The sequence below is a fragment of the Rhizobium sp. BR 249 genome, assembly GCF_047445895.1.
Classification (GTDB): domain Bacteria; phylum Pseudomonadota; class Alphaproteobacteria; order Rhizobiales; family Rhizobiaceae; genus Rhizobium.
Genome location: NZ_JARWKX010000014.1, coordinates 56568 through 113233, shown reverse-complemented (window position 1 = coordinate 113233; position 56666 = coordinate 56568). Strand labels below are relative to the sequence as shown.

Here is a 56666-nt window from a genome sequence, read left to right as displayed (position 1 = left end):
TTTCGGCGTAGGCGATCGCTTCGTCGAAACGCGCCCGCGTCCAGTTCGAGCCGCCGAAGATGCCGCGGATGCGACCGCGTTTGACCTCGGCATCCATGGCATCGACGAATTCGCCGACGGGCACGTCGGTATTGTCGCGATGCATGAAATAGATGTCGACATAGTCGGTCTTCAACCGGGCGAGAGACTGGTCGAGCTGCTTGGCGATCATATCGGGATAGCAAAGCGGCGAATGCGCGCCCTTGCCGATCAGCACGATCTCTTCGCGCGGCACCTTGCGGCTGGTGTGCCAGTCGCCGAAGATCGCCTCCGTCTTGCCGGCGCCGTAGACGAATGCCGTGTCGAAGGCATTGCCGCCGGCTTCGTAGAAAGCGTCGAGCGTCAGTGAAGCGGCGGCGAAGTTCGGGAAGAACTCGAAGCCGAGGGTCACGACCGAAGCGGGCTTGGAAATGCCGGGGATCTGACGCTGCGGAATGCTGTTGCCCCGCTTGACCGCGCCGCCCGATATGTTGGCCGTGCGCTTGACGGCTTTCTCGACGCCATATTCGAGACCGACAGAGGCGCGCCACTGGTCGAGCACGCGCAGGTTTCCGATCGAATCCGCCCAGCTCATGCCGGGAGTGCTGAACTCGGTCTTGCCGGCGCGGATGGCATCGCCCGCCGCGTCCGCCTCGAAGGAATAGAGCCAGCGCTCTTCCCTAACCTCGACGGTTTCCTGCTTGCCGCCCTTGAAGATCTCGATCTTGCCGACGCCGCCCTTGTGACCGGAGGCGAACCAGAAGTCTGCCACTTCGATCCGGCCTTCGGAGCCGATGATGCGCAGCACGTTGTCCTGGTGGGCCATGATCGAGCAGGAGACTTCGGCGATGATCTCGTTCGGGAATTTGAGGACGGCGGACGCCCATTCGTCGACGCCGCTCTGGCCGAGATGAGCGACACCCGACACCTTCTCCGGTTCGAGGAAGGCTTTGCCTTCCGCTGCGCCTGATATCAGCCTCGCCATGGAGACCGGATAGCCGCCGACATCGAGAATGCCGCCGCCGGCGGTATCGTTGGCAAAAAGCCGGTGCTCCGGCTTGTAGCTGCCCATGTTGAAGCCGAAGCTCGAGCGGATGATGCGGACGGTGCCGATGACGCCGCTCTTGATGAGCTCGACCAGTTTCTCCGTCTGCGGATGCACGCGATACATGAAGGCCTCGCCGGCAAAGACGCCGGCCTTCTTGGCTTCGTAGTAAACGGCTTCGGCATCATAGGCCGAAAGCGCGATCGGTTTTTCGACGAGGATATGCTTGCCGGCGCGCGCGGCCTTGATCGCCCATTCGGCATGGCCGGTATGGGGCACGGAAATATAGACCGCATCGACCTCGGGGTTGGAAAGCAAAGCCTCGTAACCATCGACGATGCGGGCGCCGGGGAAGTTTTCGGCAAGGCCCGGCTTGGAAGGATTGCGGGTGGCGATCGCCACCAGTTTACCGGTGCGCGAATGGGCAACGCCATCCGCAAAGGTGCGGGCGATGGTGCCGGGGCCGATGATGCCCCAGCGGATCGGTTGATCGGAAGTCATGGAAGCCTCTTTCGTCTTTCTGCCTTGGGATTGCGGTTTAGCGGAGCCGTTTGCCGGCGCCGTCGAAAAGGAATGTGCGGCTTGCGGGAAGGCCGACCGTCAGCGTCTCGCGATTGCCTGCTGTACGCGACTCCGGCCTTTCGATGATCAATTGCTCGTCGCCGATGGCGGCATAGATGTAGCTGGTATTGCCGAGATGTTCGGCGACGTCGACGTTGACGACGAGATCGGCATCGCCAGCACCTGCATCGGTGAAGTGCTCCGGACGGATGCCGAGCGTCACCTTTGCGCCGGCTTCGACGGGATCGCTGATGGCCATCGGCAGGCGCGTATTGGTCTCGCTTTCCAAGGCGACCACCGCCCTGCCCGGCTGCGCCTCGACCACCACGGCCTTGAGGAAGTTCATCTTCGGCGAGCCGACGAAGCCGGCGACGAACTGGTTGGCGGGATCGTCGTAAAGGTCGAGCGGCGCGCCGATCTGCTCGATATTGCCGGCGCGCAGCACGACGATTCTGTCGGCGAGCGTCATCGCTTCGGTCTGGTCGTGGGTGACGTAGATCATCGTCGTGCCGAGCTGCTTGTGCAGCCGCGAGATTTCGACACGCATCTGCACGCGCAGTTCCGCATCGAGGTTCGACAAAGGTTCGTCGAACAGGAAGACCTGAGGTTCGCGGACGATGGCGCGGCCGATCGCGACGCGCTGGCGCTGGCCGCCGGAAAGCTGCTTCGGCCGCCGCTTCATCAGCTCGGTGATCTGCAGGATATCGGCGACGTGACGCACCCGCCGTTCGGTATCGGCCTTCGGGTTGCCGTTCATGCGCAGGCCGAAGCTCAAATTCTCTTCGACGGTGAGGTGCGGATAGAGCGCATAGGACTGGAAGACCATGGCGATGCCGCGGTCGGCCGGCTCGACGTCGTTAACGACCCTGCCGCCGATCCGAAGCTCGCCCGAGGTGATGTCTTCGAGCCCGGCGATCATCCTCAGAAGCGTGGACTTGCCGCAGCCGGACGGGCCGACGAAGACGACGAATTCGCCATCCTTCACCTCCAGATCGGCGCCATGGATGATCTCGAAGCCGCCGAAGCGCTTGACGATATTGCTGAGTGAAAGCTCTGCCATGCCAGTCCCCGATTATTTGATTGCGCCGGCCGCGATGCCGGCGATGAAATAGCGCTGGAGAGCCACGAACACGACGAGGATCGGCGCTGTCAGCAGCACTGCCCCCGCCATGATGCCGCCCCAGGAGACCTTGGTCAGGCCGATCAGCGTTCCCAGCGCCACCGGCGCCGTCATCATTCCCGGTTTGGAATTGATGAGCAGCGGCCAGAGATAGTTGTTCCATGAGGCGAGGAAGAGGATGATCGCGAGTGCCGCCATGGTCGGGCTCGCCAGCGGCAGCGCGATGCGCAGGAAGATCTGCCATTCCTTGACGCCTTCGACACGCGCCGCATCGAAAAGCTCGCCCGGCATCATCGAGAAGGATTGCCGCATGAACAGCACGCCGAGCGAGTTGAAGAGCGGCGGCACGATCAGCGCCACCCAGGTGTTCGCCAGCTTGAATTCGCGCGCCACCATGATGAATTGCGGGATGACGACCACCGAAAACGGCAGCGTGATCGTGCCGAGGATGATGGCGATGACGATGGAGCGGCCGACGAAGCGGTAGCGCGCCAGCGCCCAGCCTGCCATCGAGGTCAGCAGCACCGACAAGATCGTATAGATGATCGCGACGCCGACGGAGATCGTCATCGCGCCGATGAAATCGGTGTCGGCCTGCAGGTTCTTGAAATTCGCGACGAAGTTGGTCGACGGCCAGAGCACGATGTCGGGGCTGAAGATGCCGTTGTCGGGCATGGTGGAGAAGACGAACATCATCCAGAGGGGGAACAGCCAGATCAGCGCAAGCGGCGCCAGAACGGCGTGCAGCGCGACCTGGCGCATCAGGAGGGATTGCGACTTGGATTTCATTTCGGATCCCTCCCGACCCAGAGATTGAGAAGCGAGATGGCCACGGCAAGGGCCGCCATCGTATAGGCGATCGCCGAGGCATAGCCGAAGTTCAGCGAGGTGAAGCCCTGGCGGTAGAGGAAGAGGCCGAGCGTCTCCGTGCCGCCGCCGGGACCGCCGCGATTGGTGATGAGGAAGGGCTCGGTGAAGAGCTGCATCGTGCCGATCACCGACAGCACCACGCAGAAGAGGATGATCGGTTTCAGAAGCGGCAGGGTGATGTGGAAGAATTGCTGCACCTTGTTCACCCGGTCGAGTGTCGCCGCTTCGTAGACGTCTTCGGGAATCGACTGCAGGCCGGCAAGGATGATGATGGCGTTGTAGCCTGCCCAGCGCCATGTGACGGCCAGGATGATCACCGCCATGGCGGCATTCGCATTGTCGAACCAGGAGACGGGGCTCAAGCCGACGGCCGAAATCAGCTTGTTGATGATGCCGAAATCGAGGCTGAACATCAGCCGGAAGACCGCGGCATAGGCGACCTCGCCGACGACGACAGGGGCGAAAAAGGCGAAGCGGAAGAGCGGGCGCGCTTTCAAGAGCGGCGAATTGAGCATGACGGCCATGACCGTCGCCAGCGCGATCATCACGGGCACCTGGATCACCAGGATGATCAGCGTGTTGTACAGAGCATTGTAGAAGGCCGGGTCGTAGAAGAGCCGGCCCCAATTGGCCTGGAAACTGAATTTCCACGGGTTGATACGCGTGTTCTGAAAGGAAATCAGGAACGAATTGATGATCGGCCAGACCCAGAAGGTGGCAAAGACCAGCAGATAGGGTGCGAGGAACGCATAGGCGCTCCGGGTTCTGAACGGCATCGAGCCTCCTCCTCACGAACGGACGAATACCCCGCCCGCCCCAGAGGGCGGGCAGAATGCCGGGCGCACGAGGCGCCCGGCATCGTCATTCATTGCGCGATCGGAAGGCCGGTCGCCGAAGCGATCTGGTTGGCGGCATCGTCGAGAGCCGCCTTTGCATCGGGATAGCCGCCGGCGAAGAATTTCGCCTGCGTCGCCTTGAAGATGGCTTCGGCATCGCTCTGGAAGGCGGTGCCGCGGCTCGGCACGATCTTCGGCAGCGTCGCCAGGATATCGGCCCAGACCTTCTGGCCGCCCCAATAGGGCTGCGGCTCATTGACGAAGGGATCTTTCTCGGCCTCGAGCAGCGACGGGACCAGGCCGAATTCCTTCAGCATGGTGACCTGCCCCTCGGTCGTGCCGAGGGCGTAGTTGACGAATTTCCAGGCGGCTTCCTTGTTTGCCGAGGTCGCCGAAATCGCGAGCGACGAACCGCCGAGGTTGGCCGCATGCGGACCGTCGGCCGTCAGGCTCGGCATCCTGTAGACGCCCCACTTGCCCTTGAGATCGGGAGAGGTCGAACGCACGGTGCCTTCATACCAGCCGCCATAGAGCTGGCTCGCTGCCTTGCCGGCGGTGTTGGCCTGGATCTTTTCGTCCCAGTTGGCCGCCGTCAGCGTGCCGGCGTCCTTCATTTCCTTCACTTTTTGCAGCGAAGCGACGCAGGCCGGCTGGTTGATGGTGATGTTCTGGCCGTCGGTCGAGAAATAGCCGCAGCCCTGTTCGTTGGCGATCATGCGGAACCATTCGCTGTCACCGTTGAAATCCGCCTGGGCCATGACGGTGCCGGGATTGGCGGCGGAAATCTTCTTGCCGGCGGCAATGAAATCGTCCCAGGTGCTGATCGTGCTCGGATCGACGCCGGCCTTTTCATAGAGGTCGCGGCGATAGAAGACGGCGACAGGGCCGGAATCCCACGGCATGGCGTATGCGACATCGCCAACCTCAAGCTCAGTGCGCTTGAAGTCGGGGAATTTCGCCTGGATATCTGCGGTGTAGCCGAGTTCCTTCAGATTGGCGAAGCAATCCGGGAAACGGCTCCAGAAGATTTCAGCCTCGAAATTCTCGATGCTGACGATATCGGGCAGGCCGTCGCCGCCGGCAGCACAGGCGGCAAGCGTCTTATCGAAGACCTGGCTGTTTCCAAGGTCCTCGACGGTCACCTTGATATCGGGGAATTGTTTGTTGAAGCCTGGAAGCGTGGACTTCAACGCCGATGCGGCGACATTCCAGCTCCAGATGGTCAGATTGGCCGACTGCGCGAAGGCGGAGCCGGAAGCAAGCAGTGCGACAGCTGCGGTCGCAGCGAGAAGTTTGAAGCGCATTGAAAATCCTCCCTTTTCAATTGCCGATCTTTCACGAACGCGGTTAGACTATCCGTAAGGGAGCGGCTGTCTCCTAAAAAGGGAACATGGATTTGGCGGAAAGTAAGGTCGGCACGAGTGCAATCTATCAGCCCGGCGCAAGCAGCATCGAGGGTTCGCCGACGGCGCTGCAGATGTTTCATGCCCATCCGCTCGTCATGGCCATGCCGCACTGGCATGCGCAGGTCGAGGTCAACTACGTCATGCGTGGCACTGTCCATTATCGGATGAGCGGCCACGAATTCCGGCTGAACGCCGGCGAAATGTGCCTTTTCTGGGGTGGGCAGCCGCATCAGATGGATGAATCCTCGGATGATTCGCTCTACGCCGGCGCCCATCTGCCGCTCATTTATTTCTTCCGGCTGCGTTTGCCGATCAGCGTTTCCAGCCGGCTGATGAAGGGCGAGACGCTGCTGACGTCGTCAACCGATGCCGCCGACGACGAGAACTTCGCCCGCTGGTCTCGCTATTCCAAGTCTGGCGATGCCGCCAAGGCCCAGCACGCGGTCGACGAGCTGCTGCTGCGCATCGAGCGCATCGCGCTCGAACCCTATTCGATGACGACATCGAAGACGGCCGTCAGCCTGGAAGGCGATCAGCCGCATCCGAATTCCTCGCGCAGTGTCGCGCGCATGTGCGATTTCATCGCTGCCAATTTCCTGCAGGACATCGATTCGGTCGATATCGCCCGCGCCGCCGACCTGCATCCGAAATATGCGATGAACCTCTTCAAGCGATCGACCGGCATGACGCTCAGCAAATATGTGACGCTGCTCAGGCTGTCGCGTGCCCAGGCGATGCTGATGAGCGAAGGCGCCAATGTGCTGCAGGTGGCAATGGACAGCGGCTTCGGCTCGATCAGCGCCTTCAACAAATCCTTCCGCCACATCGCCGGCATGTCGCCATCGGACTTCCGCCGCGACATAAGGCTGGTGACGACGATCCCCGCCGACGCTTTCCGGAATTAATTCCTGGCTTTACCGTTTCTCTGCGAGCTCGATCTGGATGCCATCGGGATCGCGCAGGAAGGCGACCTTGTGCAGGACCTCGGCGTTAACAGCCAGGCGCGGCCGTTCCTTGATCTCGACGCCGGCCTTTTCAAGCCGGGCGAAGGTCTCATCGACACTTTCGAACAGGAAGGTCAGATGGCGCAGGCCGGCCGTGCCCTCCGGCACATCGACCGCCCTCGCCGCGCCATCCGCCGGCGCGAAGATTTCCAGCATGCCGCCACCGGCATCGAGAAAGGCGACTTCGGAACCATCGGCCATCCGCTTGCGCAGATGCAGCCGCAGCCCGAGCAGGCCGCAATAGAAATCGACGGCGCGGTCCATGTCGCTCACCGTCATGCCGACATGCTCGAAGGATTTCAGCATGGAGTGCCCTCCCCTGCTCAGGCGCTGGCCGTGTGCCGTTCCTCTTCCGGAAGCCAGGAGCGATAGAGCGGATGGTCGGCGGCGATCGGCATCGGCGTCGGCCGGCCGGTGCGCTGGGAGAAATAGGCGGCCGTCACCAGCTCCAGCGAATTACGGGCATCCTGCAGCGTCACCGGCGGCTCCGCATCTTCGACGATCGCCTTGTGGAAGAGTTCGAACTGGCGGGTATAGCCGTCCTCGCCGGGCGCATAGGCGGCAAGCGCTGCGTCGATTTTCGCCTGATGCTCTTCCGTTCCCGCGGTGAAGACCCAGGGATCGCGGCCCATCGTATAGGGTTCGAGGATGCTTTCGGCGACGAGATCGCTGAAGCAGAAGCGCAGCCGCGAAATCTCCTTGCGCGAGCCGAGCGTCATCGACAGCGTCGCCAGCGAGCCGTTCTGCATCTTCACCGAAAGCGCCGCCGTATCCTCCACCTGGATCGGATTGACCAGTGTGGCGCCATAGGAAAACACCTCGGCGCAGGGGCCATGCACATAGTTCAGCATGTCGTGAGCATGGATCGCATGGCCGAGAAGGCCGCCGCCGAGTTCGGTCGCCCATTTGCCGCGCCACGGCACGGCGTAATAATCCGGGCCGCGCCACCAATGGGTTTCGATCGTCGTCAGGAAGGGCTTGCCGGCGAGGCCCTGCTCGATCAGCAGCTTCAGCTTCTGCAGCCCGGAGCCGTAACGGTACTGGAAGATCGGCATCAGCTTCCTGCCGGGGAAGCGGGCGAGGATGCGGCCCATCTCGTCGACTTCGGCGATCGAGCCGAAGAGCGGCTTTTCGCAGATCACATGCTTGCCTGACACAATGCCCTTGCGGCAAAGTTCGAAATGCGAGCTTGGCGGCGTCGAAATGTCGATGATGTCGAGATCGTCGCGGGCAAACAGCGAGTCCGTGTCCTGCGTATATTCGGCGATGCCGTATTCCTCGCATAGCGCCCGGCCGCGCTCCTCGTCGAGCGAGCAGAGCACGGGGACGTCGAAGAGGTCCTTGTTCCAGCCGAAGCCGGCCAGATGCCGCGCGGCAATGCCTGCGCCGATGACGCCGACGCGCAATTTTCTCGTCATGATATCCTCCTCAGCGAGCGCCGATGCGCGCGGCTTTCGTCTGGGCTTCGAGCGAAAGGCGGCAGACTTCGAAAACGTGATCCTGCGTCATCGCCGTCTGTGTACGATTGCCGACATCGGCGGTGAAAGCATCGAAATAATCGAGTTTTTCACCGCTGCAATCGATATGGGTCATCTCCTTGCCGTTGACGAGGAAGAGGTGATCCTTGCCCGGCCGACCGGCGATATCGATATATTTGCGCAGCTCGATATAACCCTCGGTGCCGAGGATGGTGAGGCGTCCGTCACCCCAGGTCGGCAGCGCCTCCGGCGTGAACCAGTCGACTCTGATATAACCCGCCGCCTTGTCCGAGCGCAGCAGCACCTCGCCGAAATCCTGGAAGGCGGGCTTGTCGGGCATGCCGAAATTGCCGATCGAGCTGGCAATGACCTCGCCTGAGGTCGAGCCGGTATAGAACAGGAACTGATCGACCTGATGCGAGGCGATGTCGACGATGATGCCGCCGAAGGCTTCGGGATCGAAGAACCAATCCGGGCGGGTCGGCAGCTGCAGCCGGTGCGGACCGACGCCGAGTGTCTGGATCACCTTGCCGATCGCGCCTTCCTTGACCAGCTTGCCGGCTTTGACGGCGGAGCGCACGCAATGGCGCTCGGAAAAGCAGATGGAGAAGATCTTGCCGGTTTCGGCAACGGTGCGCTTGACCTCTTCGAGCTGGGCAAAGGTCGTCACGCCAGGCTTGTCGGTCATCACGTCCTTGCCCGCTTTCATCGCGCGGATGGCAAGGCCGGCGCGGTCACGCGGGATTGCGGAAATGCAGATGACGTCGATCGACGGATCGGCAAACAATTTCTCCCGATCGATCTGCGGGGCATCGGGATAGGTCTTCTCGAAGGCTTCCCGCAATGCCGGCACAGAGGTCTGCGGGCAATAGCCGACAAATTCGCCGCCCGAGGCAAGCAATCCCTTCACGTGATCGAACGTATGCCCATGGTCGATTCCGACGACGGCAAATCTCAACATCGCTGCAATATCCTCCCGGGATTTTCGTGCAGCCGGCCGATGCCGGCATCCTCCATGTCGGTCAAAACAGATAACGAAAGCGGGCTCCTGTCAAGGCGAGATCGGGGGTGAAATCGTTGACGTGGAATATTAAACATATGAAAAATAACGATTATTTTGTATCTAAATAGTTATTTTGCAGCTTTTCGCGATTGGAAAGGCGCCCGTTCGATCCAATCGGACGAAAGTCTTTTTCCCCTGCGTATCTTGCTCCATTTCGATGAATGTGATCGATTTCGGCCGCCGCCGGGCTGGAGGGCGGCAACAATCTCGAAATTCTTTATAGAGCGCTCCCCGCTTGCCTGTAACGGAGGATCACCATGTCTCATCCCCTTCTCGATGCTGCCGCTTCGGGCGGACTTTTCGTCGGCCGCGTCTGGATTCCGGAAGTCGCCGGCCCCGGCATCGTGACCCTTCGCGACGGGATGCTCATCGACATCACGTCGCGCGAGGCGCCGACGCTGAGCGCCTTGCTCGAGAGAGAGGATGCTGCGGGCTTCGTCCGAGCCGCAAATGGCAAGGCTATCGGCTCGCTGGAGGAGATTGCCGCCAACAGCGCCGGAGCGCCGGACGCTGGACGGCCCCACCTCCTTGCGCCCGTCGACCTGCAGGCGGTCAAGGCTTGCGGCGTCACCTTCGCCCAGTCGATGATCGAGCGCGTCATCGAGGAGAAGGCGGCCGGCAATCCTGACCGCGCCGCCTCGATCCGCGAGCGCGTCAGCGCGCTGATCGGCGGCAGCCTCACCAACCTCAAGGCCGGTTCGCCTGAAGCCGCCAAGGTCAAGCAGGCGCTGATCGACGAGGGCATGTGGTCGCAATATCTCGAAGTCGGCATCGGTCCCGATGCCGAGGTTTTCACCAAGGCGCCGGTGCTCTCCTCCGTCGGCTGGGGGGCCGACGTCGGCCTGCATCCGATTTCGACCTGGAACAATCCGGAGCCGGAAATCGTGCTTGCGGTCAACAGCCGCGGCGAGATCAAAGGCGTAACGCTCGGCAACGACGTCAACCTGCGCGACGTCGAAGGCCGCTCGGCGCTCCTGCTTGGCAAGGCTAAGGACAACAACGCCTCCTGCTCGATCGGACCCTTCATCCGCCTGTTCGATGCCGGGTATGGCCTGGATGACGTGCGCAAGGCTGAACTCGACCTGAAGGTGTCAGGAGAGGATGGCTTCGTGCTGCACGGCAAGAGTTCGATGTCTCAGATCAGCCGTGACCCCACCGATCTCGTCAAACAGACGCTCGGACCCCATCATCAATATCCGGATGGTTTCATGCTCTTTCTCGGCACGCTGTTTGCGCCGACGCAGGATCGCGACGCGCCGAAACAGGGCTTCACCCACAAGATCGGCGATGTCGTGGAGATTTCCTCGGCGGGACTCGGCACGCTCGTCAACACGGTGCGCCTCTCCACCGAATGCCCGCCCTGGACCTTCGGTATTTCGGCACTGATGAGCAACCTCGCCAAACGCGGGCTGCTCTAACTATTGGTTTCGCCGCTTGCCCTGCAGCAGGTCGAGCACGGAGTTTGCCGCCTCGAGGACATTTGTCCCCGGACCGAACACGGCGGCAACGCCGTGTTCATGCAGGAATTCGTAGTCCTGCCGGGGGATGACGCCGCCGCAGACGACGATGACATCGCCGCCGCCCTGCTCCTTCAGCCTGCCGATGAGCTGCGGCAGCAGCGTCTTGTGGCCGGCCGCGAGCGATGAAACGCCGACGACATTGACCCTTTCGCCAAGCGCCATCTCGGCCGCTTCATCCGGTGTCTGGAACAGCGGCCCGGCAAGCACATCGAAGCCGATATCGCCGAAAGCCGAGGCGATCACCTTGGCGCCGCGATCGTGCCCATCCTGGCCGAGCTTGGCGACCATGATCTTCGGCCTGTGCCCCATTGCTTCCGCCACTTCCGCCATGCGCGTTTTCAGCACAGCGAGCTCAGGCTCGCTTCGATAGGCATCGCCATAGACGTCCTTGATGACCTCAGGCGTTGCCGCATGATCGCCGAAAGCCTGCCGCATCGCATCCGATATCTCGCCGACGGTGGCGCGCGCGCGCGCCGCCTCGACGGCAGCGGCAAGCAGATTGCCCTGTCCGCTGCGGGCAGCTTCGGAAAGGGCGGCAAGCGCTTCGGCGGTCTTCGCGCCATCGCGGCGGCGCTTCGTTTCCTCGATCCGCCTGATCTGGGCGTTGCGCACGGCCGCATTGTCGATCGCCAGGATGTCGATCTCTTCCTCGGTTTCCAGGCGGTACTTGTTGACGCCGACGATAACCTCCTCGCCCTTGTCGACCGCCGCCTGGCGCCGGGTCGCCGCCTCTTCGATCAGCCGCTTCGGCAGTCCCTCGTTGACGGCCTTCGTCATGCCGCCGAGCGCCTCGACCTCCTCGATCAGCGTCCAGGCCTTGTCGGCGAGCTCCTTCGTCAGGCTTTCGACATAGTAGGAGCCGGCCAGCGGATCGACCACTTTGGTCACGCCGGTTTCATGCTGGAGAATCAATTGCGTGTTGCGGGCGATGCGGGCGGAAAATTCCGTCGGCAGCGCAATCGCCTCATCGAAGGAGTTGGTGTGCAGCGACTGCGTGCCGCCGAGCACGGCCGACATCGCCTCGAAGGCGGTGCGGATGATGTTGTTGTAAGGGTCCTGCTCCTGCAATGAGACACCCGATGTCTGGCAATGGGTGCGCAGCATCAGCGAGGACGCCTTCTTCGGCTGGAACTCCTCCATGATGCGGGTCCACAGCAGCCGGGCGGCACGCAGCTTCGCCGCCTCCATGAAGAAGTTCATGCCGATCGCGAAAAAGAAGGAAAGCCTTCCGGCGAAGTCGTCGACGTTGAGACCCTTGGCGATGGCCGCCCGGACATATTCGCGGCCATCGGCCAGGGTGAAGGCGAGCTCCTGCACGAGCGTCGCGCCTGCCTCCTGCATGTGATAGCCGGAGATCGAGATCGAGTTGAATTTCGGCATCTCCCTTGCCGTATATTCGATGATGTCGGCAACGATCCGCATCGAGGGTTCAGGCGGATAAATATAGGTGTTGCGGACCATGAACTCCTTGAGAATGTCGTTCTGGATGGTTCCGGAAAGTTCGGATCTCGAAACGCCCTGCTCCTCGCCGGCCACGATGAAAGAGGCGAGGATCGGGATGACGGCGCCGTTCATGGTCATGGAGACGGAAATCTTCTCCAGCGGAATGCCGTCGAACAGGATCTTCATGTCCTCGACGCTGTCGATCGCCACACCGGCCTTGCCGACATCGCCTTCGACGCGGGGGTGGTCGCTGTCATAGCCGCGGTGGGTGGCGAGGTCGAAGGCGACCGAGACGCCCTGCTGACCGGCGGCAAGCGCCTTGCGGTAGAAGGCATTCGACGCTTCCGCCGTGGAGAAGCCGGCATATTGGCGGATCGTCCAGGGGCGCCCGGCATACATCGTGGCGCGCGGCCCGCGAGTGAAGGGCGCAAAACCGGGCAGCGAGCCGAGATGGCCGGCGCCGTCGAGATCCTCGGCCGTATAGAGCGGCTTGACGGCAATACCTTCCGGCGTGTGCCAGGTCAGTGTCTCGGGCGAGGCACGCAACTCCTTCTGCGCAAGCTCCGCCCAATCCGACAGCGTCTTCTTCGTCATGCTTTCCTCCGGCTGCTTCATCGCCACCTTATCACTTCACAGGCGGCTGATGCGATACAGCCCTAGGACAATTCACGTAGCAAGCCATTCACTGCCTGCCGTACGCTTCCGGCTTTGACCTATTTGTGGTCCAACCTAGCGACCAAGCGGTCGCCGAGCCACTGAATGCCGCAGACGAGGACGATGAGGACGGCCACGACCGCGATCATCACATTGGTTTCGAAGCGCTGATAGCCATAGCGGATGGCGAGATCGCCGAGCCCGCCGGCGCCGATCGCGCCCGCCATGGCCGAAGCGCCGATCAGCGTCACCAGCGTGACGGTGAAACCGGCGACGATGCCCGGCAGCGCTTCCGGCACGAGCACTTCGCGGACGATCGTCCAGCGATTGCCGCCCATGGCGCGCACGGCGTCGATCAGCCCGCGGTCGACCTCGCGCAGCGATACCTCGGCGATACGGGCATAATAGGGTGTCGCAGCGATGGCGAGCGGCACGATGGCCGCCCACGTGCCGAGCGCCGTGCCGACGATCAGCCGCGTCAGCGGGATCAGCGCCACCAGCAGGATGATGAAGGGCACCGAGCGGAAGCCGTTGATGACGGCGCCGAGCATGCGGTTGATCCAGAGGTTTTCGGCAATGCCGCCGCGCGCCGTTATGACGAGGGCCAGACCAAGCGGCAGGCCGGCGACGAGCGAGATCACCCCCGAGGCGACGGTCATTAGGACTGTCTCCCAAAGGGAGCGAAGAAGCAGTTCAAACATGATCGGTGTCATAACCAAGCACCTCTACCCGGGCGGACCGGGACGTCAGGAATTGTTCGACCTTTCCGGCGAGCGCGGGATCGCGCGTGGGAACGGCGATGAAGAACCGCGCCACCGGCTGGCTCTGAATATGATCGATGCCGCCATGGACGAGGCGGAAGGAATGTGGCAGCGCCGCCGAGAGTTCGGCAAAGAGAGCCCCTTGCGCTTCAGGTCCGGCAAGATCGACACTGAGGAGGGCCTCGCTTCCTCCGGTTGCCGAAAGCCGGCTGGCAATGTGCCCGGGAAGCTGCGGGCGGATGCCGCCGAGCAGGCTCCTGGTGATCGCTTGCTGTGGATTGGCGAAGACCGACCAGACCTGCCCTTCCTCGACGATCCGCCCGGCATCGATGACGGCGACGCGATCGGCAATGCCGCGCACCACTTCCATTTCGTGCGTGATCAGCAGGATCGTCAGTCCAAGCTTACGGTTGATGTCTTTGAGCAGTGCCAAGATCGACCGGGTCGTCTCGGGGTCGAGTGCCGATGTCGCCTCGTCGGACAACAGCAGCGCCGGGCGTGCCGCAAGCGCGCGGGCGATCCCGACACGTTGTTTCTGGCCGCCGGAGAGCGATGCGGGATAGGCCTTCGCCTTGTCGGCAAGGCCGACGAGATCGAGCAACTCATGCGCCCGCTTCAGGCGCTCGGCCTTGGCAACGCCCTCGATCTTCAGCGGCAGCGCGACGTTTTCTTCGACTGTTTTGGCGGACAGCAGGTTGAAATGCTGGAAGATCATGCCGATACGGCGGCGCAGCGGCTGCAGTTCTTGTTCCTGAAGCCGGGTGATATCGCGGCCTTCGATGCGGATCTCGCCGCTGTCGGCCCGCTCCAGACCGTTCAGGCAGCGGATCAAGGTCGACTTGCCGGCGCCGCTGCGGCCGATGATGCCGAGAATCTCGCCCCTCTTCACCTGCAGGGAAATACCGTCGAGCGCGGGTGTCGTTCCGAATCGACGCTTCACGTCGACGAGCCGCACCACCTCTTCGGCCGTGACCGCCTGTGGATCTGTCTCGACCGCCGTGGTGGAAACAAACGAATTCATGTGCTTTTCCTTACAAACACCGAAGGCGGCCCGGGCTGGGAATGCCCGGGCCGCCTTTCGGCAGGCCTTAACCCCGGCCTATTCTCGGATCAATAGGCGCTGAGACCCGTTCCCTTGTAGACCTTGTCGAACTCGGCCTTGACGGTCTCGTTCTGGTAGGACGACACCAGCGTCTTGACCCAGTCCGCACCCTTGTTCTCGTCCTTGACGGCGATGAAGTTGCGGTACGGATTGTCGGCGATCGGTTCCTGGGCAACGCGTTCGGCAGGCGAAAGACCGCTCTTCAGCGCCCAGTCGGTGTTGACGACGCCGGCGTCCAGATCGTCGATCGAGCGGCCGACGATGCCGGCGTCAAGTTCCTTGATCTCGATCTTCTTCGGATTGTCCGTCACGTCGGCGACGGTCGCGAGAATGCCTGTGCCGTCCTTCAGCTTGATGAGGCCTTCATTCTGGAGCACACGCAGCGCCCGGCCTTCATTCGAGGGATCGTTCGGAACACCGATGACGGCGCCTTCCGGGATCTCGGCGACGGACTTGTACTTCTTGGTGTAGAGGCCGATCGGCCAGACCCCGGTATAACCGACTGGAACGATATGATAGCCGTGCTGCTTGATCTGGTTATCGAGATAGGGCTGGTGCTGGAAAGCGTTGGCATCGATTTCGCCGCGCTCCAGGGCTTCGTTCGGCTGTGTATAATCGTTGAAGACGACGGTCTCGATTTTGAGGCCCTTCTTGGCCGCCTCGCTCGTGACCACGCGCCATACATCCTCATCTTCGCCGGCCATGATGCCGACCTTGATCGACTTGTCTTCGGCAAAGGAAGGGGCGGGTGCTGCAAGGGTAAAAAGTGCGGCAGCGGAAACGGCGACGGCTGCGAGAGCCGCGCGGCGCGAAAGGTGGAAGCCGTGAAGATTTTTGTTCTTGGTCATCGTATATCCCGTCTGACTGAATGAGGCCGAACGCCCCGAGCAGGCTGATCATGGCAAATGCGCGGATCGCGAGCGAAGCACGAAAGTCTGATGAAGAGGAAAGGTCGGAAAAACTCTTGCCCTGCCATCGATATCGGCAGGATAAATTTCCATCAAATTTATGGATTAATTGCGGCTTGTAAGCATATTCTAAAAAATGAAAACGGCGCCTCTGGGGCGCCGCTTCGACATTATCCCAGCAACCTTTACTCGGCAGCGATGAGTGCTTGATTGCGGGCAGGAAAGAAGGCCGAAAGCTCGCCGATGACTTCTCCGATGCGCTTGGAAAGCGGCTCGGATGAGACGCGGTAATCGGTAAAGTCGCGGTCGGAGGCATAGACGGCTGTCGGCAGCGTGTGAGACATGAAGAAACCGAAGAGCGGGCGCAGCTGATGCTCGACCATCAGCGCATGCCGGTCGCCGCCGCCGGTCGCGGTGATGACGATCGGCTTAGCGCGCAGCTCATGCGGATCGATCAGATCGATCAGATGCTTGAAGAGGCCGGGATAGCTGCCCTTGTAGGTCGGCGCTCCGATGACGACCAGGTCGGCATTGACGAGATCGTCGATGACGGCCCTGGCGCGGCTATCGAGATCGTCACGGCGCTGTGCCTGGCCGAGCGAGGGGCCGACATCGGTCAGGTCGTAGACGGTATTCTCGAAGCCGTATTTTTCAGCGGCGAGGCCGGCGACGTTTTCGACAAGTGCGAAAGTCTTCGAGGGGCGGTTGAAGCTACCCGCGAGGCCGACCAGTTTCAGAGCAGACATGCCATTTCCTTCCAATATCGTACCGGGACCGACGTCATTGTTGGTACGAATATTATCTATAAAAATAGTGGATTAAAGGAATGGCGATCCCTCTTCTCCGCGGGAGAGGAAAAATACGTTCGTCCTTGCCGGTGATATCGTCTCAGGCCGGTGTCTTCCTGGGGATGTGCGGCAGAAAGATCGTGAGGAGACCGAGCAGCGGCAGGTAAGAGCAGATACGGTAGACGAATTCGATGCCGTGGGTGTCGGCGAAATCGCCGAGCAAAGCGGCACCGAGCCCCCCTGCCCCGAATGCGAAGCCGAAGAAGACGCCGGCAATCAGCCCGACGCGCCCAGGCACCAGTTCCTGGGCGAAGACGACGATCGCCGAGAAGGCCGAGGCGAAGACCAAGCCGATCACGATGCTGAGCACACCGGTCCAGAAAAGGTTCGCATAGGGCAGGAGCAGGGCGAAAGGAATGACGCCGAGGATCGAGAACCAGATGACGAAACGGGCGCCGAAGCGATCGCCGATCGGCCCGCCGAGGAAAGTGCCGACGGCGACCGAGCCGAGGAAGAGGAAAAGCATCAGCTGCGCCTGCTGCACGCTGAGTTCGAACTTGTCGATGACATAGAAGGTGAAGTAGCTCGACACGCTCGCCATGTAGACGTTCTTCGTTGCCGTCAGCAGCACGAGGATCAGCAGCGCCCAGACGACCCTGTTCTGCGGCAGCGGCAAGGCGCGGCTCACCGCCGGCTTGCTGGCATTCTGGCGCCTATGGCTCATGTACCAGTTTCCGACCCAGCTCAGCACGACCATGCCGACCATGGCGATGGCGGAAAACCAGGAGACGCTGTGCTGGCCGAGCGGCAACACGATGAAGGCGGCAAGCAGCGGACCGATCGCCTGGCCGGCATTGCCGCCGACCTGGAAAAACGACTGCGCGAAACCGTGACGGCCGCCGGAGGCAAGACGGGCGACGCGCGAGGATTCCGGATGAAAGACCGCAGAGCCGAAGCCGATCAGGCTTGCGGCGACCAGCAGCAGCGCGAAGTTGCCGGCATTGCCGAGAAGAATGAGCCCGCAGAACGTGCTCGCCATGCCGACCGGCAGTGAATAGGGCATTGGCCAGCGATCGGTGACGATGCCGACCAGCGGCTGCAGCAGCGAGGCCGTGACCTGGAATGTCATGGTGAGGAGGCCGATCTGAACGAAATCGAGATCGTAGTTCGCCTTGAACAACGGATAGAGCGAGGCGAGCAGCGATTGCATGATGTCGTTCAGCATGTGGCAGAAGCTGACCGCCATTAGAATAGACATGGTTGTCTTTTCAAAACGAGGCGCGCTCTCGGCAACTGTCGCCATGAATATTCCTCCTGCACCGGCACGTTCGGCGCCGTGCCGCGTCGGTTTTTTATGGATTTCGGGCGATCGGAGCTGGGAGACACTCGCGCGGCGGTCGCTTAAGTGGATTTAACGCAAGCCGGGCGGCAATCACAGCCCAGTTTTATCAGGATCGGTACGGATTTTGTTCGATTTATTCTTCCACCGATCGAATGAGCCTGACTTCTCGTCTCGGATGGGGGCTTTCATATCACACTCGGTTACGATCATCGCATATCGAAGACGCTATGTGAAAACAGCCATGGAAAACCGGCGCGGGGGATACTACAGCTGCGCCGATTGAGAATGCGATCGAGGCTGAAAACACGCGATGAATGTCAAGACACCGAATGCGATAGACAGTTATGTCGGAGCGCGTATCAGAATGCGGCGGCAATTGCTCGGAATGAGCCAGGAGCGGCTTGCCGATCAGATCGGCGTGACCTTTCAGCAGGTTCAAAAATACGAGAAGGGCATCAATCGCATCGGCGCAAGCCGTCTGCAGCGGATCGCAGAAGTGCTTCACACCTCCCCGAGCTTCTTCTTCGAACAGGAGGATTCCGAACCGTTGACGCTGCAGGGGCTGGACCTGCCGGCGAACGGAGACCCGGTCACGGAGTTCCTGCGGACGAAAGAGGGCTTGGTGCTCAATCGCGCCTTTCTGAAGATCGCCGACCAGAATATTCGCGAAACGATCATCGCGCTCGTGAACGCTATGGCGCAGGCGGAAAGCAGCGGTGTCAGCTTTGGAGTTTCCTCGGCGGATATCGCCCATCCGCTCGGAAAATAGCCGAGAAGGCGCCGGCATGCATCGTGCCGGCGGCATTGCGGTGATGCCGGATGCCCCTCCCCTTGCATGGCACTTGCCCATGCGCTGGATAGATCCAGCGGTCCTTGCCTATCGCAAACCCGGCCCGGACAATTGAACGGCCGCCGGCCGTTCCAGATGCGTCTCCATCAAATGGCTTCACCAGACGCCGTTCATGCTCGATATTTCGATTCTGGCGGTTAGTGATCGACGATGCTGCCGGCATGCGGCTCTGACGATTGCGATGTCGTCTGCCGGGCCGCGGCACGCGCGGTATGTTCAAGCTTTTGAAAAAGATTGGACAACCCGGCGATAGGGTCTTGTTAACCCTATTTGCCTTGCGACTCGTTCAGAATCGGCGCTAAATGCGGTTTCATAGTGCGCAGGGCTTTAAAATCGCATTTTCGAGATTTCCATGAATATGGCACCGCAGATAGAAAAAGCAATTTCCGATGTCGACCAGCTGATCATTGGTCAGGCGCAGGAACTGTCCGACAAGCTGAAGCAGCATCGGCTTGAAATGTTTCCGCCGCGCGCGCTGAAGGACCTGCGGGAATTTCAGCTGGCCGAAGTCGCGCGCTTCCTTGGCGTCACCAGCGGCTATCTTCGCAATTTATCGCTGGAAGGCAAGGGCGCCCTGCCCCAGGTTACGCCCTCGGGCCGCCGATCCTATACGGCGGAGCAGATGGAAGAGATGCGTGCCTTCCTGGAGCACCATGCCCGGGCGGGAACGCATTATATGCGCCATCGCCGCGGCAACGAACATCTGCAGGTCGTGGCCGTCGTCAACTTCAAGGGCGGCAGCGGCAAGACGACGACTGCCGCGCATCTTGCCCAGCACCTTGCCCTGACAGGTCACCGCGTCCTCGCCGTCGATCTCGATCCTCAGGCCTCTCTCTCTGCCATCCATGGCTTTCAGCCTGAATTCGACGTCAACGAGAATGAGACGCTCTACGCCGCCATTCGCTACGACGACCAGCGGCGCCCGCTCAGAGAGATCATCCGGCCGACGAATTTCCCGAACCTTCATCTCGTGCCGGGCAATCTCGAACTGATGGAATTCGAACATGATACGCCGCGCGTGCTTGCTCAGGGCAAGGCGGGCGATTATGGACGCGTCTTTTTCGCGCGGCTGGATGAGGCGCTGTCCTCGGTCGCAGACGATTACGATATCGTCATCATCGACTGCCCTCCCCAGCTCGGCTTTCTCACGATGAGCGCCATTTGCGGCGCGACGGCGGTGCTGATCACCGTTCATCCGCAAATGCTCGATGTCATGTCGATGTGCCAGTTCCTGCAGATGCTCGGTGAAGTGCTGAACACGCTGAAGGGCGCCGGCGGCAACATGAACCTCGACTGGCTGCGTTATCTCGTGACCCGCTACGATCCGCAGGACGGACCGCAGACGCAGATGGTTGCCTTCATGCGGTCGATGTTCAAGAATCATGTGCTGACCAATCCGATGTTGCGCAGCGTCGCCATTTCCGACGCCGCGATGACCAACCAGACGCTCTACGAGGTCGAGCGGAGCCAGTTTACCCGCGCGACTTATGACCGGGCGATGGAGGCGATGGATGCCGTCAACGGCGAGATCACCGATCTCATCCACAAGGCCTGGGGGCGGAAATGACTGGCAAGTTTACTGCGGTAAACTGGGACAAGGAGCGGGCCAATGGCGCGTAAGAATCTCCTCTCGGGCCTGATGGACGATTCCAAGAAGTTTACTGCGGTAAACAATGAGGACGAGCCACTTCATAAGGACGAGAAACAGCAGATCACCTATAAGGGGATCGGTGCTCTCGGTGCCGTCACGCGCAGTATCGACGCGCTGGCTGCCAAGGCCGATGCAGCCAAGGCGATCGAGGAGAAGCTGGCGACGGGTGAGACGGTGATCGATCTCGATCCCGCTTTGATCGAAGATTCCTTCGTGACGGACCGGCTCGCCCATACCGACGAACAGTTCCGTGAACTGGTCGAGGCGATCCGGCTGCGCGGCCAGGATTCGCCGATCCTCGTTCGTCCGCATCCCGAAAAGGACGGCCGGTATCAGATCGCTTTCGGCCATCGGCGTGCTAGAGCCGCCAAGGAACTCGGCCGACCCGTTCGCGCCGTCGTCAAGAAACTCGACGATCGCGACCATGTCATTGCCCAGGGGCAGGAGAATTCGGCCCGCGCCGATCTTTCCTTCATCGAAAGAACGATGTTCGCCGACAAGCTCGATACGCTGGGCTTTGATCGGGAAACGATCATGTCCGCGCTCAGCGCCGACAAGACGACGGTGTCCAAGATGCTGTCCGTCACAAAGCGGATTCCGGCCGAGGTGCTGACCGCCATCGGCGCGGCCAAGACCACAGGGCGGGACCGCTGGCACGATCTGTCGGTGAAATTCGAAACAGAAAACATCGGCGCCCGGACGATCGAATTCACCAGGTCGGCGGAATTCGAGGCGGCGGAGCCGGACGACCGCTTCGATATGCTGGTCGCATTCATCAGCAGGAAGCAGCAAGCGGCTTCGCCCGCAACGACGCCTCAGCCCTTAGCGCGCGCCTGGCAGCGCCAGGACGGTGCGGTCAAGGCGAAGATTAAGGATGACGGAAAACAGTTCACCATCGCGCTGAAGGCGGAGAAGGCATCGGCCTTCGGAGCCTATATCGCCAGCAATCTGGACCGTCTCTACGAGGCGTTCGAGAGGACACAGGATTTGACGAAAAACGGAGATCAATAAGCAAAAGAAAAGGCCCCCGAACGTTGCCGTCGCGGAAGCCCTCTCTGATCTAGACACCCAGAGAATCACATTTCCGCGAATCATAGTCAAGAGTCTTTGGCACCGAATTTGGTGAGCCGTGATCTTTTGCCTTGAAGAAGGCGAAGAAAATGGAAAGCGGAAGTGTGACGACGCCCTTTGGGCGGCGGCCGATGACGCTTGGTATGTTGGCAAGCCAAGCGTCTGCTCGAAAGATAGAGCCCGGCCAATCAATCGAGAAGTGGAAACTCTATCGTGCTCTCTGCGAAGCGAAGCCCTTGCTCGGTATCACCGACCGGGCGCTTGCCGTCCTGAACGCCTTGTTGAGCTTCTATCCCAAGGGAGAGCTCTCTGAGGAAAACGGGCTTGTCGTGTTCCCGTCCAATGCACAGCTCTCTCTGCGCGCGCATGGCATGGCGGAGCAGACGATCCGGCGCCATCTGGCGATCTTGATCGAGGCGGGATTGCTCATCCGCAAGGATAGCCCGAACGGCAAGCGTTACGCCCGCAAGGAGCAGGGCGGGGAGATCCGCGAAGCATTCGGTTTTTCGTTGGCGCCGCTGCTTGTGCGCGCCGAGGAGATTGAACGGCTGGCGGCGGAGGTGGTTGCCGAGCGGCTGCATCTCCAGCGGCTTCGGGAACGTCTCACACTTTGCCGCCGCGACATCGCCAAGCTCATCGAGATGGCTTTGGAGGAGGGGGCTGCCGGCGACTGGAGCGATATCCATCTGCTTTTTCGCGCCATCGTCGAGCGCTTGCCGCGCTCACCTTCCGCCGAGCAGGTCGCCGCCGCACTCGATGAATTGGAGCTGCTGCGCGAAGAAATCGTCAATCAATTGGAAATGCAGGTTAAAACTCAAATTCAAAGCGGCAATGCCCAACATTATGAGCGGCACATACAGAATTCAAACCCACAACCCATTACTGAACTTGAACCAAGCTTCGAAACGAAGCAGGGCGCAACGGCGGATGATCAATCGGCAGGCCGGGCCGAACCGATAGCCCGGATACGGAAGGATGAGGGGAGGGACGGTTATGTGCCGGTCGTAAATCCCGCCTCCGTTGTCAGCGGCACCCTGAAATCCTTCCCGCTGGGGCTGGTGCTGCAGGCTTGCCCTGAGATTGCAGCCTATGGTCCGCAAGGTTCGGTTGACACCTGGCGCGATCTGATGGTGGCGGCTGTGGTCGTCCGCTCGATGCTCGGCGTCAGCCCGTCGGCTTATGAGCAGGCCTGCGAGATCATGGGGCCTGAAAACGCCGCGACCGTCATGGCCTGTGTTCTTGAAAGGGCAGGGCACATCAACTCGGCGGGCGGTTATCTCCGCGACCTGACGCGCCGCGCCGAAAGAGGGGAATTCGCCATCGGACCCATGTTGATGGCCCTTGCTCGCAGCAATTCGCCTGTGAGAGGCAAGACCGGATGAGAATTTGCGTCGCGGCCTCGGGGCGTGAACTGTTATGGTTAACGAAGTGTGACGGAAATGAAGGCAGAGATAACTTCTGATTGGCAGGTTACCGCTTCCGGATCAGCGGGTTAGGGGATTGTCAAAAGGCCGTATGGGGCGTGACGCCGAGCCTGAAACGCTTTTTGATCCTGTCGACAGGTGTCCCGTCCAGAAGCGGGACCTGGATGAGCCTGTCATAGAGTTCAAAGCCCATCTTCGCATAATAGGCGAGACCGCTGACGTTGTCGGCGCGAATGGTGGCATTGATGAATTCGAGCCCGAGCGCTTCGGCTGCCGCGCGAGTTGCGGGAAAAAGCGCACGGCCGACGCCGGGAATCTTCGGATGCGCACGAGCGAAGGTCGCGATGTCAGCATATCCTTTCGATGGATCGCCATACGAGCTCAGCGACTGGAAGCCGGCGAGCAACCGATCATGCTCGGCAACATGACAGGCGAGGGCGAATTCGCCATCGATGAACCAATCCGCAAACTCCGAGGCCGAAAGCGGTGTTTCGAGCGCGGTTGTTCCACCAGCCAGAATGATTTCGTTCAGGAGGCTGCACAGCTCCTCCGCGTCGGCTGCTACCGCTCTTCGAACATGCATGCCCTTCGCGACCCTCGTTTGGTCCGCCAGCCTAGCGATGGCCTCGGGAGAGCACAAGCGATCATCGGGCAAGCTCGGTGCTATCCCGCTGTTGACGCGAAAACGCTTTTTGACGATACGGCAGGAAGGCGGCTGGCTGGTCGATGAAAGAATGGAGAACATGAGTTTGAAACGGGCGGTGGATTTTTTCCTGGCGGTGATTGCTTCGCTGATCCTGCTCGTTCCGAGCCTTGTCGTCGCCCTTTGCGTTCGACTTACCTCGCCGGGACCGATCCTCTATTGGTCGAAGCGTGTCGGCCGCTTCAATCAGATCTTCCTGATGCCGAAATTTCGCAGCATGCGCATCGATACACCGACGGTTGCCACGCATCTGCTCGAAGATCCGGATCGGTTCCTGACGCCCATTGGTTCGTTTCTGCGCAAATCCAGCCTCGACGAACTGCCGCAACTCTGGTGCATTCTTGCGGGGAAAATGAGTTTCGTTGGCCCGAGACCGGCGCTGTACAATCAATATGATCTGATCGAATTGCGAACGGCCCACGGCGTCGACAAGCTCCTGCCGGGATTGACGGGATGGGCGCAGATCAACGGGCGGGATGAGTTGCCGATTCCCGAGAAGGTGAAATTCGATGTCGAGTATCTCGAGCGGCGCTCGTTCGGCTTCGATATGCGCATCCTGTTTCTGACCGCGGAAAAGGTCATCCGCCGGAAGGGCGTCACGCATTGAGTTGACTACTTCCGATAGATAAGCGGTTCGAAAGACCGCGCTTTTCGATTATTTCAGTTGCGCTCGTTGCAGAAAATGACAAGAAGGTGGTTGTCTAATTGATCCACGAGACGCTGGTAAGCAATGCCTGAAAATACCCCCACTGAGACGCCACGCTCGGGATGGTTCTTGGTGCCGATGCAGGCGCTCGTCTCCCCTCTGCTGGCGATGCCGCGTTCTGCCAAACGCGCTCTGGCGCTGCTGGTGGATTCCAGCTTTTGTGTTCTGACGATCTGGCTGGCCTATTGCTTCCGTCTCAATGAATGGACGGTGTTGACCGGTGTGCAGTGGCTGCCGGTCCTCGTGTCGCTGTGCATGGCGCTTCCCATCTTCATCGTCATGGGCATGTATCGGGCGATCTTCCGTTATGCCAACATGGCTGCTTTCATTGCCGTTCTGAAGGCCATCGCGATTTACGGCGTCGCCTTCATGACGATATTTACCGCGCTCAGCGTCCCCGGTGTCCCGAGAACCGTCGGTATTCTCCAGCCCTTCCTGCTGTTGATTGCGATCGGCCTGTCGCGGTTGAGTATCCGTTATTGGCTGGGGGATACCTATCAGCGTATCCTGCACCAGAATACGCTCGCCAAGGTGCTGATCTATGGAGCAGGCAATGCCGGGCGGCAGCTCGCAGGCGCCTTGACGAACAGCGCCGAGCTCAATGTCGTGGGCTACCTGGATGATGACCCGCGTCTCAAGGGCGGCATCATGGGCGGCTTGCCGATCTACGACCCGTCGGATCTTCCGGTGCTTGCGGAAGCTCTTGGCGTGCACAATGTACTTCTTGCCCTTCCGTCCGCCTCGCGGCAGCGACGGAATGAAATCCTCGAACATATCCGCAAAGCCAGGGTGAATGTTCGGACATTGCCGGATCTCACGGCGCTCGCTCAGGGGCGAATCGCCGTCTCCGACATCCGTGAGCTGGAGATCGAGGATCTGCTCGGGAGGGAAGCGGTTGCCCCGCGGCAGGCGCTGCTCGACAAGGCGATGCGCAACAAGGTGGTGATGGTCACCGGCGCCGGCGGCTCCATCGGCGGTGAGTTATGCCGCCAGATTCTGCGCAACGCGCCTTCGAGCCTCATCCTCATCGATCAGAACGAGTTTGCCCTTTACAACATCCATGCCGAATTGCTGAAGCTGGCCGAGCTGTACAAATATGCAAGCCTGCAGATCGTTCCGATTCTCTGTTCCGTCCGCGACCAGGATCGCATGGAACATATCATTCAGAACTGGCGGCCTCAGACGCTCTATCATGCCGCCGCTTATAAGCATGTGCCCCTTGTCGAACACAATGCCGTGGAAGGCATCAAGAACAATGTCATGGGTACGCTGATCACCGCACGCGCGGCTGACAAATGCGGCGTGTCGAATTTTGTGCTGATCAGCACCGACAAGGCCGTGCGTCCGACAAATGTGATGGGCGCCAGCAAGAGGCTCGCGGAGATGGTTCTGCAGGCGCTTGCGGCAGAGCCGGCCACCGAGGGAACGCGGACGAATTTCTCCATGGTCCGCTTCGGAAACGTCCTCGGCTCTTCCGGATCCGTCGTGCCGCTTTTCCGCCAGCAGATCAAGGACGGCGGCCCGGTGACGCTGACGCATCCTGACATAACCCGCTACTTCATGACCATTTCGGAGGCCTCGCAGCTTGTCATACAGGCGGGCGCCATGGCCGAGGGCGGGGATGTTTTCCTGCTCGATATGGGAGAGCCCGTCCGCATTGCGGATCTTGCCCGCAAGATGGTGGAGCTTTCCGGCCTGACCGTGCGTCACGAGGATAATCCCGAAGGGGATATCGAGCTTTCCGTCACCGGCCTCAGGCCCGGCGAGAAGCTCTATGAAGAACTGCTGATCGGAGATAACCCCGAGACAACCGAACACCCTCGGATCATGAAGGCGCGCGAGGATTTTCTGTCCTGGCCTGAGCTCTCGAAGAGGCTCAGCTCACTCAATGCGTCATTGGATCGAAACGATATGATTGCGGCGCGCGCCGCCTTGGCGGAACTCGTCTCCGGCTATTCGTCGACGGGTGAGGTGTCGGACCTGGCTTTCACTGGGGCAGAAACCAACACGGCGGCCTGAGGTGCTGCCAGATCCTCAGGGCGGCGGAAATCAGTTTCGAACGACGGGCTCAAAGCGTGTGCTGCCGCGATCCGCACAAATGAGGGCGACCATATAGGCGAAGATCGGATCCAATGCCTTTTGGTTGAACATGATGCCAAAGCTGCCTGTTATGACGTAGCTGCTGAAGAGCAGGAGAGCGATCGCTATCGCCAGATCCCGGCCTGGGCCAGGTTCCTTTTTCCACGCGCCGATCACTGGCGCCAGCAGCAGCAGCGAAAGCGCCGCGATGCCGACAACGCCGGCGTCGATTCCCGCGGTCAGAAACCCATTGTGGACATGCGAGAAGGGCAGCTGCGGCCTTATGCTCTCGGGCAGCTCCGCCAAAACCGAAGCCATCCGGTTTTGCGGGCCATAACCGGTCAACGGGTCTTTAGCGATTGCCGACAAGGCGCCTTCGTACAAAGCGAGCCGTGCGCTGAGCGACGTGACCTCGCCCTCACTGCTTTCGAGCGAGGCCATATTTTCCTGCAGCGCCTGGATGCGGTGGAGGATTTGGCCGCTGCCGAGCGCGATAAGTCCGGCAAATAACAAAGATCCGGTAATGGCGAGGCTGCGCAAACTCAGATGGAAGCTGTGTTTGCGAAAATACCAGAGAAGGATGACGAGATGGACGGGGATGGCCAGCCAGGCCGAGCGCGTTCCGGAAAGCAGCACGCAGCCTAGACCGGCGGCATATCCGAGGATCGCAATTCTTTGCTCCACGCTTTTCGGCGATTGAACGTTAAGAAGGGCGATGCCACCGAAAAGAAGACCTATGATTCCGAGGAGTGCGGCATTTGACGTCCCAGCCTCCGCCCTGTCCAGCAGAAATATGATCTGCAGCAGACTGAAGAGAAAGGTAACGATCATGCCGATGCCCGCGCCGAGGATGAAGAGCGGCACGAGGCGGCCATCCGGAGATTGGCGCATACGCGGCAAAATCAACCAGATCGAGAAGAACGGCAGGAGCCGGAATATCCAGTCGGGCACTTCGGAGTAAGGCGGATTGATGAAGATGCTGGCGATCATCACCACCGGGTAGATCGTCATGCACATGGCGACCAGGCGGTCGGATTTCGACAGGTTCAACGAAAAGCGGGCCGTCGCCAGACAGTAGATGCCCGACAGCATGGACGCCAGCAGAATGAAAGAGTTGAAATTCGGCGAGAGCCCCGGAAGAATTGCAAAGAAAAAGACCGCAATGCCGTTGGTTCGGTCAAGCGCGCTTCCCGCCCCATTCCCGGGATGAAGCACCGCAATCACGAGTTGCCTGAAATAATTCACTTTGCTGGTCCTGAGGTGTCGCTGATCCAGCCTCGCTAAGGACCGTTGCCACCGCTGTCAAGCCGTGAATGCGGGCTGAACCCGTGCTTTTTTCACTGTCGTATTCCGGCAACAGCACAGCTGAATGAGGTCGGTCTTAGCCAATGACGGGCTGCAACGCCATGGAACGGGGCAAGCTCACTCACGCAGAAAACACGCCTGAGGTGCGAGCATTCGTTCGAATTCCGGTTCCATCGACGCATGTCTTGGCAACGCGCTGTAACTGATATACTAGTATGCCAGAATGTGTCGACGTTCCTGGTATCCTCATGCGGCCGGCCTCAGACATTGAAGTTCCCGTGATCCCGACGTCGCAGGACGGCGGCAGGCTGCGCCGCGTTACCGCGGCCGGCGCCATTTACGAGCGCCTGCACGCTGACATCGTGTCGCTCCGCATGCCGCCCGGCATGTTGCTGCAGGAAAAGCGGATCGCCGAGGATTTCGGCGTCAGCCGCACGCCGGTGCGCGAGGCGTTGCTCAGGCTTTCCGAAGGCGGACTGGTCGATATTTTTCCGCAGTCGGGCACTGTCGTATCGCGCGTGCCGGTCTCGGCGATCCCCGAAGCGGTGGTCGTGCGCAAGGCGCTCGAAGGCACGACCGTCGAGATGGCGGCTCAAATCGCCACCCCTGCCGATATCGCCCGTCTCGACGTCATCATCGCCCGCCAGCGGGCATATGCTGCGGCCGGCGATGTCTTGAGCTTCCACGAGGAAGACGAGGCCTTCCACGAAGCGATCGCGCAGGTATCAGGCTATCCCGGCATTTGGACTATTCTGAAGACGGTCAAGGTGCAGATCGACAGGGCACGCCGGCTGACGCTGCCGGCGCTTGGGCGCGCAGGCAATGTGGTGCACGAACACACGATCATCCGCGATGCGCTCACCGCCCATGATGCCGCTGGCGCACGCGACGCGATGATCCATCACTTGAGCGCCGTCATCCCCGACGTCGACGAATTGCGCTCGCGCTATCCCGATTATTTCTGCTGACGGCAGGGCCAGACACGAAACGAAAAGGCGAGGAAGGAAGAAGGATGAGGCAAGGTTGGAGATGGTTCGGGCCGGACGCGCCGGTGACGCTGGATGATGTCCGCCAGACGGGCGCGACCAACATCGTGTCGTCGCTGCATCAGGTCCCGATCGGCAGGGCCTGGACGGAGAAGGAAGTGCGCGAGCGCCAGTCTCTGATCGAGACGACGCCTGCCGGCCGTTCGCCGCTCGTCTGGTCGGTGGTGGAAAGCATCCCGATTCCGGACGCGGTCAAGCGCAAGGGCGGGGAGGCGAAGGCCGAAATCGAGGCGTGGATCGCCAGCCTCGAGGCGGTCGCCGCCTGCGGCATTCCGATCGTCTGCTATAATTTCATGCCTGTCGTCGACTGGACCCGCACCGAACTCGATTTCGTGACGCCGACAGGCGCCACCGCCATGCGCTTCGATCACGAGCGTTTCGCGGCTTTCGACCTCTTCGTTCTGGAACGGCCGGATGCGGCGCAGCAATACTCCAAGGAAGATCGCGAAAGGGCGCGTATCGTCTTCGACACGATGTCGGAGGAGGAGATCGCCGAGATCACCCGTATCATCACCTCGGCCTTGCCTGGTTCCACCACGGAGCCTCTGACCATTCCGGCCTTCCGGGAAAAGCTGGTCGCCTATGCCGGCATCGATGCCGCAAGGCTGCGCCGGCATCTGATCGAGTTCCTCGAAGCAGTGACGCCAGCCGCCGAAGCGCGCGGCGTCAAGCTGACGCTGCATCCCGACGATCCGCCGCGTTCGCTGTTCGGGCTGCCGCGCATTGCTTCGACCGCCGAGGACTATGCGGCCCTCTTCGACGCGGTGCCGTCGGCGGCGAACGGCATGTGTTACTGCACCGGCAGTCTCGGCGTGCGTGCCGATAATGACCTGCCGGCGATCGCCCGGCGCTTCGCCTCGCGCATCCACTTCGCTCATCTGCGCGCAACGACGCGCGAGGGCGACGGCCGAACCTTCCATGAAAGCGCCCATCTGGAAGGTGATGTCGACATGGTCGCGGTTCTCCGCGAACTGGTCGCCGAAGACCGCCGCCGAAGCGCTGAAGACACGATCGTCTTCCGCTCGGACCATGGCCATCGCATGCTCGACGATCTCGACAAAACAGTCACGCCCGGTTACCCCGCCATCGGCCGCATGCGCGGTCTTGCCGAGCTTCGCGGTATCCTGCATGCACTGGACGCCCCGCCGAACTGAGGGCGCAGAGCGCAGCGCTTTCCGTCGGCCGACCGTTGCTGCTACGAAATCTCGACCGTACAGGTGAAGCGCGCGCTCGCGCCGGGCGCTAATATGCTTGTATACGGCCGCCGCGACAACTCGCTCGGCGCTCCAGCTTCGGCCGCCGTTCCATGCCATGGTTCGACGCAGAGGAAGGGGGCGCCGGGCTTGGTCCACAAAGCAAGATTGGGCAGGTTTTCGAAACGGAACCGCAGGGCCGGTCCACCCTCGACGCCGTAACGCAGCCCTTCTCCCGCACCCTCGGGGAAGATCATCGCGTCCTGCTCGAACATCGCATGATCCAGCACCAGCCGGCCTTTGTCGAAGGGAGAGGGCCGTGGCGTCGGATTGATGAGGCCGCCCTCCAGCCGCACGAGCCCGGGCTCGCCTTCATTGTCGAGCATGACGGTGTGGGGCCGCCCGGAAGCACCAGGCAGCGGCCAGGCGAAGGCCGGATGCAAGCCCAATCCGAACGGTATCGCCTTCTGATCGCGGTTGCTGACCTCGGCGGCGACGGTCAAAGCGCGGCCCTCGACCGCATGTTCCACGGCCAGCAGAAAGTCGAACGGATAGACCGCCCGGGTGGCGACCGACGCGGCAAGCTCGTACCGGCACATCGTTGCCGTGGAGGCTGCGAGGGCAAATTCGCTGCGCCGGGCAAAACCGTGCTGGGCCATCGGATAGACCGTGCCGTCGATCGCGATCTTGTCGTCCGGCGCCTTGCCGACGATCGGAAACAGGATCGGCGAGCGCCCTGTCCAAAACGCCGCGTCACCCGTCCATAACCAGGAGCGTCCGTCGCTGGTGGTGAGTGCCTGCATTTCCGCGCCGAGGGAAGAGACGTCGACGGTGAGATCCTGATTGCCGATCCGGATTGTGCTTGGCATGGCAATTCCCTTTCTCGCTGGTTCGGTACGAGCATAGCTGCCTGCACCGCGATTTCTATCTGTAGGTGGAAGATGCACGCCAGCCGTTATTTTCGTATTGCGCCCAGTCTCGCGATCACTTCGTTCGGGATGCCGTAACGCTGGATGGCGTCGCGGTTGTTGCGCAAGCCGCAGATCTCCCGCTGGATGAAGAATGCCCAGACGGCGTCGGAGGCGTCATTGAGAAGCCTCTCGCGTTCCTCCGCGCTTTGGCGCTCGCCGGTCCAGGCTTTCAGGGCGGCAAGCGCCGCCTCCACCTTCAGCCCGTGACGTCCGAGCGCATCGGCGCGTTCCGACATCAACTCGTATTCGAGGACGTTGAAGCCGTTCCTATCCTGCTGGGATTGCCTGAAAGACTGCGGCGGGCGAACGCTCATGGGTATGGATTCCTTGATCAGCGCAGGCAACAACCTTATCCAATCCGGTCTTTGAGATCGAGAGGGCAGGGAACGGACCTATCCCGCCGTTTCCCCGCGTGATAAGGGCGCCGTAACTTTTTTTCAGGCCCCGCGCACATCATGATTCGTATCGAGAATATCAGCAAGCAGCTCAGCCACCGGATCCTCTTCATTGAGGCTTCCGCTGCCCTCAACAAAGGCGAGAAAATCGGTCTCGTCGGCCCGAACGGCGCCGGCAAGACGACGATCTTCCGGATGATCAACGGTGAGGAGCAGCCCGACGAGGGCCAGGTCTCCTGCGAGAAGGGCGTCACGATCGGCTACTTCAACCAGGACGTCGGCGAAATGGCCGGCCACAGCGCCGTCGCCGAAGTGATGAACGGCGCCGGGCCGGTCAGCATCGTTGCCGCCGAGCTGCGGGAGCTGGAGGCCGCCATGGTCGACCCCGAGAGGGCCGGCGACATGGAGGAGATCATCGAGCGCTACGGCGAGGTGCAGGCGCGTTACGAGGAACTGGACGGTTATGCGCTCGATGGGCGCGCCCGCGAAGTGCTTGCGGGCCTGAGTTTCAGTCAGGAGATGATGGACGGCGACGTCGGTGCGCTGTCGGGCGGCTGGAAGATGCGCGTGGCGCTTGCCCGCATCCTGCTGATGCGCCCGGACGTCATGCTGCTCGACGAGCCGAGCAACCATCTCGATCTCGAAAGCCTGATCTGGCTGGAGGAGTTCCTGAAGGGTTATGAGGGCGCGTTGCTGATGACCTCGCACGACCGCGAGTTCATGAACCGCATCGTCAACAAGATCCTCGAGATCGACGCCGGTTCGCTGACCTCCTATTCCGGCGACTATGAATTCTACGAGCAGCAGCGGGCGCAGAACGAAAAGCAGCAGCAGGCCCAGTTCGAACGCCAGCAGGCGATGCTCGCCAAGGAAATCAAGTTCATCGAGCGGTTCAAGGCGCGCGCTTCGCATGCTTCGCAGGTGCAGAGCCGCGTGAAGAAGCTGGAGAAGATCGACCGGGTGGAGCCGCCCAAGCGCCGGCAGTCGGTCGCCTTCGAATTCCAGCCGGCGCCCCGCTCGGGCGAAGACGTGGTCAGCCTGAAGAACGTCCATAAGAAATACGGCAGCCGAAGCATCTATGAAGGGCTGGATTTCATGGTGCGGCGCAGGGAACGCTGGTGCATCATGGGCATCAACGGTGCGGGCAAATCGACGCTGCTGAAGCTGGTGACGGGCACCACAGCGCCCGATGAGGGCAGCGTTTCCCTCGGCGCCAGCGTCAAGATGGGCTATTTCGCCCAGCACGCCATGGATATTCTCGACGGCGAGCGCACCATTTTCCAATCGCTGGAAGACCGATTTCCCCAGGCGGGGCAGGGACCTTTGCGCGCGCTTGCCGGATGTTTCGGCTTTTCCGGCGACGATGTCGAGAAACGGTGCCGGGTGCTCTCCGGCGGCGAGAAGGCCCGGCTGGTCATGGCGATGATGCTCTTCGACCCGCCGAACCTGCTCGTGCTGGACGAGCCGACGAACCATCTCGACCTCGACACCAAGGAGATGCTCATCAAGGCGCTCGCGCAATATGAGGGCACCATGCTGTTCGTCTCGCACGACCGGCATTTCCTGGCCGCACTCTCCAACCGCGTGCTGGAGCTGACGCCGGACGGCATCCATCAATATGGCGGCGGCTACACGGAATATGTGGCGCGCACCGGCCATGAAGCGCCCGGTCTGCGGAGCTGACGGTTTCCCAGTGGCATGTCGAAACCGCTGCGGTCGAAGCGACCAATAGGGCTGGTCGGCGATAGCCGCCGAGCGGCCGGGGCCGCCGCACCGGACCCGTCGGGCCATGTCTGGGAAGTCGCGCAGGAATTGAGTTGGCCAAGGCCAGTTCTTGTGGGGAGAAGCAACTTCGGCCGATATTGCAGCCGTTCGCCACGATGATGACCCAATTTCATGGTGTTGCGGGCCCTTCTTGGGGCAAGAAGGGCGGGCGCATCGAAATGGACTGGATCAATCGTTACATCGATCAGCCGTTATTGAACGGCGCCGCAGGCTTGCTGCGGAATTGGCACGTCCGCACGCGCCAGCCGCCGGAGCTGCTGGAGCCGATGTGGAATCTTGCCGTGCTCTCCTTCCTTCTGATCGCGAGCGCACAGGTCATGGCCGGCAAGCCTTTCGCGCTCAGCGCCGCCGCGCTGATCATGCTGGCGCTGCCTTCCGCGCGAAAGCTGTTTTCGGCGGTGAAGACTGGAAACAGCGCCTATGGCGCGCGGGAATACAAGTCGCTGAGAGCGCGTGCCGTCACCAAGCGCGAGGCGGAGTGGTCGGTGCGGTTGATCGTCCTGTTTGCATCCGCCTGCCTTCCCTTCGTCGCCCGCATCGACGATCCGGTGGGGTTCTTCTTCATGCTCGGTGCAAGCGTCTGGTTCGTGCTGACGGGACCGCTCAAGGCTTATCTCGAAGCGGCCGAACCGCCGGAGCCGAACGAGGGCGACCGGATGTATAACGGCGTTTTTCATTTCGGCTGAAAAAGCCGATGCGGCGTTCCTCCTGCCGTCCGTGAGACGGGCAGGGAACCAAAAGTGCGCGGTCTCCGTTATGCCAGCAGCAACGTAAGAGGAGATCGCGATGCTTTATTACGCTCTGGTATTTCTCGTTGTGGCCTTGATTGCCGGCGTCCTTGGATTTGGCGGCATCGCCGGGGCTTCAGCTTCGATTGCCCAGGTTTTGTTCTTCATTTTCCTGGTGCTGTTCGTCGTGTCGCTCGTCATGCGCTTCATGCGAAGAGTATAGCGCCGACGGATCTAGAGCATGTCGCGCAAAAGTGTGCAGCGGTTTTGCGACAACGACATGTGTAAAACAAAGACCTAAAGCGCGAGGAGCGAATCTGAAAGATCGCGACGCGCTTTAGTATAGAAACCCGGCGAAATCATTCGCCGGGTTTTTTCATTGCAGATTGCCGTCCCGATCGTGATCGGCCGTCGCGAAATCCGCCATTACCCGTTGTAGGAATTCGCTCCTGTTGATGCGGCCGTCGCCGTTGGAGTCCGTCATGGTGAATTGCTCGACGGTCAGGATCTGGGCCGTTTCACTGGTCTGCAGGCTGCCGTCCTTGTTCTTGTCGAGATTTCCGAAGGCTGTGCCCATGAAGGCTTCGTACTCGGAACGATCGACGGTCTTGCTGGAATTGGCGTCAAGCCGGTCCATCTGCCCTTGATACATTGAGGTAGATTGCGGGGAGCCTGACTGCTGGGCGAGCGCGCCGGCAGAGTGGCTTACTAAGATTGCCGTCACCAAAACCACGATTTTCATTGTTCTATCCTCCCCATTATCGGCAAGCCAGGCGGTTACCCACGAAGCCGCCGCCGGCAATTCCGCCGCCGATGGCGAGGACTTGGCCGGTGCCGGCGCCGATCGTGCTGCCGATCAAACCGCCGACGATCGCGCCGCCGACCGTGCCGGCAATGCAGCCGAATTCGGAATTCTTGTCGGCGACGGCCTGTGACGTCGTGCCGGACTGACAGGCGGATACGGCCAGGAGCCCCGCCAGCATGATGGTTGTGGTTGTGCGCATTTTTCCCTCCCGATGAACTATACGCCGCCATCTGCAATAGAGATCGGCGGGCGTGCTGTTGTCCGGCCCCGGCAAAAACAATCTTCTGGATCTGGGTCTCGAATTTCAGGCGGCATTTCTGTCAAAGTGAAAACAGAATGCCGGAGGAGCATGCAGAAATTCTGCGGCAATGCCGGAAAATGCCCATTGCTTCTCCCTTCCTGCATATCGGCAGAAAGAAAGCTTTCGAATACTACAGCTATACATGCGACGTGGCAACCTCATGCGATTGCAGGGGCTGGCGTCGGATGGATGAGCCGGCATCCCTGCGGTTACGGGGGCGGATTGGATCGTGCCATTTCTGCAACCATTCCTAACAAGATTGTGAAATGGGCATGGTGCCTTCGAAATGTCCCATTGGAAGCTGAACCGTAAGCGTGTTTGTCGCTTGCGCTTCCCACGCGCTCTGACATGCGACGCGAAAACGGCGCCGATTTGGGATCGTTTTGCGGTCCCATCCGTTATCCGGCGCCCGCAGCCGGGTGTTTTGCTCCCGTCGCGATTTGAGAAGGAGAGACTTATGAATAAAACTCTTGCGACAGCCTTTGCCGCGATATCGTTGACGTTTGTTGGTGCTGATGTGGCTAGCGCCGCGGATCCCGTCACCAGGACATATGAAGAGCCGGATCTGCGCAACGGCGTGAAGATCGGCTATCTCACCTGCGATATCGGCGGCGGCACTGGTTACGTGCTTGGTTCGTCCAAGGAAGCCGATTGCGTCTTCCAGTCGATCGTCGGCAACGAGCTTATCGATCACTATACCGGCGAAATCAGAAAACTCGGCATCGATCTCGGCTTCACCACGCGCAGCCGCCTGATCTGGGCCGTGTTTGCGCCGACAGCCGGCTACCATCGCGGATCGCTCGCCGGTCTCTATGTCGGCGCCAGCGCCGAAGCGACGGTCGGCGCCGGTGTCGGCGCCAATCTCCTGGTCGGCGGCACTTCCGGCTCGATCCATCTGCAGACGGTCAGCCTCACCGGCCAGCTCGGCCTCAACGTCGCCGCCGGCAGCGCATCGATGACGCTGACCCCCTCGAACTGACAGGTCTTTTGACGCGCTCCTGCCGCGACGCGGCGGGAGCGTCACGCCATCGCGACGCGCGCCGGCCGATCGACCATCCGACTCCGCAGAATGATCCAATCTAACCCGCAAAAGCTCTAACCGATCCGTCTATGCTTTCGTGCGGCCGGGCGCGATGAAGGCCGCAATCGTTTCCTCGTCATGGCCGGCCTCGCGCAGGAAGCGGCTGGCAAATTCGATGGCAGGGCTCCGAAGCGCATCATCCGGGCGGATCAGGTGAAAGGCCACGTGATGATCGAGCGTGCGCTCCGACACCGCCACGACGCGCCCGGCGGCGAGCGCCGCATCCGACAGCGGCGGCCGGGCGAGCGCGATGCCGAGCCCTTGCGCACAGGCGTCGATCACCAGATTGTAATCCTCGAAGCGCCGGTCCTGGCCGCGCGGCGTATAGTCGACGCCTTCGCGGGAGAGCCAGCGGCGCCAGCCTTCGATATTCGAATCGTGAAGGATCGGCAGATCGAGCAGTGAAAGGGCATCGGAACGCTGCTTTAGCTGTTTCGCCAATGCCGGGGCGGCGATCGGAAAGGATTTCTCCCGCCAGAGCGCCAGGGCGCGCACGCCGGCCCAGGGGCCTTTGCCGCAACGGATGGCGAGATCCGTGCCTTCGCCGAAATCGGCCAGGCGATGTTCGAGCGTCAGTTCGACATGCAGCTCGTTTCCTTCGAGCTTCGGCAGGCGCTGAAACAGCCACAATGATGCGACCGAAGGCGTCACGGAGAGGCGCACCACCGCCTTGTTGGGCCGAGGCAGCCAGCGCTCGCCGGTATTGCCGAGCAGGGAAAGCGCTTCCTCGGCGCGGGCGAAAAACCGCATGCCCTCCGGCGTCAGGCGCACACCGCGAGCTTCACGCGCAAACAGCCGGACACCCATCCAGCGCTCGAGCCGCGAGACCTGCCGCGATACGGCGCCATGGGTGATGCCGCTTTCCTCGGCCGCGGCCGAAAACGATCCGAGCCGGGCGGCGCGGGCAAAGGTCTCGAGCGTATCGAGCGGCGGGAGCACTGGCGAGCTGTGAACCATGCGCACATTTGATCATCGATTGCGGTGCTTTTCAAGCATGCATCGAAGGTCTAATCCCTCGTCGCAAGGATAGATGGAGGTGAAAATGAGCATGGCGGCAAGCACACCGGTTTCGGTAAAACAGCAAGGCGGCTTCGATCTGATCGCCTTTGCGGCGATCGTGGTCACGATCCTCTTCTGGGCCTCTTCCTTCGTGGTGATCCGCATCTGCCTCGGGCCGCTGACGCCGATCGAGCTGGCGACGGCGCGTTACGTGGCGGCCGGCGTCCTCGCCCTCGTTTATCTCGCCATTTACCGGCCGATGCCGGAAAAGCGCGATGTCTTCCGCCTCTCGGTTGCCGCCGTCCTCTTCATCGCCGCCTATGCGGTTCTGTTGAACACCGGCGAGCAGACCGTGGCGGCGGGGCCGGCAAGCTTCATCATCAATACCATGCCCGTTTTCACCGCGCTGATCGCCACATTCGCGCTCGGCGAACGCTTCGGACGCTGGGGCTGGGCGGGTACGGCGGTTTCCTTCGGCGGCGTGGCGCTGATTGCGCTTTCCTCTGATGGTGGCTTCAAGCTCGATCCGAACGCCGTGCTGATCCTTGGCGCAGCGCTCTGCTCTGCGATCGCCAGCGTATTGCAGAAGCCGCTGCTCGCTCGCCTGCCGGCGCTTGCCGTCACCGCCTGGATCCTGCTGATCGGCTCCGTGCCGCTCTTTCCGGCCGTCCCGGCGACGATCCGCGCGCTGGCCGCTGCACCGGCGGAAGTCAACTGGGGCGTTGCCTATCTCGTCATCTTCCCGACTGCGATCGGCTATCTCACCTGGGCCATCGCCTTGAAGCGGCTGACGGCTGCGCGCGCCTCGAATTTTCTCTACGGTGTCCCGCCGGTCGCAACGCTGATCGGGTTCGTCTGGCTGGGCGAGACGCCGACGGCGCTGGGTGCTGCCGGCGGCGTCATGGCGATCCTTGGCGTGCTCGTGGTCAACGTCATGCGGAAACGATAACCGCGTTCATTTGGAGTGCGGAAGTTGGCCCACTGACGAATAGGCATTGCGCCGCCCTTCGCTTTCTTTAAAAACGAAAGCAGACCGAAAGGGGCGCCGATGTTCTTGACCGACCGACAAACTGAAATCGTGGCGATTGCGAAATCGAGCGGCAGGGTTCTGGTCGAGGAGCTCGCCTCCCGCTTCTCGGTGACGCCGCAAACGATCCGCAAGGATCTGAACGATCTCTGCGACGCGCAGGTGCTGACGCGCATCCATGGCGGCGCGACATTTCCGAGCGGAACGGAGAACGTCAAATACGAGGCGCGGCGCCAGATCGCCGCTTCTGAGAAGCAGGCGATCGGTATGGCGGCAGTCGAGCTGATCCCGAGCGGAGCTTCGCTCTTCATCAACATCGGAACGACGACCGAAGCGGTGGGCGAGGCGCTCGCCAATCACCACGAGCTGATGGTGATCACCAATAACATCAACGTGGCCAACAGGTTGCGTCTTTTTCCGGCAATCGAGGTGGTGATCGCCGGCGGCGTCGTGCGCGGCTCGGACGGCGGTATCGTCGGCGAAGCGGCGGTCGATTTCATCCGTCAGTTCAAGGTCGATTATGCCGTCATCGGCGCATCGGCAATCGATATCGACGGCGCGCTCCTCGATTATGATTTTCGTGAAGTGAAGGTCGCGCAGGCGATCATCGCCAATGCCCGGCATGTCATCCTCGTGGCCGATTCGACGAAATTCGAACGCACCGCGCCGGTCCGGATCGGCCAGCTTTCCCAGGTCCATACCTTTATCACGGACCACTGTCCGGTGCCGTCCATCCGCAATCTCTGCCTCGAAAACAATGTGAAGCTGATCGAAACGGCAAGCAGATCGCGCTAGGTCACGCGAATGGAACAAACATTCGTTTGACATTCACATTCCTTTCGTTTTAACTGTTATCACTTTCGCAATCGCGCAAGTTTTGTGCGATGCGAAATCAGCAGTGGGCTCGGAGGGGCAATTGGGCCGGGAGATACACGACATATTCGTCATTGGCGGCGGCATTAACGGCTGCGGCATTGCGCGCGATGCCGTCGGGCGCGGCTATTCCGTCGCGCTGGCGGAGATGAACGATTTCGCCTCCGGCACCTCGTCCGGCGCCACCAAGCTGATCCATGGCGGCCTGCGTTATCTCGAACATTACGAGTTCCGCCTGGTGCGTGAATCGCTGATGGAGCGCGAGATCCTCTGGGCGATGGCGCCGCACATCATCTGGCCGCTGCGCTTCGTATTGCCTTATCACAAGGGCGGCATTCGCCCCGCCTGGCTGATCCGGCTCGGCCTCTTCCTTTACGACCATCTCGGCGGCCGCAAGCTGCTGCCGGCGACTGATGTGCTCGACATGCGCAAGGACCCGGCCGGCAAGCCGCTGAAGGCGCTGTTCACGCGGGCGTTCGAATATTCCGACGGCTGGGTCGACGATGCCCGCATGGTTGTGCTGAACGCGCGCGACGCCGCCGACAAGGGGGCGACCGTCCTGCCGCGCACCAAGGTAGTCGCGGCGAGGCGCGAGAACGGCCTGTGGCATATCGAGACCGTCGATACGGTCACCGGGCGCAACGACAGCCATCAGGCCCGCATGCTGGTCAATGCCGCCGGTCCCTGGGTCGATCATGTCATCCGTTCCGCCTTCGGCCAGAACGAGGCCCGACACGTCCGTCTCGTTCAGGGCAGCCATATCGTCGTCAGGAAGAAGTTCGACGATCCCAGAGCCTATTTCTTCCAGAATCCCGACAACCGCATCATCTTCGCCATTCCCTACGAGGGCGACTTCACCCTGATCGGCACCACCGACCGGGACTACACCGCCGATCCCAAGGACGTCAGGATCTCCGAGGAGGAGACCGCCTACCTCTGCAACGCGGCTTCGGAATATTTCAAGGAGCCGGTGCGGGCGGAAGATATCGTCTGGACCTATTCGGCGGTCAGGCCGCTCTATGACGACGGCGCCTCGAAGGCGCAGGAGGCGACGCGCGATTATGTGCTGAAGCTGGAAGGCGAAGGCGGGGCTGCGCCGCTGCTCAACGTTTTCGGCGGCAAGCTTACCACCTATCGCCGGCTTTCCGAGCACGCGCTGGAGAAGATCGGCGCCGCGATCGGCGTCAAGGGCAGCCCGTGGACGGCAAAGAGCCATCTGCCGGGCGGCAATTTCGCGGTCCAGGGTTATGAAGGCGAAGTCGCCAAGTTGAAGCGGCGTTATCCCTTCCTTGCCGATCCGCATGCGCGCCGGCTGGTGCGCCGCTACGGCACCAGGGCCGAGACGCTGATCGGCGATGCCCGCGGCATCGAAGACCTCGGGCAGCTGTTCGGCGGCGATCTTTACGAAGCCGAGGTCAAATACCTCGTCGAACATGAATGGGCCCGGCACGCCGAAGACGTGCTGTGGAGGAGAACGAAGGATGGTCTGCGCCTTTCCAGGGAGCAGGCTCAGTCACTGGAGGAGTACATGGCTGCCATACCGGCGATGGCCGGATAAGGCGGCGTGTGGTCCCCGCTGCGTGGAGGCAGGGGAATCGGAATGCTGGAACTGCGAAACGCCGCCAAGATGGTGGGCGCGGACTATCATATCTATCCGACCGATCTGGTCCTCGAGCGCGGCACGCTGAACGTCCTGCTCGGGCCGACGCTGTCGGGCAAGACGTCGCTGATGCGGCTGATGGCCGGGCTCGACCGTCCGACCGCCGGCTCCATCCATTTCGACGGCGTCGATGTCACCGGCATGCCGGTGCAGAAGCGCAACGTCGCCATGGTCTACCAGCAGTTCATCAATTATCCGGCGCTGACCGTTTACGAGAACATCGCCTCGCCGATGCGTATATCGGGCAAGGATGCCGCCACGATCGACCGCGAGGTGCGCAAGGCGGCCGAACTTCTGAAGCTCACGCCCTATCTCGATCGCACGCCGCTCAACCTGTCCGGCGGCCAGCAGCAGCGCACCGCGCTGGCGCGCGCGCTCGTCAAGAATGCCAGCCTCGTGCTGATGGACGAGCCGCTCGCCAACCTGGATTACAAGCTGCGTGAGGAACTGCGTGAAGAGCTGCCGAAGATCTTCGCCCAATCCGGCGCGATCTTCGTCTATGCCACGACCGAGCCTTCCGAGGCGCTCCTGCTCGGCGGCAATACGGCGACGCTGAACGAAGGCCGGGTAACCCAGTTCGGGCCGACGATCGACGTTTACCGCCGGCCTGCCGACCTCGCCACCGCCGGCATCTTCGCCGACCCGCCGCTGAACACGCTCGACGTCACCAAATCCGGCAATGTCTTTACGCGTCCGGGCGGGGCGGGGCTTCCAGTTCCCCCGCATCTGGCTGCCGTGCCGGAGGGGCCGGTGACCATCGCTTTTCACCCGCATCATCTCGGCTTCAAGCCGCAGACGGGTGACGCGGCCCGCCTGCAGGCGCGCACGCTGGTTTCGGAGATCACCGGTTCGGAGAGCTTCGTCCACCTGGAATATGACGGCGTGCGCTGGGTGATGCTGGCGCACGGGATTCACGACATCGATCCCGACATGGAGATCGAGGCCTTCCTCGACACGCGCCACCTCTTGGCGTTCGGCGCCGACGGCCGCGCCATCGCTGCAGCCGAAAAGAAGGCATAGGAGAGCACAATGGCACGCATTACGCTCGACCATATCCGCCACGCCTACGGAGCCAATCCGCAGACGGAGAATGATTATTCGCTGAAGGAAGTCGACCACGAGTGGAACGACGGCGGCGCCTATGCGCTGCTCGGTCCTTCCGGCTGCGGCAAGACCACGCTGCTCAACATCATCTCCGGTCTGTTGCAGCCTTCGCATGGCCGCATCCTCTTCGACGGCAAGGATGTGACGAATCTTTCGACGCAGAGCCGCAACATCGCGCAGGTCTTCCAGTTCCCCGTCATCTACGACACGATGACTGTTTACGACAATCTCGCTTTCCCCCTGCGCAACCGCGGCGTGGCGGAAGCCGATGTCGACCGGCGCGTCCGCGACATTCTCGAAATGATCGACCTTGCCGGCTGGGCCAAGCGCAAGGCGCAGGGGCTGACGGCGGATCAGAAGCAGAAGATCTCTCTCGGCCGCGGCCTGGTTCGCAACGACGTCAACGCCATCCTGTTCGACGAGCCGCTGACCGTCATCGATCCGCATATGAAATGGGTGCTGCGCTCGCAGCTGAAGCGGCTGCACAAGCAGTTCGGCTTCACCATGGTCTACGTCACACACGACCAGACCGAGGCGCTGACCTTCGCCGAGAAGGTCGTCGTCATGTATGACGGCCAGATCGTTCAGATCGGCACGCCGGCCGAGCCACACCTTCGTCGGCTATTTCATCGGTTCGCCAGGCATGAACGTCATGCCGGCACAGATCGACGGCAGCACTGTGGCGGTCGGAGACGAGGTGCTGACGCTCGATTACGCGCCGAAGACCGCAGGCAGTTCCAAGACCGAGCTCGGCATCCGCCCCGAATTCATCCGTCTCGGACGGGAAGGCATGCAGGTCACCATCACCAAGGTCGAGGATATCGGCCGGCAGAAGATCGTACGCGCCCGCTTCGCCGGCCAGCCGATTGCGATCGTCGTGCAGGAGGATGCCGACATCCCCACGGATGCCCGCGTCACCTTCGATCCGTCCGCCATCAGCATTTACGCCGACAGCTGGCGTGTCGGCAGGGAGGCCTGAGCCATGCAGAAGACGTGGAACAACAAAGCCTGGTTTCTGGTCCTGCCGGTGCTGTTGCTGGTCGCCTTTTCGGCCGCCATCCCGCTGATGACCGTCGTCAACTATTCGGTCCAGGATACGTTCGGCAACAACGAGTTCTTCTGGGCGGGCACCGACTGGTTCGTCCAGACCCTGCATTCCGACCGCTTCTGGGAAGCGCTCGAGCGCAACCTGCTCTTCTCCTTCATCATCCTGGCGCTTGAGATTCCGCTCGGCATCTTCATCGCGCTCAACATGCCGAAGAAGGGCATCGGCGTTCCCGTCTGCCTCGTTCTGATGGCGCTGCCGCTGCTCATTCCGTGGAATGTCGTCGGCACCATCTGGCAGGTCTTCGGACGCGTCGATATCGGCCTGCTCGGCCATACGCTCGAAGCGATCGGCCTCGACTACAACTATGTCCGCGATCCGGTCGATGCCTGGGTCACCGTCATCGTCATGGACGTCTGGCACTGGACGAGCCTCGTCGTGCTGCTCTGCTATGCCGGCCTCGTCTCGATCCCCGACGCCTATTATCAGGCTGCGAAGATCGACGGCGCCTCGCGCTGGTCCGTATTCCGCTACATCCAGCTTCCGAAGATGAAGCGGGTGCTGCTGATCGCCGTGCTCCTGCGCTTTATGGACAGTTTCATGATCTATACCGAGCCCTTCGTCGTCACCGGCGGCGGTCCCGGCAACTCGACGACCTTCCTGTCGATCGATCTCGTGAAGATGGCCGTCGGCCAGTTCGATCTCGGCCCCGCCGCGGCGATGTCGATCATCTACTTCCTGATCATCCTCTTGCTGTCATGGATCTTCTACACGGTCATGACCAGCAGCGACGCCAACGCCTGAGAAAGGAGAGATCCATGGCTGCGACAATGAAATACAAGCCCGCCGGAAACTTCTCCTGGGTGGTCACGACGCTCTACATTCTCTTTCTGCTCCTGCCGATCTACTGGCTGGTCAACATGAGCTTCAAGGAGAATGCCGAGATCACCGGCGCCTTCTCGCTCTGGCCACAAAATCCGACGCTGCGGAACTATACCGTCATCTTCACCGATCCGTCCTGGTATAGCGGTTACATCAATTCCATCATCTACGTGGCGATGAACACGGTCATCTCAGTGCTCGCTGCGCTGCCGGCGGCCTACGCCTTTTCGCGCTACCGCTTCCTCGGCGACAAGCACCTGTTCTTCTGGCTGCTGACCAACCGCATGGCGCCGCCGGCCGTCTTCGCGCTGCCCTTCTTCCAGCTCTATTCGGCCTTCGGCCTGATCGACACGCACATCGCCGTGGCGCTTGCCCACTGCCTGTTCAACGTGCCGCTGGCGGTCTGGATTCTCGAAGGCTTCATGTCCGGCGTGCCGAAGGAGATCGACGAGACCGCCTATATCGACGGTTACTCGTTCCCGCGCTTCTTCGTGAAGATCTTCATGCCGCTGATCGCGAGCGGGATCGGTGTCGCCGCCTTCTTCTGCTTCATGTTCTCCTGGGTCGAGCTGCTGCTTGCCCGCACGCTGACCACGACGGCGGCAAAGCCGATCTCGGCGATCATGACGCGCACGGTTTCGGCGGCCGGAATGGACTGGGGCGTGCTGGCGGCAGCCGGCGTGCTCACCATCATTCCCGGCGCGCTCGTCATCTATTTCGTCCGCAACTACATCGCCAAGGGCTTTGCCCTGGGCCGCGTCTGAGGAGGAGACGGCCATGACATTTTCCTGGATGGCCTGGACGCTGCCGACGGCGCTGTTCTTCCTGACGATCCTGGCGCTTCTGATCGCCATGAGCGTCTGGGAATATTTTTCGCCGGGCGGCTCGCCGCGCACAGGCGTGCTGCGTTTCGAGACGACGCGCGGCGACCGGCTTTTCATTTCGCTGCTCGGCGCAGCGTTCATTCATCTTGCATGGCTTGGGCTCGCTGGGCCCAACCTGTGGTGGGCTCTTGCCATTTCCGTAGTCTACGCCATCGGCGTGTTCCGCTACGTGTGACGGCAAGGAGAAGACAGATGGCCGGGGGTACTGGCCGCCTGAGACGTGACTGCAATCGCAAACCCTTGGGAGGATAATATGCGACGGCACTTATTGACGACGACAGCAGGCTTGCTGCTGGCGATGACAGCATCGGCCTATGCCGGCATGGACGAGGCCAAGACCTTCCTCGACAAGGAAGTCGGCGACCTCTCGACGCTTTCCCGCGCCGACCAGGAAAAGGAAATGCAGTGGTTTGTCGATGCCGCGAAGCCCTTCGCCGGCATGGACATCAAGGTCGTTTCCGAAACGATCACCACGCATGAATATGAATCGAAGGTGCTGGCTCCGGCCTTCACCGCGATCACCGGCATCAAGATCACCCACGACCTGATCGGCGAAGGCGACGTGGTTGAAAAGCTGCAGACGCAGATGCAGTCGGGCGAAAACATCTATGACGCCTACATCAACGACTCGGACCTGATCGGCACCCATTGGCGCTACCAGCAGGCCCGCTCGCTGACCGACTGGATGGCCAATGAAGGCAAGGATGTCACCAATCCCGGCCTCGACATCGACGACTTCATCGGCAAGTCCTTCACCACGGCGCCCGACGGCAAGCTCTACCAGCTGCCGGACCAGCAGTTCGCGAACCTCTACTGGTTCCGCTACGACTGGTTCAACGACGAGAAGAACAAGGCGGACTTCAAGGCGAAGTACGGCTACGATCTCGGCGTGCCGGTCAACTGGTCGGCTTATGAGGATATTGCCGAGTTCTTCACCGGCCGCGAGATCGACGGCAAGAAGGTCTACGGCCATATGGACTACGGCAAGAAGGACCCGTCGCTCGGCTGGCGCTTCACCGACGCCTGGCTGTCGATGGCCGGCAACGGCGACAAGGGCATCCCGAACGGCAAGCCGGTCGACGAATGGGGTATCAAGGTCGACGAGAACTCCCGTCCGGTCGGATCGTGCGTCGCGCGCGGCGGCGACACCAACGGCCCGGCAGCGGTCTATTCCATCCAGAAGTATCTGGACTGGATGAAGGCCTATGCACCGGCTGCGGCTCAGGGCATGACCTTCTCCGAATCCGGCCCGGTCCCGTCGCAGGGTGAAGTCGCCCAGCAGATGTTCACCTACACGGCCTTCACCGCCGACTTCGTCAAGGACGGCCTGCCGGTCGTCAACGCGGACGGCACGCCGAAATGGCGTTTCGCACCGAGCCCGCATGGCGTCTACTGGAAGGACGGCATGAAGCTCGGCTATCAGGACGCAGGTTCCTGGACGCTGATGAAGTCCACGCCTGACGACCGTGCAAAGGCCGCCTGGCTCTATGCCCAGTTCGTCACCTCCAAGACTGTCGACGTGAAGAAGAGCCACATGGGCCTGACCTTCATCCGCCAGTCGACGCTGGACCATAAGTCCTTCACCGATCGCGCGCCGAAGCTCGGCGGCCTGATCGAATTCTACCGTTCGCCGGCCCGCCTGCAGTGGTCGCCGACCGGTACGAACGTTCCTGACTATCCGAAGCTCGCGCAGCTGTGGTGGCAGGCAATCGGTGATGCTTCTTCCGGCGCCAAGACGGCACAGGAAGCAATGGACTCGCTTTGCTCCGAACAGGAAAAGGTGCTGCAGCGCCTCGAGCGCGCCAAGGTCCAGGGCGATATCGGCCCGAAACTCGCCGAAGAGCATGATCTCGCTTATTGGAACGCGGATGCGGTGAAGAAGGGCAACCTGGCGCCGCAGCTGAAGATCGAGAACGAGAAGGAAAAGCCGCTTACCGTCAACTACGACGAACTCGTCAAGAGCTGGCAGAAGTAAGGCGGACCCGGCCGGAAGCAACGAGGCTTCCGGCCATCACCTCCTGCCACCGGCTTGAAGCCGGTGGCACCCACAATCTTTCTCTCATCAAACATTGAGTCCTGCCGCTGAGCGGCGGGCCGAGCGGTTTCGTGCGAACCGGAGACGGATATATGAGCGGCTATATTCTTTCGATCGACCAGGGCACGACCTCTTCGCGCGCCATCATCTTCGATGGCGGCATGAAAATGGCCGGCTCGGCGCAGGCGGAGATCACCCAATATTATCCGCAGCCCGGATGGGTGGAGCATGACGCCGCTGAAATCTGGCAGTCTGTCGTCGCCACGGTGAGGAGCGCCATCGCCGATGCCGGACTGAACGCCGCCGCGATCGCCGCGATCGGCATCACCAATCAGCGTGAGACGGCGGTCGTCTGGGATCGCAAATCCGGCGTGCCGCTTCACCGCGCGATCGTCTGGCAGGACAGGCGCACCGCCGAAATGTGCGAGAGCCTGAAGGCCGACGGATACGAGAAACTGTTCAGCGCCAAAACAGGCCTGCTGCTCGATCCCTATTTCTCCGGCACGAAGCTGCGCTGGCTGCTCGACAATGTCGATGGTCTGCGGGAAAAGGCGGAGGCAGGCGAAGTCTGTTTCGGCACGATCGACAGCTGGCTGATCTACAAGCTGACCGATGGTCGCGTGCACGCCACCGATGCGACCAATGCGTCGAGAACGCTGCTTTACAATATCGATGACGGCGCATGGGACGAGGAGCTTCTCGGCATTCTCGGCATTCCCTCCGCCATGCTTCCCGAGGTCAGGGAATGCGCCGACGATTTCGGCCGGGTCGACGAGGCGCTGTTCGGCGCCGCGCTTCCGATCCTCGGCGTCGCCGGCGACCAGCAGGCTGCGGCTGTGGGCAATGCCTGCTTCGAGCCCGGCATGATGAAATCCACCTATGGCACCGGCTGCTTTGCCCTTCTGAACACCGGCAGGGACCGTGTTTCCTCCTCCAACCGCATGCTGACGACGATCGCCTGCCGGCTCGACGGCGAGACGACCTATGCGCTCGAAGGCTCGATCTTCATTGCCGGTGCCGCCGTGCAGTGGCTGCGCGACGGTCTCGGCATTATCAATCAGGCCTCCGAGGCAGGGGTTCTCGCGACCAAGGCAGACCCCGGCCAGCAGGTCTATATCGTTCCGGCCTTCACCGGCCTAGGCGCACCCTATTGGGATCCGGCCGCGCGCGGCGCGATCTTCGGCCTGACGCGCAACAGCGGCCCGGCGGAATTCGCCCGCGCCGTGCTCGAATCCGTCGCCTATCAGACGCTCGACCTGCTCGTTGCGATGAAGAAGGATTGGGGCGCCAACCAGTTGGAAACGGTATTGCGCGTCGATGGCGGCATGGCGGCTTCGGATTGGACGATGCAGTGCCTGGCCGACATCACCGGAAACCCCGTCGACCGCTCGGCAATCCGCGAGACGACGGCGCTCGGCGCAGCCTGGCTCGCCGGCTCGAAAGCCGGAATCTGGCCCGGCAGACGCGAGTTTGCTCAGGCCTGGGCCTGCGACCGCCGCTTCGACCCTTCGATGGAAGAGACCGAGCGGCAGGCGAAGATCATCGGCTGGAAAAATGCCGTCTCGCGCATGATCTCGGACACCTCGGCGGGGTAGAGACTTCGGCTTTTTCTCACGCGTTGCCGGCAGCTTTCCTGTTGATGAAGCTGAGGGCGAGCACGGCGAAGATCAGCGTGCCGGTGCCGACCTGCTGCCAATAGAAATTCAGATCGGTCAGCAACAGCCCGTTGGCGACGATGCTGAGCAGCAGCACCCCCAGCACGGTGCCGCCGACATTCGGCCGCCCGAGCGGGCTGAACGTCGTGCCGATGAAGGTCGCGCCGATGGCATTCAGCAGGAAGGCATTGCCGGAAGAGGGGATGTAGACGGTAACGGTCGCCGTCAGGATCAGGCCGGCGACGGCTGCGATCAAGCCTACGATGATGAAAGTTGCGGCGATATGGGCAGATGCCGCGATGCCGGAATAGCGCACGACGGCCGGCTGGATGCCGATCGACAGGATGACGCGGCCGAAACGCGTGCGGGCAAAGACGACCGCGGCGGCCGCTATGATGAGGATCGCGACCGCAAGCGGCACGGGAAAGCCGGCGATCGTGCCGTGGCCGAGAAAGCGGAAAGCTTCCGGCACGCCGCTCGGCGGCAGATAGACCGGATTGCCGCCATTGGTCAGCAATTGCTGAATGCTGCGGCCGATGAACAGTGTGCCGAGTGTCGCAAGGAAGGGGGAGACGCCGATCCCTGAGATCAGCAGCGCGTTGAAGGCGCCGACGAGCGCTCCTGCCGCCAGTCCGGCAAGGGCCGCGATTGCCACCGGCTGGCCGGCAAGGACGAGGGAGACGAAGGCGAAGCTTGCAAAATCCATCGCCGTTCCCACGGAGAGATCGATGCCGCCCGAGGAGACGGCGAAGGTCATGGCGATCGAGACGATGGCAAGCAGCGTGAAATTGTTGACGAGGATGCTCTGCAGGTTGGCAAGCGTCAGAAATGTCGGCGTTGCCGCGGAGAAGATGGCGGACACCGCGACGAGTGCGAGGATCAGCCCGTAGCGCGCCGCGCCGGCGGTGATAAGGCGTGGCAGACCGGTGACGGTTGATGTCGAAGTCTGGAGCGACATGATCAGGCCTCCTGACGGCGCAACAGGGTGGTCGCGGAGACCACGATGAGAATGAGCAGGCCCTGGACGCCGCTGACCAGCGTGCTCGAAATGTTGAGCAGCTGGAAACCGTTTGTGAGGAAACCGACCAGCAGGGCCGAGAGCAATGTGCCGGTGATCGTGGGAACCAGCCGGCGCGAAAAGACCGAGCCGAGCAGGGCGGTGACGACGACGGGCAGCAGCATTTCGCCGGAGCCGGTCGTGCTGCCGCTCAGATAGGAGACGCTCAGGATGCCGGCGATGCCGCCGCATAGGCCGCTGGCGACGAATGCGCCGGCAAGCAGGCGGCGAAGCGGCAGACCGGCGGCGCGTGCCGCATCCGGGAATTCGCCGACGGCATAAAGGCGCAGGCCAAGCGGCGTATATTGCACGACCGCCGTTGCAAGGGCCGTGAAGCCGAGGAGCACATAGGCAAGAACCGGCAGGCCGAAGGGATCGGACGCCGAAAGCGCCGAGAGGAGGGGTGTGGAAGCCGGCAGAACGGTATTCTGGGTCAGCACCAGTTCCAGGCCGGCGACGACGTTCATCACGGCAAGCGTGGCCAGCAACGGCACGATGCCGGCATAGACGACGGCAACGGCATTGACCGTGCCGATCAGCGCCCCGGTGAGAAGCGAGGCCGAAATCGCCGTGACATCGCTGTAACCGAGTTGGGTCAGGCTGGCATAGACGGCGGCGCTGAGGCCCATATTGGCCGCAAGCGACAGGTCGATGCCGCCGGTGACGACATTGGAGCCGCCGGCGATCAGGACGACCGTCAGCCCGATGGCCAGCACGCCCGAGATGGCGGATTGGCCGAGCACGTTGCCGATGTTGCCGACGCTGAGGAAGTAAGGCGCGGTCAGCGAGAAGACGATCAGAATGGCCGCGAAAGCGATGAGCGATCCGAAGCGCAGTGCCGCAGCCGCGATATTGCCGGCCGGCCGGTCAGGCGGTTCTACCGCCGAAAATCCGGAAGGCGCGAATTCTACTTCAGCCGACATGGCGTTTTCCCTTCGACGATCCGGTCGATTCCGCCAGCACGGCGTCCGCCGTGGTCTCCGACGAGATGAATTCCCGCACGACGCGGCCGCGGAAGAGCACGAGGATGCGATCGGTGATGCCGATGAGTTCGGGCAAATCCGAAGACAGCACGATGACGCCGGCGCCCCGCGCCGCAAGCTCGCCGATCAACGTATAGATCTCGACCTTGGAGCCGATATCGACGCCGACGGTCGGCTCGTCGAGGAGATAGACCTCGGAGTGCCGGCTCAGCCACTTCGCAATCGCCACCTTCTGCTGGTTGCCGCCCGAAAGCGTGCGCAGCAGCGCATTGCGTCCGCTGGTTTTCACCTGCAGCCGCGTGATCAGGGCATCGACCTCGCGCTGCTCGCGCCTGCGATCGAGAAAGCCGAAACGCGTGAAGCGGCCGAGGCTGGAAAGGCTGGTATTTTCCGCGATACTGAGGTCGAGCGCCACGCCATGGCGACGGCGATCTTCCGGCACCAGGGCGATCTCGCGGCCGGCGGCTTGCGTGGGATTGGCGAAACGGGCGGATTTTCCGCTGATCTCGATGCTGCCGGAGGAGGGGGTCTCCAGGCCGAAGAGCGTGCGGACCAGCTCCTTTGCCCCGGAACCGAGCAGGCCGGTGAGACCGAGCACCTCGCCGCGGCGAAGCGAGAAGCTGACGTCGCTGTATTTTCCCGGCGCCGACAACTGCTCGACCTTGAGGATTTCGTCGCCGAGCGTGACTTCAGCTTTCGGGAACATGTCCTTGATGTCGCGCTCGACCATCAGCCGTGCGATCGCCGAGGCCGAAGTCTCGCCGATCGGCACGGAAGCGACATCCTGCCCGTTGCGCAGCACGGTGACGTGGTCGCAGAGCTCTTCGATTTCGTTCAGGTAATGCGAGATGTAGATGATGGTCACGCCTTCATCGCGCAGGCGGCGGATCAGCCTGAAGAGGATATCGGCCTCGCGGCGGACCAATGCGGCGGTCGGCTCGTCGAAGACGAGCACCTTCGGCTGGTTGAGGAGGGCGCGGGTGATCTGCACGATCTGCTTTTCGGCGGTCGACAATTCACCGATCAGGGCGGTGTTCGGTAAGCGGATATCGAAATAGTCGTTGAGGATTTCGGATGCGCGGCGCTGCATCAGCCGCCGGTCGAGGAGCGGCGTGCCCCTTATGCGCGGTTCGCGGCCGAGGAACAGGGCTTCGCCGACGGTGAAGGTCGGCACCAGCAGGCGGTCCTGGTAAATGAAGTGGATGCCGAGCTCTTCGGCGAGATGCGGAGTCAGCCGGTCGAATGCCTGCCCTTCGATCTCGATCCGCCCGTCATCCGGCTGGTGGAGACCGGCCAGCAGCTTGATCAGCGTCGACTTGCCGGCGCCGTTCTGGCCGACGAGGCCGTGGATGGTTCCGCGCCTGACGATCAGCGACGCACCGGCCAGCGCCTGCGCGCCGCCGAAACGTTTGACGATGCCTTCGAAGCGGATGATGTCGTCTCGCGCCGTCACCGGCTGCTTCAGGGGAATGGCCGTCATGCGATCCTTCCGAACGTGATTCCGGCAGTGAACGGTCCGGCMWGGCCGGACCGTTCATCGGGCTGCGTCAACCAATGCCGAGTTTCTTGGTGACGTCGCCGACATTGACCTTGTTGGCGAGAAGGGCGGGAACATAGGTCTCGCGGGGCAGCGTCTGGCCGGCCAGCAGCTTGGCGACGTTGCGGATGGCGGTGCGGCCAATTTCGGCCGGCTGCTGGGCGACATCGGCGCCGGCCGGCGAATTGGGGTCGGCGACGAGCTGAAGCACTTCGGGGCTGCCGTCGACGCCATAGGTGCGGATTTCGGTCCGCCCTGCTGCCGTCAGCGCCTGGGTGGCGCCGAGCTGGGGAATGTCCCAGGCCGACCAGATCGCCTTGATCGAACCCTTTTCCGGATATTTGTTGAGGATCGCCGTGATCTGCGTGAAGGCGTCCTGCACCGTGTTCGGGATGACGTCGCGCAGTTCCGGCTGGAGGATCTTCACCTTCGGGAAATATTTGACGACGTTGACCAACTGGTCGTAGCGGATCGCGCAAGGCGTCACGCCATAGAAGCCGTTGAAGACGACGATATTGCCTTCGCCGCCGATATCGGAGACGAGCTGCAGCGCCAGATCCTTGCCGATGCCCCAATTGTCCGAGGTGGTGTTGTTGATCGAATTGGTCGAACCGACATCGACTGTGAGAACCGGGATGCCGGCATCGCGCGCCTTCTTCAGCCAGGGATCGATGACGCTGAGCGTGCCGAGGATTTGAACGATCGCATCCGGCTTCTGGGCGATCAGCGTCTGAAGCTGCGAGACCAGCTTGCCGTCATTGCGCCCGGCATCGACGGCGATCGGCTCGCCGCCGAGACGCTTCACCTCTTCGATCTGGGCATTGTAAGCCTGCAGGTCGAAGAAGTGATCGGTGCCGGTGGCGCTGATGGCGATGCGCTTGCCTTTCAGCGACAGCTCCCCATCGGCTGCGAAAACCGGCTTCTGCCCGATCAGCGAAGCGCCGGCGACGGCAGCCCCGGCCGCTACGGACAATTTCAGCAGATCTCGCCTTCCAAAACCGCTTTCGGACTTTTCGATGCTCATGACCACTCTCCAAATGACTATGTCTATAAATTAAGTGGACTAAATAGAATGAGGAGAAATGAATTTCCAAAAAGATGATCCTGTAGGAAAAGACTTGATGTAGCTAAGCGCATTCCTGGCTGCCGGTTCCCCCGCTCCAGCGAGTGAACATGCCATCATCGCTGTACCCGATGGGACAGGATCGAAGCACGGCTGGAACGGCTATTGAACATTGGCCCAATTGAGACTAAATATAACCTCAAGTGAATTGGAGCCATTGTCATGACGGGATTTGCAGTCGTTGCCGATGTTCTCGGCCTGCCGGCCAGGGAGCCGGCCTCGCGTTCGGCCTTCGGGCTGCTCTCCAGCATTGAGGAGGGATTGCCGGTCAAGGCGCTTGACCGGATGGCGCTGCTTCTGGCGCCAAGCGATGCGCAGTTCAAGTACCGGCTGGTGCCGAAGGCCACCTATGAGCGGCGCAAGTCCAAGCATCGGCTTTCCTCCGACGAGGGCATAAAGCTCGCCCGCCTCGCGCGCGTCTGGGGGCTGGCACTCGATGTCTGGCAGAGCGAGATCGAGGCGCGCGATTTCCTGTTCCGCCCGCATGTGATGCTGGAGGACAGACGGCCGATCGACGTCGTCATCCAGAGCGAAATCGGCGGCGAACTCGTTCTCGATATCCTCGGAAGCCTGAAATACGGCAGTGCTGCGTGAGCGCGCAACGCCTGGACCGCACGCTGACATCCGTCCGTATCGGAGATCCTGACGGAACCTATCCGATCTTCGACGCCACCGGCTCGACCATCGCGCCGGGGCGGTGGAACACGGCAGGCAGCCCGATCATTTATACGAGCGAACATTATTCGACGGCGCTTCTCGAAAAGCTCGTGCATGGCAGCGGACGACTGCCGCCCAACCAGCATTATGTCACCATCACCATACCGCGCGGGGTCAGCTACGAGGTTTTCTCCGAGCCCGCGCTGCCGGGCTGGGACAGCATGCCGGCCAGCGTTAGCAAGGACTTCGGTGAAGGCTGGTGCCAGGAGAAGCGCAGCGCCATCCTGCTGGTGCCGAGCGTCGCCGCTCGCGTCGACCGCAACGTGCTGATCAATCCGGCGCATCCGGAATTCGCCGCGATCACGGCGAGCCTCCACGAGCCCGTCTTCTGGGATCGCCGTCTGTTCGGCATGTGACGCGGCAGCGGGAAATGTTTCCCGCCAGTTCCTCCCTGACGTGGGATTAGGTCTTCTGCCGCGGCGAGCGGGCCATCAGCCTGGCATATGCGATGGCCGACAGCATGTTGATATGGTTGGCTTTGCCCGTGCCGGCAATGTCGAAGGCGGTGCCGTGATCGACCGATACGCGGTCGATCGGCAGGCCGAGCGAGACATTGACCGCGGTTTCGAAGGCGACGAGCTTGATCGGGATATGGCCCTGGTCGTGATACTGGGCGATGACGAGATCGAAAGCGCCGTTATAGGCGCGGGCAAACACCGTATCGGCCGAGATCGGTCCGACGACGTCGATACCCCTGGCCTGCGCCTGCTCGACGGCGGGCGCCAGGAATTCCATGTCCTCGGTGCCGAACAGGCCGTTTTCGCCGCAATGCGGATTGAGGCCGGCGACGGCGATGCGCGCCGTCTTGCCGAGGCGCAGGAAATGCTTGTGTCCGGCCTCGATGGTTGCCAGCACCCGCTCCGTCCTGGCGCGTGCGATCGCGCCTTTCAGCGAGATATGGGTGGAGACGTGGATGGTGTTCAGCCGCTCGGAGGCAAGCAGCATGAAGGAGCTTTTCGAGCCCGTGAGATGCGCGAGAAGCCCGGTGTGGCCGTCATGGTGATGGCCGGCAAGGTTCATCGCCTCCTTGTTGATCGGCGCGGTGACGATGATATCGGCCTGACCCGACATGGCAAGATCGACGGCACGGGTGATATAGCGCACGGAGGCATCGCCCGCGACCGGGCTCACCTTGCCGATCTCGGGCAGGGCCGCGCCGAGCGGGACTTCATCAACGCTAATCCTGTCGTCACGGGATAGATCGGCAGGCGCGAATTTCAGCCCGGTGCCGCTGACGCGGTCGGCCCGCTCCAGCGCTTCGACATTGCCGACGACGACGAAATCGCGGCGCTCTTCGCTCGGAAGCGCCGCCAAGGCCTTGACGATCACTTCCGGGCCGACGCCGGCCGGGTCGCCGAGCGTCACGGCGACTTTCGCATTCCTGTCCATCATCAAAGTCCCTTCTGAAACCGTGCTGCTCAAAAAGCAGCCGCATAAATCGAGCGAATGTCGGCGTGGCTGAGATCGCGCGGATTGTTATCGAGCAGACGGCGAATGGCAAAGGCGTCGTCGGCCATGGCGTCGAGATCGCTTTCCGGCACGCCGAGGCCGGAAAGCTTCATCTCGATGCCGAGCTCGGCGCAAAAAGCATAAGCCGCATCGAAGACCGATGCCGTGTTTTCCGAAGCCTCATAGCCGAGCGCTGCCATCACCGCTTTCGTCTTTTCCGGGGCCGCTGGCGTGTTGAAGGCGAGAACATGCGGGAAGATCAGGGCATTCGCCGCGCCATGCGCCACATGCCAGCGCGTGCCGAGAGGATAGGCGAGGGCATGACCGCCGGCGGTATTGACCGGGCCGAGGCAGAAGCCGCCGTAAAGCGAGGCGAGCGCGAGGCCGGCGCGCGCCTCCGCGTCGTTGCCGTCCTTGACGGCGCGGGCGAGATATCTGCCGACGAGCCGCGTTCCCTCGATCGCATAGATGTCGACCATCGGATGGGCCTTGCGGTTGGTGAAGGCCTCGACGCAATGGGCCATCGCGTCGACGCCTGTTGCGGCCGTTGTGCGCACCGGCACGCTGAAGGTCAGGGCCGGATCGACGACGGCGATGTCGGCCAGCATATGCAGGCTTTCCACGGCAAGCTTCGCCATCGTCGCGGGATCGGTGACGAGCGCGCGGATGCCGGCCTCGCTGCCGGTGCCCGAGGTCGTCGGCACCTGGGCAAGCCCTACCTTGCGCGGCCCACGCACCTTGTTCGGGCCGACGACCTCATGCAGCGTCTGCTCCGAGCCGGCCAGAACGGCGGCGAGCTTTGCCAGGTCCATGGCGCTGCCCCCGCCGAAGCCGACGATCAGCTCGGCATCGGCGGCGTTGGCCGCCGCCAGCACCTTGTCGAGATTGGCCGTATCCGGCTCGGGCGTGACCTCGGAGAAGACCGCGACCTCGCCCTTCAGCTCCAGCACATCGATGCGCGAAGCGTTGAAAGCATCCGAGATGACAAGCGTGCGCCGATAGCCTTTTTCGGCAGCCCATTTGCCGAGCTTTCCTGCCGTGCCGATGCCGAATTCGATCTGATGCGGCCGAATTATCGTGATTGGCGAACCCAAGCTGGCCATGACCAGTCCTCCCTGCAGGATCTTGCGGCAACAGTGTCGCTCTCTTTAATGTAAAGTTGTAATGTCAAAGTCAAGCGGGCATTGTTGAGAGCTGGAAATTTTGTCGTCCGATATGCGATGGACCAGATTTAGATAAGCCAAAAATTCTGGTATTTTATAATAAAATTAAATAGTTGAACGGAGATCGCCAATGGCAGGCGGCAAAAGCTCGTACTGATGACAAGCCTGTCAAGCCTGTTGTCAATTTCTGGCCGTTCAGTTGGTCGAAGCGATCGGGCCTGCGTCCTTTCGGGCTCGAAGGGACGCAGATTTACAACAGGCCGGCCACCGCCTTGCTCACGGCAGGGATTGCGGGGCGAGGCGCACATATTTGATGGCTCGCCGATAGTAGGTGTAGGCGACATGGAGCGTGCCGTCGCTGCCTTGGATGATCGAGGGATAGGAGAATTCGCGGTTCAGCGAATCCTTCGAATTGTTGCTCAGGCAGAAACCGTCGCCGGTATCGAGATCCATGCGATGC

The 56666-nt window shown here is 61.6% G+C and carries 53 protein-coding genes and 1 pseudogene (2 of these 54 cut by a window edge); 26 read left to right on the top strand and 28 right to left on the bottom strand.

Going from position 1 to position 56666, the window contains the following annotated elements; translation table 11 throughout:
- From QD408_RS15115 to QD408_RS15095, 5 genes are all read right to left on the bottom strand, one after another.
- Positions 1-1564, bottom strand: the 5' portion of a protein-coding gene (locus QD408_RS15115; RefSeq protein ID WP_414139868.1) for an aldo/keto reductase. Its footprint begins 440 nt before the window's first position; only the first 1564 of its 2004 coding nucleotides appear in the window; it begins with the start codon at positions 1562-1564; its stop codon lies off the left edge, out of view.
- Positions 1565-1601: 37 nt separating this feature from the next.
- Positions 1602-2684, bottom strand: coding sequence for an ABC transporter ATP-binding protein (locus tag QD408_RS15110; protein WP_414139867.1), 1083 nt, complete (start codon positions 2682-2684; stop codon positions 1602-1604).
- 12 nt (positions 2685-2696) lie between these two features.
- Positions 2697-3533 carry a carbohydrate ABC transporter permease gene (locus tag QD408_RS15105; RefSeq protein ID WP_414139866.1) on the bottom strand — a complete coding sequence of 279 codons (837 nt, stop codon included), beginning with the start codon at positions 3531-3533 and terminating at the stop codon, positions 2697-2699.
- The gene (locus tag QD408_RS15100; protein ID WP_414139865.1) at positions 3530-4390 is read right to left on the bottom strand and encodes a carbohydrate ABC transporter permease; all 861 of its coding nucleotides are present in this window, start codon (positions 4388-4390) and stop codon (positions 3530-3532) included. Before QD408_RS15100 ends, QD408_RS15105 begins: the two co-directional genes overlap by 4 nt.
- An 89-nt stretch (positions 4391-4479) precedes the next feature.
- A complete protein-coding gene (locus QD408_RS15095; RefSeq protein ID WP_088682663.1) occupies positions 4480-5754 on the bottom strand; it encodes an extracellular solute-binding protein in 1275 nt (424 codons plus the stop codon).
- 86 nt (positions 5755-5840) lie between these two features.
- Here QD408_RS15095 and QD408_RS15090 point away from each other — a divergent pair, with 86 nt between their 5' ends.
- Entirely contained in the window at positions 5841-6761 is a 921-nt protein-coding gene (locus QD408_RS15090) for a helix-turn-helix domain-containing protein (protein ID WP_088682664.1), read from the top strand.
- A 9-nt stretch (positions 6762-6770) separates the two neighbouring features.
- On the opposite strand, the gene QD408_RS15085 is transcribed toward QD408_RS15090, so the two are convergent.
- From QD408_RS15085 to QD408_RS15075, 3 genes are read right to left on the bottom strand one after another with little or no spacing between them, the layout of a single operon-like run.
- Positions 6771-7166, bottom strand: coding sequence for a VOC family protein (locus QD408_RS15085; RefSeq protein ID WP_414139864.1), 396 nt, complete (start codon positions 7164-7166; stop codon positions 6771-6773).
- 17 nt (positions 7167-7183) lie between these two features.
- Positions 7184-8278, bottom strand: a complete 1095-nt coding sequence (locus tag QD408_RS15080) for a Gfo/Idh/MocA family protein (RefSeq protein WP_414139863.1) — start codon at positions 8276-8278, stop codon at positions 7184-7186.
- A gap of 10 nt (positions 8279-8288) precedes the next feature.
- A complete protein-coding gene (locus tag QD408_RS15075; protein WP_088682667.1) occupies positions 8289-9299 on the bottom strand; it encodes a Gfo/Idh/MocA family protein in 1011 nt (336 codons plus the stop codon).
- Positions 9300-9658: 359 nt separating this feature from the next.
- Between QD408_RS15075 and QD408_RS15070 the strand changes: the two genes are divergently transcribed.
- Positions 9659-10819, top strand: a complete 1161-nt coding sequence (locus QD408_RS15070) for a fumarylacetoacetate hydrolase family protein (RefSeq protein WP_414139862.1) — start codon at positions 9659-9661, stop codon at positions 10817-10819.
- On the opposite strand, the gene scpA is transcribed toward QD408_RS15070, so the two are convergent.
- From scpA to QD408_RS15040, 6 genes are all read right to left on the bottom strand, one after another.
- On the bottom strand, positions 10820-12958 hold the full coding sequence (gene scpA / locus QD408_RS15065; RefSeq protein ID WP_088682728.1) for a methylmalonyl-CoA mutase: 2139 nt from the start codon (positions 12956-12958) through the stop codon (positions 10820-10822).
- A gap of 119 nt (positions 12959-13077) precedes the next feature.
- Positions 13078-13731 carry a methionine ABC transporter permease gene (locus tag QD408_RS15060; protein ID WP_414139861.1) on the bottom strand — a complete coding sequence of 218 codons (654 nt, stop codon included), beginning with the start codon at positions 13729-13731 and terminating at the stop codon, positions 13078-13080.
- A complete protein-coding gene (locus tag QD408_RS15055) occupies positions 13712-14800 on the bottom strand; it encodes a methionine ABC transporter ATP-binding protein (RefSeq protein ID WP_414139860.1) in 1089 nt (362 codons plus the stop codon). The genes QD408_RS15060 and QD408_RS15055 overlap by 20 nt, the downstream gene beginning before the upstream one ends.
- Positions 14801-14889: 89 nt before the next feature.
- Positions 14890-15729 carry a MetQ/NlpA family lipoprotein gene (locus QD408_RS15050; RefSeq protein ID WP_414139859.1) on the bottom strand — a complete coding sequence of 280 codons (840 nt, stop codon included), beginning with the start codon at positions 15727-15729 and terminating at the stop codon, positions 14890-14892.
- A gap of 245 nt (positions 15730-15974) precedes the next feature.
- The gene (gene msuE / locus QD408_RS15045) at positions 15975-16535 is read right to left on the bottom strand and encodes an FMN reductase (protein ID WP_414139858.1); all 561 of its coding nucleotides are present in this window, start codon (positions 16533-16535) and stop codon (positions 15975-15977) included.
- Positions 16536-16677: 142 nt separating this feature from the next.
- On the bottom strand, positions 16678-17880 hold the full coding sequence (locus QD408_RS15040) for an MFS transporter (RefSeq protein WP_088682673.1): 1203 nt from the start codon (positions 17878-17880) through the stop codon (positions 16678-16680).
- 349 nt (positions 17881-18229) lie between these two features.
- On the opposite strand from QD408_RS15040, the gene QD408_RS15035 reads away from it, so the two are divergent.
- From QD408_RS15035 to repC, 4 genes are all read left to right on the top strand, one after another.
- On the top strand, positions 18230-18688 hold the full coding sequence (locus QD408_RS15035) for a helix-turn-helix domain-containing protein (protein WP_414139857.1): 459 nt from the start codon (positions 18230-18232) through the stop codon (positions 18686-18688).
- 433 nt (positions 18689-19121) lie between these two features.
- Positions 19122-20336, top strand: a complete 1215-nt coding sequence (gene repA / locus QD408_RS15030) for a plasmid partitioning protein RepA (protein ID WP_088682675.1) — start codon at positions 19122-19124, stop codon at positions 20334-20336.
- 42 nt (positions 20337-20378) lie between these two features.
- A complete protein-coding gene (gene repB / locus QD408_RS15025) occupies positions 20379-21431 on the top strand; it encodes a plasmid partitioning protein RepB (protein ID WP_414139856.1) in 1053 nt (350 codons plus the stop codon).
- Positions 21432-21580: 149 nt separating this feature from the next.
- Positions 21581-22873 carry a plasmid replication protein RepC gene (repC, locus tag QD408_RS15020; protein WP_414139898.1) on the top strand — a complete coding sequence of 431 codons (1293 nt, stop codon included), beginning with the start codon at positions 21581-21583 and terminating at the stop codon, positions 22871-22873.
- A 121-nt stretch (positions 22874-22994) separates the two neighbouring features.
- On the opposite strand, the gene QD408_RS15015 is transcribed toward repC, so the two are convergent.
- Positions 22995-23498, bottom strand: coding sequence for an N-acetyltransferase family protein (locus QD408_RS15015; protein WP_414139897.1), 504 nt, complete (start codon positions 23496-23498; stop codon positions 22995-22997).
- Positions 23499-23658: 160 nt separating this feature from the next.
- Here QD408_RS15015 and QD408_RS15010 point away from each other — a divergent pair, with 160 nt between their 5' ends.
- Positions 23659-24225, top strand: a complete 567-nt coding sequence (locus QD408_RS15010) for a sugar transferase (protein ID WP_414139855.1) — start codon at positions 23659-23661, stop codon at positions 24223-24225.
- Positions 24226-24348: 123 nt separating this feature from the next.
- Complete coding sequence (locus QD408_RS15005) at positions 24349-26343, top strand: polysaccharide biosynthesis protein (RefSeq protein WP_414139854.1); 1995 nt, start codon at positions 24349-24351, stop codon at positions 26341-26343.
- Positions 26344-26373: 30 nt separating this feature from the next.
- Here QD408_RS15005 and QD408_RS15000 read toward each other — a convergent pair whose 3' ends face one another.
- Positions 26374-27648, bottom strand: a complete 1275-nt coding sequence (locus tag QD408_RS15000) for an O-antigen ligase family protein (protein WP_414139853.1) — start codon at positions 27646-27648, stop codon at positions 26374-26376.
- 308 nt (positions 27649-27956) lie between these two features.
- Here QD408_RS15000 and QD408_RS14995 point away from each other — a divergent pair, with 308 nt between their 5' ends.
- Positions 27957-28676 (top strand): GntR family transcriptional regulator, encoded by a 720-nt coding sequence (locus QD408_RS14995; RefSeq protein ID WP_414139852.1) that lies wholly within the window; start codon positions 27957-27959, stop codon positions 28674-28676.
- Between the two features lie 44 nt (positions 28677-28720).
- Complete coding sequence (uxuA, locus tag QD408_RS14990; protein WP_414139851.1) at positions 28721-29908, top strand: mannonate dehydratase; 1188 nt, start codon at positions 28721-28723, stop codon at positions 29906-29908.
- 41 nt (positions 29909-29949) lie between these two features.
- Here uxuA and QD408_RS14985 read toward each other — a convergent pair whose 3' ends face one another.
- Positions 29950-30816 carry an aldose 1-epimerase family protein gene (locus tag QD408_RS14985; protein WP_414139850.1) on the bottom strand — a complete coding sequence of 289 codons (867 nt, stop codon included), beginning with the start codon at positions 30814-30816 and terminating at the stop codon, positions 29950-29952.
- An 86-nt stretch (positions 30817-30902) separates the two neighbouring features.
- Positions 30903-31232 (bottom strand): DUF6665 family protein, encoded by a 330-nt coding sequence (locus QD408_RS14980; protein ID WP_414139849.1) that lies wholly within the window; start codon positions 31230-31232, stop codon positions 30903-30905.
- 141 nt (positions 31233-31373) lie between these two features.
- On the opposite strand from QD408_RS14980, the gene QD408_RS14975 reads away from it, so the two are divergent.
- The 3 genes from QD408_RS14975 to QD408_RS14965 all read left to right on the top strand — a co-directional run bounded on the left by QD408_RS14975 (position 31374) and on the right by QD408_RS14965 (position 34049).
- On the top strand, positions 31374-32996 hold the full coding sequence (locus QD408_RS14975; RefSeq protein WP_414139848.1) for an ABC-F family ATP-binding cassette domain-containing protein: 1623 nt from the start codon (positions 31374-31376) through the stop codon (positions 32994-32996).
- A gap of 197 nt (positions 32997-33193) precedes the next feature.
- Positions 33194-33784 (top strand): hypothetical protein, encoded by a 591-nt coding sequence (locus QD408_RS14970; RefSeq protein WP_414139847.1) that lies wholly within the window; start codon positions 33194-33196, stop codon positions 33782-33784.
- A 100-nt stretch (positions 33785-33884) separates the two neighbouring features.
- Positions 33885-34049, top strand: a complete 165-nt coding sequence (locus QD408_RS14965) for a DUF1328 domain-containing protein (RefSeq protein WP_003571841.1) — start codon at positions 33885-33887, stop codon at positions 34047-34049.
- A gap of 153 nt (positions 34050-34202) precedes the next feature.
- On the opposite strand, the gene QD408_RS14960 is transcribed toward QD408_RS14965, so the two are convergent.
- Both QD408_RS14960 and QD408_RS14955 read right to left on the bottom strand, forming a co-directional pair.
- Complete coding sequence (locus tag QD408_RS14960; protein ID WP_414139846.1) at positions 34203-34568, bottom strand: EF-hand domain-containing protein; 366 nt, start codon at positions 34566-34568, stop codon at positions 34203-34205.
- Positions 34569-34584: 16 nt separating this feature from the next.
- Positions 34585-34830: a hypothetical protein gene (locus tag QD408_RS14955; RefSeq protein WP_414139845.1), complete on the bottom strand. Its 246-nt coding sequence runs from the start codon at positions 34828-34830 to the stop codon at positions 34585-34587.
- 559 nt (positions 34831-35389) lie between these two features.
- Here QD408_RS14955 and QD408_RS14950 point away from each other — a divergent pair.
- The gene (locus tag QD408_RS14950) at positions 35390-35911 is read left to right on the top strand and encodes a DUF992 domain-containing protein (protein ID WP_414139844.1); all 522 of its coding nucleotides are present in this window, start codon (positions 35390-35392) and stop codon (positions 35909-35911) included.
- 129 nt (positions 35912-36040) lie between these two features.
- Here QD408_RS14950 and QD408_RS14945 read toward each other — a convergent pair whose 3' ends face one another.
- Positions 36041-36970 carry a LysR family transcriptional regulator gene (locus QD408_RS14945; RefSeq protein WP_414139843.1) on the bottom strand — a complete coding sequence of 310 codons (930 nt, stop codon included), beginning with the start codon at positions 36968-36970 and terminating at the stop codon, positions 36041-36043.
- A gap of 73 nt (positions 36971-37043) precedes the next feature.
- On the opposite strand from QD408_RS14945, the gene QD408_RS14940 reads away from it, so the two are divergent.
- From QD408_RS14940 to glpK, 10 genes and pseudogenes are all read left to right on the top strand, one after another.
- Positions 37044-37961 carry a DMT family transporter gene (locus tag QD408_RS14940; RefSeq protein WP_414139842.1) on the top strand — a complete coding sequence of 306 codons (918 nt, stop codon included), beginning with the start codon at positions 37044-37046 and terminating at the stop codon, positions 37959-37961.
- 99 nt (positions 37962-38060) lie between these two features.
- Positions 38061-38834 (top strand): DeoR/GlpR family DNA-binding transcription regulator, encoded by a 774-nt coding sequence (locus QD408_RS14935; RefSeq protein WP_088682328.1) that lies wholly within the window; start codon positions 38061-38063, stop codon positions 38832-38834.
- A gap of 121 nt (positions 38835-38955) precedes the next feature.
- The gene (glpD, locus tag QD408_RS14930) at positions 38956-40470 is read left to right on the top strand and encodes a glycerol-3-phosphate dehydrogenase (protein WP_414139841.1); all 1515 of its coding nucleotides are present in this window, start codon (positions 38956-38958) and stop codon (positions 40468-40470) included.
- A 42-nt stretch (positions 40471-40512) separates the two neighbouring features.
- Positions 40513-41592 (top strand): ABC transporter ATP-binding protein, encoded by a 1080-nt coding sequence (locus tag QD408_RS14925; RefSeq protein ID WP_414139840.1) that lies wholly within the window; start codon positions 40513-40515, stop codon positions 41590-41592.
- Positions 41593-41601: 9 nt separating this feature from the next.
- Positions 41602-42655: pseudogene (locus tag QD408_RS14920) on the top strand (ABC transporter ATP-binding protein).
- Between the two features lie 3 nt (positions 42656-42658).
- The gene (locus tag QD408_RS14915; protein WP_088682332.1) at positions 42659-43525 is read left to right on the top strand and encodes a carbohydrate ABC transporter permease; all 867 of its coding nucleotides are present in this window, start codon (positions 42659-42661) and stop codon (positions 43523-43525) included.
- 14 nt (positions 43526-43539) lie between these two features.
- The gene (locus tag QD408_RS14910; protein WP_088682333.1) at positions 43540-44367 is read left to right on the top strand and encodes a carbohydrate ABC transporter permease; all 828 of its coding nucleotides are present in this window, start codon (positions 43540-43542) and stop codon (positions 44365-44367) included.
- Positions 44368-44380: 13 nt separating this feature from the next.
- Complete coding sequence (locus QD408_RS14905) at positions 44381-44662, top strand: DUF2160 domain-containing protein (RefSeq protein ID WP_088682334.1); 282 nt, start codon at positions 44381-44383, stop codon at positions 44660-44662.
- 78 nt (positions 44663-44740) lie between these two features.
- Positions 44741-46462 carry an ABC transporter substrate-binding protein gene (locus QD408_RS14900; RefSeq protein WP_088682335.1) on the top strand — a complete coding sequence of 574 codons (1722 nt, stop codon included), beginning with the start codon at positions 44741-44743 and terminating at the stop codon, positions 46460-46462.
- A gap of 152 nt (positions 46463-46614) precedes the next feature.
- Positions 46615-48117, top strand: coding sequence for a glycerol kinase GlpK (gene glpK, locus QD408_RS14895; RefSeq protein WP_088682336.1), 1503 nt, complete (start codon positions 46615-46617; stop codon positions 48115-48117).
- Positions 48118-48133: 16 nt separating this feature from the next.
- Here glpK and QD408_RS14890 read toward each other — a convergent pair whose 3' ends face one another.
- The 4 genes from QD408_RS14890 to QD408_RS14875 form a co-directional block, all read right to left on the bottom strand.
- A complete protein-coding gene (locus QD408_RS14890; protein ID WP_414139839.1) occupies positions 48134-49135 on the bottom strand; it encodes an ABC transporter permease in 1002 nt (333 codons plus the stop codon).
- Positions 49136-49137: 2 nt separating this feature from the next.
- Positions 49138-50157 (bottom strand): ABC transporter permease, encoded by a 1020-nt coding sequence (locus QD408_RS14885; RefSeq protein WP_414139838.1) that lies wholly within the window; start codon positions 50155-50157, stop codon positions 49138-49140.
- Positions 50147-51697 (bottom strand): sugar ABC transporter ATP-binding protein, encoded by a 1551-nt coding sequence (locus tag QD408_RS14880; protein ID WP_414139837.1) that lies wholly within the window; start codon positions 51695-51697, stop codon positions 50147-50149. Before QD408_RS14880 ends, QD408_RS14885 begins: the two co-directional genes overlap by 11 nt.
- A 67-nt stretch (positions 51698-51764) precedes the next feature.
- The gene (locus QD408_RS14875) at positions 51765-52778 is read right to left on the bottom strand and encodes a sugar ABC transporter substrate-binding protein (protein ID WP_414139836.1); all 1014 of its coding nucleotides are present in this window, start codon (positions 52776-52778) and stop codon (positions 51765-51767) included.
- A 261-nt stretch (positions 52779-53039) separates the two neighbouring features.
- Between QD408_RS14875 and QD408_RS14870 the strand changes: the two genes are divergently transcribed.
- Both QD408_RS14870 and QD408_RS14865 read left to right on the top strand, forming a co-directional pair.
- Complete coding sequence (locus QD408_RS14870) at positions 53040-53471, top strand: antitoxin Xre-like helix-turn-helix domain-containing protein (RefSeq protein ID WP_414139835.1); 432 nt, start codon at positions 53040-53042, stop codon at positions 53469-53471.
- On the top strand, positions 53468-53950 hold the full coding sequence (locus QD408_RS14865; RefSeq protein ID WP_414139834.1) for an RES family NAD+ phosphorylase: 483 nt from the start codon (positions 53468-53470) through the stop codon (positions 53948-53950). Before QD408_RS14870 ends, QD408_RS14865 begins: the two co-directional genes overlap by 4 nt.
- A 46-nt stretch (positions 53951-53996) precedes the next feature.
- On the opposite strand, the gene pdxA is transcribed toward QD408_RS14865, so the two are convergent.
- The 3 genes from pdxA to QD408_RS14850 all read right to left on the bottom strand — a co-directional run.
- Complete coding sequence (gene pdxA, locus QD408_RS14860; RefSeq protein ID WP_414139896.1) at positions 53997-54983, bottom strand: 4-hydroxythreonine-4-phosphate dehydrogenase PdxA; 987 nt, start codon at positions 54981-54983, stop codon at positions 53997-53999.
- Between the two features lie 29 nt (positions 54984-55012).
- Positions 55013-56146, bottom strand: a complete 1134-nt coding sequence (locus QD408_RS14855; protein WP_414139833.1) for an iron-containing alcohol dehydrogenase — start codon at positions 56144-56146, stop codon at positions 55013-55015.
- A 336-nt stretch (positions 56147-56482) separates the two neighbouring features.
- Positions 56483-56666: the 3' portion of a sialidase family protein gene (locus tag QD408_RS14850; RefSeq protein ID WP_414139832.1), read on the bottom strand. It continues 1007 nt past the right edge of the window; only the last 184 of its 1191 coding nucleotides appear in the window; its start codon lies beyond the right edge, outside the window; its stop codon occupies positions 56483-56485.

Coding starts and splice junctions, on each gene's coding strand:
- QD408_RS15110 (WP_414139867.1), bottom strand. CDS start 2,684: ATGGCAGAGCTTTCACTCAGCAATATCGTCAAGCGCTTCGGCGGCTTC.
- QD408_RS15105 (WP_414139866.1), bottom strand. CDS start 3,533: ATGAAATCCAAGTCGCAATCCCTCCTGATGCGCCAGGTCGCGCTGCAC.
- QD408_RS15100 (WP_414139865.1), bottom strand. CDS start 4,390: ATGCCGTTCAGAACCCGGAGCGCCTATGCGTTCCTCGCACCCTATCTG.
- QD408_RS15095 (WP_088682663.1), bottom strand. CDS start 5,754: ATGCGCTTCAAACTTCTCGCTGCGACCGCAGCTGTCGCACTGCTTGCT.
- QD408_RS15090 (WP_088682664.1), top strand. CDS start 5,841: ATGGATTTGGCGGAAAGTAAGGTCGGCACGAGTGCAATCTATCAGCCC.
- QD408_RS15085 (WP_414139864.1), bottom strand. CDS start 7,166: ATGCTGAAATCCTTCGAGCATGTCGGCATGACGGTGAGCGACATGGAC.
- QD408_RS15080 (WP_414139863.1), bottom strand. CDS start 8,278: ATGACGAGAAAATTGCGCGTCGGCGTCATCGGCGCAGGCATTGCCGCG.
- QD408_RS15075 (WP_088682667.1), bottom strand. CDS start 9,299: ATGTTGAGATTTGCCGTCGTCGGAATCGACCATGGGCATACGTTCGAT.
- QD408_RS15070 (WP_414139862.1), top strand. CDS start 9,659: ATGTCTCATCCCCTTCTCGATGCTGCCGCTTCGGGCGGACTTTTCGTC.
- scpA (WP_088682728.1), bottom strand. CDS start 12,958: ATGACGAAGAAGACGCTGTCGGATTGGGCGGAGCTTGCGCAGAAGGAG.
- QD408_RS15060 (WP_414139861.1), bottom strand. CDS start 13,731: ATGACACCGATCATGTTTGAACTGCTTCTTCGCTCCCTTTGGGAGACA.
- QD408_RS15055 (WP_414139860.1), bottom strand. CDS start 14,800: ATGAATTCGTTTGTTTCCACCACGGCGGTCGAGACAGATCCACAGGCG.
- QD408_RS15050 (WP_414139859.1), bottom strand. CDS start 15,729: ATGACCAAGAACAAAAATCTTCACGGCTTCCACCTTTCGCGCCGCGCG.
- msuE (WP_414139858.1), bottom strand. CDS start 16,535: ATGTCTGCTCTGAAACTGGTCGGCCTCGCGGGTAGCTTCAACCGCCCC.
- QD408_RS15040 (WP_088682673.1), bottom strand. CDS start 17,880: ATGGCGACAGTTGCCGAGAGCGCGCCTCGTTTTGAAAAGACAACCATG.
- QD408_RS15035 (WP_414139857.1), top strand. CDS start 18,230: ATGAATGTCAAGACACCGAATGCGATAGACAGTTATGTCGGAGCGCGT.
- repA (WP_088682675.1), top strand. CDS start 19,122: ATGAATATGGCACCGCAGATAGAAAAAGCAATTTCCGATGTCGACCAG.
- repB (WP_414139856.1), top strand. CDS start 20,379: ATGGCGCGTAAGAATCTCCTCTCGGGCCTGATGGACGATTCCAAGAAG.
- repC (WP_414139898.1), top strand. CDS start 21,581: ATGGAAAGCGGAAGTGTGACGACGCCCTTTGGGCGGCGGCCGATGACG.
- QD408_RS15015 (WP_414139897.1), bottom strand. CDS start 23,498: ATGCATGTTCGAAGAGCGGTAGCAGCCGACGCGGAGGAGCTGTGCAGC.
- QD408_RS15010 (WP_414139855.1), top strand. CDS start 23,659: ATGAGTTTGAAACGGGCGGTGGATTTTTTCCTGGCGGTGATTGCTTCG.
- QD408_RS15005 (WP_414139854.1), top strand. CDS start 24,349: ATGCCTGAAAATACCCCCACTGAGACGCCACGCTCGGGATGGTTCTTG.
- QD408_RS14995 (WP_414139852.1), top strand. CDS start 27,957: ATGCGGCCGGCCTCAGACATTGAAGTTCCCGTGATCCCGACGTCGCAG.
- uxuA (WP_414139851.1), top strand. CDS start 28,721: ATGAGGCAAGGTTGGAGATGGTTCGGGCCGGACGCGCCGGTGACGCTG.
- QD408_RS14985 (WP_414139850.1), bottom strand. CDS start 30,816: ATGCCAAGCACAATCCGGATCGGCAATCAGGATCTCACCGTCGACGTC.
- QD408_RS14980 (WP_414139849.1), bottom strand. CDS start 31,232: ATGAGCGTTCGCCCGCCGCAGTCTTTCAGGCAATCCCAGCAGGATAGG.
- QD408_RS14975 (WP_414139848.1), top strand. CDS start 31,374: ATGATTCGTATCGAGAATATCAGCAAGCAGCTCAGCCACCGGATCCTC.
- QD408_RS14970 (WP_414139847.1), top strand. CDS start 33,194: ATGATGACCCAATTTCATGGTGTTGCGGGCCCTTCTTGGGGCAAGAAG.
- QD408_RS14965 (WP_003571841.1), top strand. CDS start 33,885: ATGCTTTATTACGCTCTGGTATTTCTCGTTGTGGCCTTGATTGCCGGC.
- QD408_RS14960 (WP_414139846.1), bottom strand. CDS start 34,568: ATGAAAATCGTGGTTTTGGTGACGGCAATCTTAGTAAGCCACTCTGCC.
- QD408_RS14955 (WP_414139845.1), bottom strand. CDS start 34,830: ATGCGCACAACCACAACCATCATGCTGGCGGGGCTCCTGGCCGTATCC.
- QD408_RS14950 (WP_414139844.1), top strand. CDS start 35,390: ATGAATAAAACTCTTGCGACAGCCTTTGCCGCGATATCGTTGACGTTT.
- QD408_RS14945 (WP_414139843.1), bottom strand. CDS start 36,970: ATGGTTCACAGCTCGCCAGTGCTCCCGCCGCTCGATACGCTCGAGACC.
- QD408_RS14940 (WP_414139842.1), top strand. CDS start 37,044: ATGGAGGTGAAAATGAGCATGGCGGCAAGCACACCGGTTTCGGTAAAA.
- QD408_RS14935 (WP_088682328.1), top strand. CDS start 38,061: ATGTTCTTGACCGACCGACAAACTGAAATCGTGGCGATTGCGAAATCG.
- QD408_RS14925 (WP_414139840.1), top strand. CDS start 40,513: ATGCTGGAACTGCGAAACGCCGCCAAGATGGTGGGCGCGGACTATCAT.
- QD408_RS14915 (WP_088682332.1), top strand. CDS start 42,659: ATGCAGAAGACGTGGAACAACAAAGCCTGGTTTCTGGTCCTGCCGGTG.
- QD408_RS14910 (WP_088682333.1), top strand. CDS start 43,540: ATGGCTGCGACAATGAAATACAAGCCCGCCGGAAACTTCTCCTGGGTG.
- QD408_RS14905 (WP_088682334.1), top strand. CDS start 44,381: ATGACATTTTCCTGGATGGCCTGGACGCTGCCGACGGCGCTGTTCTTC.
- QD408_RS14900 (WP_088682335.1), top strand. CDS start 44,741: ATGCGACGGCACTTATTGACGACGACAGCAGGCTTGCTGCTGGCGATG.
- glpK (WP_088682336.1), top strand. CDS start 46,615: ATGAGCGGCTATATTCTTTCGATCGACCAGGGCACGACCTCTTCGCGC.
- QD408_RS14890 (WP_414139839.1), bottom strand. CDS start 49,135: ATGTCGCTCCAGACTTCGACATCAACCGTCACCGGTCTGCCACGCCTT.
- QD408_RS14885 (WP_414139838.1), bottom strand. CDS start 50,157: ATGTCGGCTGAAGTAGAATTCGCGCCTTCCGGATTTTCGGCGGTAGAA.
- QD408_RS14880 (WP_414139837.1), bottom strand. CDS start 51,697: ATGACGGCCATTCCCCTGAAGCAGCCGGTGACGGCGCGAGACGACATC.
- QD408_RS14875 (WP_414139836.1), bottom strand. CDS start 52,778: ATGAGCATCGAAAAGTCCGAAAGCGGTTTTGGAAGGCGAGATCTGCTG.
- QD408_RS14870 (WP_414139835.1), top strand. CDS start 53,040: ATGACGGGATTTGCAGTCGTTGCCGATGTTCTCGGCCTGCCGGCCAGG.
- pdxA (WP_414139896.1), bottom strand. CDS start 54,983: ATGGACAGGAATGCGAAAGTCGCCGTGACGCTCGGCGACCCGGCCGGC.
- QD408_RS14855 (WP_414139833.1), bottom strand. CDS start 56,146: ATGGCCAGCTTGGGTTCGCCAATCACGATAATTCGGCCGCATCAGATC.